This is a genomic window from Clostridium sp. BL-8 (genome assembly GCF_002006495.1).
In the GTDB taxonomy this organism is placed as follows: Bacteria; Bacillota; Clostridia; order Clostridiales; family Clostridiaceae; genus Clostridium.
Genome location: NZ_LZZL01000040.1, coordinates 1 through 53,676, shown reverse-complemented (window position 1 = coordinate 53,676; position 53,676 = coordinate 1). Strand labels below are relative to the sequence as shown.

General features: G+C 29.9%; 49 protein-coding genes and 1 pseudogene. 22 read left to right on the top strand and 28 right to left on the bottom strand.

The window, feature by feature from the left end:
* Nucleotides 1-569: 569 nt before the first annotated feature.
* From pdxT to CLOBL_RS14795, 3 genes are all read right to left on the bottom strand, one after another.
* Nucleotides 570-1,133, bottom strand: a complete 564-nt coding sequence (gene pdxT, locus CLOBL_RS14805; protein WP_077859742.1) for a pyridoxal 5'-phosphate synthase glutaminase subunit PdxT — start codon at nucleotides 1,131-1,133, stop codon at nucleotides 570-572.
* 1 nt (nucleotide 1,134) lies between these two features.
* The gene (gene pdxS / locus CLOBL_RS14800) at nucleotides 1,135-2,004 is read right to left on the bottom strand and encodes a pyridoxal 5'-phosphate synthase lyase subunit PdxS (protein ID WP_009167555.1); all 870 of its coding nucleotides are present in this window, start codon (nucleotides 2,002-2,004) and stop codon (nucleotides 1,135-1,137) included.
* Between the two features lie 88 nt (nucleotides 2,005-2,092).
* Complete coding sequence (locus CLOBL_RS14795; RefSeq protein WP_077859741.1) at nucleotides 2,093-3,058, bottom strand: RsmD family RNA methyltransferase; 966 nt, start codon at nucleotides 3,056-3,058, stop codon at nucleotides 2,093-2,095.
* A 372-nt stretch (nucleotides 3,059-3,430) separates the two neighbouring features.
* On the opposite strand from CLOBL_RS14795, the gene CLOBL_RS14790 reads away from it, so the two are divergent.
* The 5 genes from CLOBL_RS14790 to CLOBL_RS14770 are packed head-to-tail and all read left to right on the top strand — an operon-like array spanning nucleotide 3,431 to nucleotide 7,929.
* Nucleotides 3,431-4,585 carry an ABC transporter substrate-binding protein gene (locus tag CLOBL_RS14790; protein WP_077859740.1) on the top strand — a complete coding sequence of 385 codons (1,155 nt, stop codon included), beginning with the start codon at nucleotides 3,431-3,433 and terminating at the stop codon, nucleotides 4,583-4,585.
* Between the two features lie 23 nt (nucleotides 4,586-4,608).
* Nucleotides 4,609-5,484: a branched-chain amino acid ABC transporter permease gene (locus CLOBL_RS14785; RefSeq protein WP_009167558.1), complete on the top strand. Its 876-nt coding sequence runs from the start codon at nucleotides 4,609-4,611 to the stop codon at nucleotides 5,482-5,484.
* Between the two features lie 9 nt (nucleotides 5,485-5,493).
* Nucleotides 5,494-6,459: a branched-chain amino acid ABC transporter permease gene (locus CLOBL_RS14780; RefSeq protein WP_077859739.1), complete on the top strand. Its 966-nt coding sequence runs from the start codon at nucleotides 5,494-5,496 to the stop codon at nucleotides 6,457-6,459.
* A gap of 4 nt (nucleotides 6,460-6,463) precedes the next feature.
* Nucleotides 6,464-7,222, top strand: coding sequence for an ABC transporter ATP-binding protein (locus CLOBL_RS14775; protein WP_077859738.1), 759 nt, complete (start codon nucleotides 6,464-6,466; stop codon nucleotides 7,220-7,222).
* A 2-nt stretch (nucleotides 7,223-7,224) separates the two neighbouring features.
* The gene (locus CLOBL_RS14770; RefSeq protein ID WP_077859737.1) at nucleotides 7,225-7,929 is read left to right on the top strand and encodes an ABC transporter ATP-binding protein; all 705 of its coding nucleotides are present in this window, start codon (nucleotides 7,225-7,227) and stop codon (nucleotides 7,927-7,929) included.
* Between the two features lie 101 nt (nucleotides 7,930-8,030).
* Here CLOBL_RS14770 and CLOBL_RS14765 read toward each other — a convergent pair whose 3' ends face one another.
* Nucleotides 8,031-9,809, bottom strand: coding sequence for a GGDEF domain-containing protein (locus CLOBL_RS14765; protein WP_077859736.1), 1,779 nt, complete (start codon nucleotides 9,807-9,809; stop codon nucleotides 8,031-8,033).
* Nucleotides 9,810-10,017: 208 nt separating this feature from the next.
* Between CLOBL_RS14765 and CLOBL_RS28045 the strand changes: the two genes are divergently transcribed.
* Both CLOBL_RS28045 and CLOBL_RS14760 read left to right on the top strand, forming a co-directional pair.
* Nucleotides 10,018-10,167, top strand: a complete 150-nt coding sequence (locus CLOBL_RS28045; protein WP_179117763.1) for a hypothetical protein — start codon at nucleotides 10,018-10,020, stop codon at nucleotides 10,165-10,167.
* A 242-nt stretch (nucleotides 10,168-10,409) separates the two neighbouring features.
* On the top strand, nucleotides 10,410-12,545 hold the full coding sequence (locus CLOBL_RS14760) for a sodium-translocating pyrophosphatase (RefSeq protein ID WP_077859735.1): 2,136 nt from the start codon (nucleotides 10,410-10,412) through the stop codon (nucleotides 12,543-12,545).
* A 135-nt stretch (nucleotides 12,546-12,680) separates the two neighbouring features.
* Here the strand turns inward: CLOBL_RS14760 and CLOBL_RS14755 are convergent, their stop codons facing one another.
* The 3 genes and pseudogenes from CLOBL_RS14755 to CLOBL_RS14745 form a co-directional block, all read right to left on the bottom strand.
* Nucleotides 12,681-14,120, bottom strand: a complete 1,440-nt coding sequence (locus CLOBL_RS14755) for a DUF4173 domain-containing protein (protein WP_077859734.1) — start codon at nucleotides 14,118-14,120, stop codon at nucleotides 12,681-12,683.
* A gap of 82 nt (nucleotides 14,121-14,202) precedes the next feature.
* A pseudogene (locus CLOBL_RS29155) lies at nucleotides 14,203-14,292 on the bottom strand (helix-turn-helix domain-containing protein); the annotation flags it as partial.
* Between the two features lie 219 nt (nucleotides 14,293-14,511).
* Complete coding sequence (locus tag CLOBL_RS14745) at nucleotides 14,512-16,491, bottom strand: methyl-accepting chemotaxis protein (protein WP_077859733.1); 1,980 nt, start codon at nucleotides 16,489-16,491, stop codon at nucleotides 14,512-14,514.
* Between the two features lie 395 nt (nucleotides 16,492-16,886).
* Between CLOBL_RS14745 and CLOBL_RS14740 the strand changes: the two genes are divergently transcribed.
* Nucleotides 16,887-17,300, top strand: coding sequence for a CGGC domain-containing protein (locus CLOBL_RS14740; protein WP_077859732.1), 414 nt, complete (start codon nucleotides 16,887-16,889; stop codon nucleotides 17,298-17,300).
* A 119-nt stretch (nucleotides 17,301-17,419) separates the two neighbouring features.
* Here CLOBL_RS14740 and CLOBL_RS14735 read toward each other — a convergent pair whose 3' ends face one another.
* From CLOBL_RS14735 to CLOBL_RS14705, 7 genes are all read right to left on the bottom strand, one after another.
* Nucleotides 17,420-18,307, bottom strand: coding sequence for a DUF4474 domain-containing protein (locus CLOBL_RS14735; RefSeq protein WP_077859731.1), 888 nt, complete (start codon nucleotides 18,305-18,307; stop codon nucleotides 17,420-17,422).
* 215 nt (nucleotides 18,308-18,522) lie between these two features.
* The gene (locus CLOBL_RS14730; protein ID WP_077859730.1) at nucleotides 18,523-19,221 is read right to left on the bottom strand and encodes an SDR family NAD(P)-dependent oxidoreductase; all 699 of its coding nucleotides are present in this window, start codon (nucleotides 19,219-19,221) and stop codon (nucleotides 18,523-18,525) included.
* A 13-nt stretch (nucleotides 19,222-19,234) separates the two neighbouring features.
* Entirely contained in the window at nucleotides 19,235-20,245 is a 1,011-nt protein-coding gene (locus CLOBL_RS14725; RefSeq protein WP_077859729.1) for a spore photoproduct lyase family protein, read from the bottom strand.
* Nucleotides 20,211-21,044: a hypothetical protein gene (locus tag CLOBL_RS14720; RefSeq protein WP_077859728.1), complete on the bottom strand. Its 834-nt coding sequence runs from the start codon at nucleotides 21,042-21,044 to the stop codon at nucleotides 20,211-20,213. The genes CLOBL_RS14725 and CLOBL_RS14720 overlap by 35 nt, the downstream gene beginning before the upstream one ends.
* Nucleotides 21,045-21,478: 434 nt before the next feature.
* Entirely contained in the window at nucleotides 21,479-21,766 is a 288-nt protein-coding gene (locus CLOBL_RS14715; protein WP_077859727.1) for a putative quinol monooxygenase, read from the bottom strand.
* 26 nt (nucleotides 21,767-21,792) lie between these two features.
* Nucleotides 21,793-22,302 carry a nitroreductase family protein gene (locus CLOBL_RS14710; protein WP_077859726.1) on the bottom strand — a complete coding sequence of 170 codons (510 nt, stop codon included), beginning with the start codon at nucleotides 22,300-22,302 and terminating at the stop codon, nucleotides 21,793-21,795.
* Nucleotides 22,303-22,447: 145 nt separating this feature from the next.
* On the bottom strand, nucleotides 22,448-22,879 hold the full coding sequence (locus tag CLOBL_RS14705; RefSeq protein ID WP_077859725.1) for a MarR family transcriptional regulator: 432 nt from the start codon (nucleotides 22,877-22,879) through the stop codon (nucleotides 22,448-22,450).
* A 267-nt stretch (nucleotides 22,880-23,146) separates the two neighbouring features.
* On the opposite strand from CLOBL_RS14705, the gene CLOBL_RS14700 reads away from it, so the two are divergent.
* A complete protein-coding gene (locus CLOBL_RS14700) occupies nucleotides 23,147-23,560 on the top strand; it encodes an Rrf2 family transcriptional regulator (RefSeq protein WP_077859724.1) in 414 nt (137 codons plus the stop codon).
* Nucleotides 23,561-23,683: 123 nt separating this feature from the next.
* Nucleotides 23,684-25,558 carry an anaerobic carbon-monoxide dehydrogenase catalytic subunit gene (gene cooS / locus CLOBL_RS14695; protein WP_077859723.1) on the top strand — a complete coding sequence of 625 codons (1,875 nt, stop codon included), beginning with the start codon at nucleotides 23,684-23,686 and terminating at the stop codon, nucleotides 25,556-25,558.
* 104 nt (nucleotides 25,559-25,662) lie between these two features.
* Here the strand turns inward: cooS and CLOBL_RS14690 are convergent, their stop codons facing one another.
* A complete protein-coding gene (locus tag CLOBL_RS14690; protein ID WP_077859722.1) occupies nucleotides 25,663-26,235 on the bottom strand; it encodes a TetR/AcrR family transcriptional regulator in 573 nt (190 codons plus the stop codon).
* A gap of 475 nt (nucleotides 26,236-26,710) precedes the next feature.
* Between CLOBL_RS14690 and CLOBL_RS14685 the strand changes: the two genes are divergently transcribed.
* Together CLOBL_RS14685 and CLOBL_RS14680 are read left to right on the top strand one after the other, a co-directional pair.
* Entirely contained in the window at nucleotides 26,711-27,346 is a 636-nt protein-coding gene (locus tag CLOBL_RS14685) for a flavodoxin family protein (protein ID WP_077859721.1), read from the top strand.
* Nucleotides 27,347-27,471: 125 nt separating this feature from the next.
* Nucleotides 27,472-28,692 carry an MFS transporter gene (locus tag CLOBL_RS14680; protein WP_077859720.1) on the top strand — a complete coding sequence of 407 codons (1,221 nt, stop codon included), beginning with the start codon at nucleotides 27,472-27,474 and terminating at the stop codon, nucleotides 28,690-28,692.
* Between the two features lie 97 nt (nucleotides 28,693-28,789).
* Here the strand turns inward: CLOBL_RS14680 and CLOBL_RS14675 are convergent, their stop codons facing one another.
* Complete coding sequence (locus tag CLOBL_RS14675) at nucleotides 28,790-29,662, bottom strand: LysR family transcriptional regulator (RefSeq protein WP_077859719.1); 873 nt, start codon at nucleotides 29,660-29,662, stop codon at nucleotides 28,790-28,792.
* Between the two features lie 126 nt (nucleotides 29,663-29,788).
* On the opposite strand from CLOBL_RS14675, the gene CLOBL_RS14670 reads away from it, so the two are divergent.
* Nucleotides 29,789-30,787 (top strand): YeiH family protein, encoded by a 999-nt coding sequence (locus CLOBL_RS14670; protein WP_077859718.1) that lies wholly within the window; start codon nucleotides 29,789-29,791, stop codon nucleotides 30,785-30,787.
* Between the two features lie 131 nt (nucleotides 30,788-30,918).
* The gene (locus tag CLOBL_RS14665; RefSeq protein ID WP_077859745.1) at nucleotides 30,919-32,070 is read left to right on the top strand and encodes a methyl-accepting chemotaxis protein; all 1,152 of its coding nucleotides are present in this window, start codon (nucleotides 30,919-30,921) and stop codon (nucleotides 32,068-32,070) included.
* Nucleotides 32,071-32,176: 106 nt separating this feature from the next.
* Here the strand turns inward: CLOBL_RS14665 and larA are convergent, their stop codons facing one another.
* The 3 genes from larA to CLOBL_RS14650 form a co-directional block, all read right to left on the bottom strand.
* Entirely contained in the window at nucleotides 32,177-33,451 is a 1,275-nt protein-coding gene (larA, locus tag CLOBL_RS14660; protein ID WP_009167579.1) for a nickel-dependent lactate racemase, read from the bottom strand.
* 296 nt (nucleotides 33,452-33,747) lie between these two features.
* Nucleotides 33,748-34,269, bottom strand: coding sequence for a nitroreductase family protein (locus CLOBL_RS14655; protein ID WP_077859717.1), 522 nt, complete (start codon nucleotides 34,267-34,269; stop codon nucleotides 33,748-33,750).
* Nucleotides 34,270-34,562: 293 nt separating this feature from the next.
* On the bottom strand, nucleotides 34,563-34,889 hold the full coding sequence (locus CLOBL_RS14650; protein WP_009167581.1) for a helix-turn-helix domain-containing protein: 327 nt from the start codon (nucleotides 34,887-34,889) through the stop codon (nucleotides 34,563-34,565).
* 126 nt (nucleotides 34,890-35,015) lie between these two features.
* Between CLOBL_RS14650 and CLOBL_RS14645 the strand changes: the two genes are divergently transcribed.
* Nucleotides 35,016-35,663 (top strand): flavodoxin family protein, encoded by a 648-nt coding sequence (locus CLOBL_RS14645; protein ID WP_077859716.1) that lies wholly within the window; start codon nucleotides 35,016-35,018, stop codon nucleotides 35,661-35,663.
* Between the two features lie 126 nt (nucleotides 35,664-35,789).
* On the opposite strand, the gene CLOBL_RS14640 is transcribed toward CLOBL_RS14645, so the two are convergent.
* The 9 genes from CLOBL_RS14640 to CLOBL_RS14600 all read right to left on the bottom strand — a co-directional run bounded on the left by CLOBL_RS14640 (nucleotide 35,790) and on the right by CLOBL_RS14600 (nucleotide 46,559).
* Nucleotides 35,790-36,758: an AraC family transcriptional regulator gene (locus CLOBL_RS14640; protein WP_242953849.1), complete on the bottom strand. Its 969-nt coding sequence runs from the start codon at nucleotides 36,756-36,758 to the stop codon at nucleotides 35,790-35,792.
* A gap of 296 nt (nucleotides 36,759-37,054) precedes the next feature.
* Nucleotides 37,055-37,534: a 23S rRNA (pseudouridine(1915)-N(3))-methyltransferase RlmH gene (gene rlmH / locus CLOBL_RS14635; RefSeq protein WP_009167606.1), complete on the bottom strand. Its 480-nt coding sequence runs from the start codon at nucleotides 37,532-37,534 to the stop codon at nucleotides 37,055-37,057.
* 271 nt (nucleotides 37,535-37,805) lie between these two features.
* Entirely contained in the window at nucleotides 37,806-38,426 is a 621-nt protein-coding gene (locus tag CLOBL_RS14630; RefSeq protein ID WP_077859714.1) for an HAD family hydrolase, read from the bottom strand.
* Nucleotides 38,427-38,450: 24 nt separating this feature from the next.
* Nucleotides 38,451-39,500, bottom strand: a complete 1,050-nt coding sequence (locus CLOBL_RS14625; protein WP_077859712.1) for an ROK family protein — start codon at nucleotides 39,498-39,500, stop codon at nucleotides 38,451-38,453.
* A 159-nt stretch (nucleotides 39,501-39,659) separates the two neighbouring features.
* Nucleotides 39,660-41,102 (bottom strand): MFS transporter, encoded by a 1,443-nt coding sequence (locus CLOBL_RS14620; RefSeq protein WP_077859711.1) that lies wholly within the window; start codon nucleotides 41,100-41,102, stop codon nucleotides 39,660-39,662.
* Between the two features lie 362 nt (nucleotides 41,103-41,464).
* Nucleotides 41,465-43,639, bottom strand: coding sequence for a HAMP domain-containing methyl-accepting chemotaxis protein (locus tag CLOBL_RS14615; RefSeq protein ID WP_077859709.1), 2,175 nt, complete (start codon nucleotides 43,637-43,639; stop codon nucleotides 41,465-41,467).
* Nucleotides 43,640-43,905: 266 nt separating this feature from the next.
* Nucleotides 43,906-44,409 (bottom strand): SEC-C metal-binding domain-containing protein, encoded by a 504-nt coding sequence (locus tag CLOBL_RS14610; protein WP_009167611.1) that lies wholly within the window; start codon nucleotides 44,407-44,409, stop codon nucleotides 43,906-43,908.
* A 64-nt stretch (nucleotides 44,410-44,473) separates the two neighbouring features.
* Nucleotides 44,474-45,265, bottom strand: coding sequence for an MBL fold metallo-hydrolase (locus tag CLOBL_RS14605; RefSeq protein ID WP_009167612.1), 792 nt, complete (start codon nucleotides 45,263-45,265; stop codon nucleotides 44,474-44,476).
* A 25-nt stretch (nucleotides 45,266-45,290) separates the two neighbouring features.
* Nucleotides 45,291-46,559 carry a UDP-N-acetylglucosamine 1-carboxyvinyltransferase gene (locus CLOBL_RS14600; protein WP_009167613.1) on the bottom strand — a complete coding sequence of 423 codons (1,269 nt, stop codon included), beginning with the start codon at nucleotides 46,557-46,559 and terminating at the stop codon, nucleotides 45,291-45,293.
* A gap of 391 nt (nucleotides 46,560-46,950) precedes the next feature.
* Here CLOBL_RS14600 and CLOBL_RS14595 point away from each other — a divergent pair, with 391 nt between their 5' ends.
* The 7 genes from CLOBL_RS14595 (at nucleotide 46,951) to CLOBL_RS14565 (ending at nucleotide 53,401) form a co-directional block, all read left to right on the top strand.
* Complete coding sequence (locus CLOBL_RS14595; protein WP_009167614.1) at nucleotides 46,951-47,490, top strand: hypothetical protein; 540 nt, start codon at nucleotides 46,951-46,953, stop codon at nucleotides 47,488-47,490.
* Between the two features lie 349 nt (nucleotides 47,491-47,839).
* A complete protein-coding gene (locus CLOBL_RS14590) occupies nucleotides 47,840-48,316 on the top strand; it encodes a dUTP diphosphatase (RefSeq protein ID WP_009167615.1) in 477 nt (158 codons plus the stop codon).
* Between the two features lie 99 nt (nucleotides 48,317-48,415).
* Entirely contained in the window at nucleotides 48,416-48,847 is a 432-nt protein-coding gene (locus CLOBL_RS14585; RefSeq protein ID WP_077859708.1) for a DMT family transporter, read from the top strand.
* Between the two features lie 17 nt (nucleotides 48,848-48,864).
* Nucleotides 48,865-49,680 carry an MBL fold metallo-hydrolase gene (locus CLOBL_RS14580; RefSeq protein ID WP_077859707.1) on the top strand — a complete coding sequence of 272 codons (816 nt, stop codon included), beginning with the start codon at nucleotides 48,865-48,867 and terminating at the stop codon, nucleotides 49,678-49,680.
* Between the two features lie 244 nt (nucleotides 49,681-49,924).
* Nucleotides 49,925-51,124 carry a S8 family serine peptidase gene (locus CLOBL_RS14575; protein WP_077859706.1) on the top strand — a complete coding sequence of 400 codons (1,200 nt, stop codon included), beginning with the start codon at nucleotides 49,925-49,927 and terminating at the stop codon, nucleotides 51,122-51,124.
* A 305-nt stretch (nucleotides 51,125-51,429) separates the two neighbouring features.
* Nucleotides 51,430-52,428 carry a DnaD domain protein gene (locus CLOBL_RS14570; RefSeq protein WP_179117762.1) on the top strand — a complete coding sequence of 333 codons (999 nt, stop codon included), beginning with the start codon at nucleotides 51,430-51,432 and terminating at the stop codon, nucleotides 52,426-52,428.
* A complete protein-coding gene (locus tag CLOBL_RS14565) occupies nucleotides 52,421-53,401 on the top strand; it encodes an ATP-binding protein (protein WP_077859705.1) in 981 nt (326 codons plus the stop codon). The genes CLOBL_RS14570 and CLOBL_RS14565 overlap by 8 nt, the downstream gene beginning before the upstream one ends.
* The last annotated feature ends 275 nt before the right edge of the window (nucleotides 53,402-53,676 follow it).

Sequence of the window (53,676 nt, the reverse complement as noted above, 5' to 3'; positions counted from 1 at the left end):
TCACAACTTTCGTTGTAACTTTATGTTTTTTCTTGTCACCCTCAAGCGACTTACTCAGTATATCACTTGCTTCAGGGCTTGTCAACAACTATTTTAAAATCTTTTTGAAGTTCTTATTTCGAAGTTCTTTATCAATTTCTTTCAAGTTGTTTGCCGCTCTCAGCGACGTGTTTTATCTTAACATATATACTTATTTGAATTATTGCTAAAGTTACTGTATTTTAACTTTAATCTTATAATTCTCCTTAGTTCTCTATTTTTCTTTTTTTTTCTATTATTGATACACCCCGCTAAGTTAACTGCGGATTTTTATGAATATAAATCAATAATACTTATGTAAAAGCCTATTCTACTTTGTTTCTATGAAATTGTATTTTAGATTTCATAACCAAATATATTTCTTTTTATGCTGCAATTATTTTGCACATGTATATTACATATAATGTAGATAAATCTTTCGGTAAAAAACTACCAAGAAAATATTTTAGATAATAATTAACTATCATTGCTAATATGTATTCTTAGTAGTTTAATTTTATTACTATTTTTGTTTTAAAATTAATTTTAGATTATATGCTTTCTAAAAAGTAATTTAAAAAACTTAAATCTGCTGTTAATTCCGGATGGAAAGCTGTAACCACAATATTATCTTGCTTAGCAGCTACTATTTTATTATCTATCTTGCATAATATCTTTACGTTATCTTTTGCCTCTATTATATATGGAGCTCTAATAAAAACAAGTTCTACCTTATCTTTTGACACTTCTTCTATTACTTCATTCGCTTTAAAACTATCTACTTGAGTTCCAAATGCATTTCTTTTTACCCTAATATCCATAAGTTGAAGATACTTTTCTTCCTGTCCCTCTATTTCCTTTGCTAGCAATATCATTCCTGCACATGTTCCCCACGTTGGCAATCCACTTCTTATTTTTTCTGAAAGTGGCTCCATTAATCCTGTAACCTTTAATAGCTTTCCAATAGTTGTACTTTCTCCACCTGGTAATATTATTGCATCAATATCATCTAAGTCTTCTTCTTTTTTCACTTCGACCGCAGTATGCCCTAATAACTTTATCTGATTTAGATGTTCTATAACACCACCTTGTAAGGATAAAACTCCAACTTTCATGCTACCAGCCTCTTTCAGCGTATTGTGTCTGGATTTCTTCTGCTGAAATTCCACTCATGGCTCCGCCTAAATCAGTAGAAACCTCTGCTAGCTTTTCTGGATCATTATAATAAGTAGTTGCAAGTACTATTGCCCTTGCTCTTTTTTCTGGATTATCTGATTTAAATATTCCTGATCCTACAAATACGCCTTCACTTCCTAGCTGCATCATAAGAGCTGCGTCTGCTGGAGTTGCAATTCCCCCTGCTGCAAAGTTAACAACAGGTAATTTACCATTTTCAAATACGTATCTAACTAAATCATATGGTGCATTAAAGTTTTTAGCTATAGTCATTAATTCTTCTTTTGAAGCATTTTGTATCATCTTTATTTGATCATTCATAGTTCTCATATGCTTAACTGCTTGTACTACATCGCCTGTTCCTGCTTCTCCCTTAGTTCTTATCATTGATGCGCCTTCACCAATCCTTCTTAAAGCTTCACCGATATTAGTTGCGCCACATACAAATGGAACCTTAAAATCTTCTTTATTTATATGATATTTATCATCTGCTGGTGTAAGCACTTCACTTTCATCTATGAAGTCAATGTTTAATGCTTGTAGAATCTGAGCTTCTACAAAATGTCCTATTCTGACCTTTGCCATAACTGGGATAGACACAGCTTCTTGAATTTCTTTTATCATTTTAGGATCTGACATTCTAGCTACTCCACCTTCTTTTCTTATATCAGAAGGAACTCTTTCAAGAGCCATTACTGCACATGCCCCAGCTTTTTCCGCAATAATTGCTTCTTCTTTATTAGTAACATCCATGATTACTCCGCCCTTTAACATTTGAGCAAGATTTTTATTTATTGATTCTCTTTCCATGATATACAAATCCCCCTTTTTTTATTTTATCCATATAATAAAATATGTATGGATACAATGCAAATGTACCCATACATTTCAAAACTCTCTATTCACAAATAGTTATATATCTTTTAAATTTGCCTTTACACACATACGATCTATCAACTATATTAAACCCTGCCTCAATAATTTCTTTATCCATATTTTCAAAAGTAACAATAACTAATTTCTTACTTATTCTTCTAGCACTTTTAATAAGTGAAGTTTGTTCTTCTATCGTTGTTGGTGTAAACAGTCCATATGGAAGATCTATTATAGAAACATCATATTGCTTTTCAATATTGTTCATATCTCCATTTGTCACTACATTTTCATATCCAAAAAATTTTAAATTCCTTTGGGCATTTTCTGCAATACTTTTATTTAATTCACATCCCACTACATTAATTCCCATTGAAAGAGCCTCAATAACAACTGTTCCGACACCACAACATGGATCTATTAACTTGCAATCTAAGTTATTTTGGACTGCTATATTAACTAATGCTCTTGCTACCCTTAACCCTAATGAATTAGAATATGAATAAGGCTTCTTATCATGGATATGCCATTCATAATCGTTTTTTTCATATTTACCAAATATCCATTTACCACATATCTTAGTTATTCCAAGTATAATCTTAGGATTGTGCATCTCTGGCTCACCCGTTATTACAAATCCTATCTTATTTAGACTATTAAGTCTTTCCTTATACTCTATATCCCCATTTTCTAATTTCACATAACAAACCTTAAAATCGTCATAAGCTAATTTATCCTCTATGATATTTTTTAATATTTGATCTAAAGAATCTTCTTCATAAATTATTGAAATCATTTCTTTTATGAATGGACTTCTTGATATATTAATGTATGAATCTGAAAATAAATATTTTTCACTTGGAGTTTTGCCAAAAAGGCACCTCATCTCCAGCTTACATAACTCTTCTTCAAATACTGGATACTTAATAAAGTAAACATGTCTTTTATAGGTCTTATTATCATTTTTATAATTTACTATTTCTTCATTCAATTAGTTTCCCTCACCTTATTCTTTAAATAATTTAAATCTGCTGACTCTACTTCTAATTCAATATTATCATAATAGATGTTTCTCTACATGTATTTATAATATGATCCACACAAATTTCACTCTATTTTCATATTTTCTTTTGTAATTTCCTTAACATAACATCATTTTCTTTATTTTACCCAAGTATGATACTGTTTTCATTTAATACTTATTATTTTTTATATAAAATATTAAATATCATTATTGTAGTTATTAGAGCAATATGTTATTATATCAATAATAAAAATATTAATAGCATATCACTTCGTTAACATTTAATTGAATATATTGTTATTTTGATATTATTGTTTGCAATAAGGAAAGGGGATAATTATGAAAAAAAATTTACTTTCAGGAATACTAGCTGCTGCAATGTCTATCACACTTCTTGCTGGTTGTAGTGGAAATTCGGCAGGCAGCGGTAGTACAGGAGATACTATTAAAATCGGAGCTATCGGGCCATTATCTGGCGCAGCATCTACATACGGGGTTTCAGTAAAAGAAGGTGCTGAATTATTAGAAAAAGAGGTTAATGATGGGGGTGGAATTAACGGAAAGAAAATTCAATTTGTTTTTGAAGATGACCAAGCTGATCCAAACTCATCAATGCAGGCCTTCAATAAATTAGTTGATGATGAAAAGGTATGTGCAATATTAGGACCTGTTACATCAGGTGCAACACTTGCAGTTGCTCCAAATGCAACAGCAAAACAAATTCCAATGATCACTCCAACGGCTACAGAACCTACAATAACAAATGTTGGTGGAGAATATATGTTTAGAGGATGTTTTGTTGACTCCTTCCAAGGAGAAGTTCTTGCAAAATATGCTACTGAAAAATTATCTAAGAAGACAGCTGCTGTATTATATAATGCTGGTTCAGATTACTCAAAAGGTATAGCTGATAGCTTTAAATCAAAATTTGAAGCTGCTGGTGGACAAGTTGGTGAATTCCTAACTTATAACGATAAGGATACTGATTTTAAGGCTCAATTAACTAAAATTAAGAGCTTAAATCCAGATATATTAGTATTACCTGATTACTACAATGTTGTTGGTCTTATCGCTAAGCAAGCTAGAGAAATGGGAATAACATCTCAATTCCTTGGTGGAGATGGCTGGGAATCAGAAGAATTAACTAAAATTGGTGGAGATGCAGTAAATGGTGCATTATACATTAACCACTATTACTCTGGAGATTCAGATGAAAATGTAAAGAACTTTGTTGAATCATATAAGAAAGAATATAACAAAGAACCAGATGCTTTTGCTGCTCTTTCATATGATACTTCTAAAATTTTAGTTAAAGCAATCGAAAAAGCTGGCAAAACAGATGGCGCTGCTATTAAAGATGCTTTAGCTGGAATGGAAATGAACAGTGTTACTGGTAACATCAAATTTGGTAGTGACAGAAGTGCTATAAAGAGTGCAGCTATCATTAAAATTGATGGAGATAAGAAAGTTTTAGCTGATAAAGTTAACCCTTAATATTTTAATAGGAGGAATATACTATGGAATTTTTACAACAACTAATCAATGGTTTAGCCTTAGGAAGTGTATATGCCCTCCTAGCATTAGGATATACAATGGTTTATGGAATAATTCAATTAATAAATTTCGCCCACGGTGAAATTTACATGATAGGAGCCTTTTCAGGCTTCTATTGTGCTTCAACGTTAAAATTACCATTAATTCCAACTTTATTAGTTGCAATGGTAGTTTCAGCCCTAGCCGGAATAATTATAGAAAAAATTGCTTACAAGCCACTTAGAAATTCTCCAAGAATTGCTTTGCTTATTACAGCAATTGGTGTTTCTTTATTCCTTCAAAATGCTATGAGATTATTAGTTGGATCTAATCCTAAACCATTTCCTGATTTAATTAATGCTGGGAGTATTAATATAGGATCTGTTCAAATTGATGTAAAAACAATATTGATGCTTGGAATTTCTGCTTTTCTTGTTATTTTACTTCAATTTATTGTTTATAAAACTAAAGTTGGAAAAGCTATGAGAGCATCTTCTCAAGATATGGAAGCCGCTTCTCTTATGGGTATAAACGTTAATAACACTATCTCTCTTACCTTTGCTATAGGTTCTGCCTTAGCTGGTATAGCTGGAGTTTTAGTTGCAATATCTTACCCTAGCATCACTCCTTATATGGGAGCTATGCCTGGACTTAAAGCATTCGTTGCCGCAGTACTTGGTGGAATTGGAAGTATCCCTGGAGCCCTTGTTGGTGGAATTGCTATTGGACTTCTTGAAACCTTCTCAAAAGCATATATATCAACAAACTTTTCAGATGCGATTGTATTTGCGATTTTAATCATAATACTTTTAATTAAGCCTTCTGGTCTACTAGGTAAAAAGACCAATGTGAAAGTGTAGGTGTTAATTATGAAGAATTTATTTAACAAAAAGAACATTTGTATTATAGTTGGAGTCTTAATAACATATGCAGTATTATTTGGCTTGATTAGTGCAAATGTCATTAATTCATATTATAAAGGAATTATTACTTTTGCTTTAATAAACGTTATATTGGCAGTTTCACTAAACTTAATTGTTGGATTTACAGGACAGTTATGTTTAGGACATGCAGGTTTCATGTCAATTGGAGCATATGTGTCTGCAATGATAACACAAAAAGCCCATATGCCATTTGTTATTTCAATACTTATTGGTGCAGTAATCGCATGCTTGTTAGCAGCCCTAATTGGATATCCTACCCTAAAGCTTACTGGCGATTATTTTGCAATAACAACCTTAGCTTTCTGCCAAATCATACAAATAATAATTATGAATATTAATCCAGTTGGCGGGGCTCGTGGACTTACAGGAATACCTGTAAAAACTACCTTCACAGTTGCTTTTGTATTCATGGTAGTCAGCATTATCATAATAAAAAATATTATTAATTCCTCCCAAGGTAGAGCAATGCTTTCTATTCGTGAAAATGAAATAGCTGCTGAATCCATGGGAATAAATGCTCTTAAATATAAGATATTAGCATTTGCTATAGCTGCTTTCTTTGCTGGACTTGCTGGTGGACTTTACGCTCACTATGCTGGCTATATAAAACCTGATTCTTTCGATTTTAATAAATCAATAGATTATTTAACTTTCGTTGTATTTGGTGGTATGGGATCATTATCTGGTTCTATAATTTCTGCCATAGCATTAACTTTCTTACCAGAGCTTTTAAGAGGCATGGGTGATTTTAGAATGGTTATATATCCATTAGCATTAATACTTCTTATGATTTTTAGACCTGAAGGATTACTTGGAGATAAAGAGGTTTCTCTTAAAATATTTAGCAAATTAATACCTAATAAAAAATCAAAGGACAGAGAGGAGGCTTAATTCTATGTTAGACGTTCAAAACTTATCAATTGTCTTTGGTGGATTAAAGGCAGTTTCAGATTTTAATCTTACAATAGCAGAAAAAGAAATTGTTGGGCTCATAGGACCTAATGGTGCTGGTAAGACTACTGTATTTAATATGTTAACTGGCGTTTATACTCCAACAGAAGGTACTATATCTTATCTTGGAGAAAAGATTCAAGGTCTTAAGCCGTATAATATAACTAAAAAGAAAATAGCCAGAACCTTTCAAAACATTCGTCTATTTTCTAACCTTACTGTTCTTGATAATGTTAAAGTTAGTTTTAATTATAGGATAAATTATTCTTTATTTGATTCTATCCTTAGAACTCCTAAGTTTAGAAAAACAGAAGCAGAAATTATAAATAAAAGTATTGAATTATTAAAAGTTTTCTCTCTTGATAGAAAGAAGGATGAATTAGCTAGCAATCTTCCTTATGGAGAGCAGAGGAAACTTGAAATAGTAAGGGCTCTTGCAGCTGAACCATCTTTACTATTATTAGACGAACCTGCTGCTGGTATGAATCCTCAGGAAACAACAGAGCTTATGGATCTTATAAACTGGATTAAGGATAAATTCAACATATCAATTCTATTAATAGAACATGATATGAAGTTAGTTATGGGAATCTGCGATAAAATAGCAGTTCTTGATTACGGAAAAAAAATTGCTGAAGGTACTCCAGAAGAAATTAAAAACAACCCTAAGGTAATAGAAGCTTATCTTGGAGAGGGGGCTTAAAAATGCTAAAAGTAGATAAAATCAATCTATATTATGGTGTTATTCATGCATTAAAAGATATTTCCCTTGAAGTAAAACAAGGTGAAATAGTAACCTTAATTGGAGCTAATGGTGCTGGTAAAACATCTACTCTTAGAGCTATATCAGGACTTGAGCCAATAAAATCAGGAACAGTTACTTTTAAAAACTCAGCGTTAAATAAAGTTCCTGCTAATAAGATAGTATCTCTAGGTCTTTCTCACGTTCCAGAAGGCAGAAGAGTTTTCCCTGAACTATCAGTTTTAGAAAATTTGGAACTTGGAGCTTATTTAAGAAAAGACAAGGCTGGAATAAAAGAAGATATGGAAATGGTATTTTCTAAATTTCCAAGACTAAAGGAGAGAGTAAAACAGCCGGCTGGTACTCTTTCTGGTGGTGAACAGCAAATGCTTGCAATAGGAAGAGCTTTAATGAACAGACCTGAAATGCTTATACTTGATGAACCTTCAATGGGACTTGCACCTCTTGTTGTTAAAGATATTTTTGATACAATAGTTGAAATCAATAAGGCAGGCACAACTATACTTCTTGTTGAGCAAAATGCAAATATGGCACTTGCTATTGCCCATAGAGCCTATGTTCTTGAAACTGGAAATATAGTGAAAACAGGTGATGCAAAAGAACTTCTTAATGATGAGAGCATTAAAAGTGCATATCTTGGAGAATAATTTTGAATTTAATATTAGTAAAATAATTACGCAAAAAAGTAGAACTATCTTTTATGATGATTGTTCTACTTTTTTATATATACTTATTATATTTAGGAAGCTTAAATTATTAAGTAGCAATTTCCTCCATTTTGTTTACATTTCTTCTTCAGCTTACTTGACTCCTTAGCCAAAACATAGCTGCTTGCAAACTCTCTTTTCTTATTGGTGAGGCCTGCTATTGATACAGAGACCAATGGAAATTTCTCTTCTATGCCATGTCTATTTTGAGCTATTATATATCCATTTTTTAAATCTTTGCTATCATAGTATTCTATTGCTAATTCATTAAAATTCTTTAATATTCTTTTACATACTTTTTCTGCATTCCATGAAGATACTATAGCTATAAAATCATCTCCTCCAATATGCCCAATAAAATCGTCCTTTGAAATGTTATCAGTTATAGCCTTAGCTAAAAATTTAATTATCATATCTCCATTCTCAAAGCCATAAACATCATTATATGGTTTAAAATTATCAATATCAAAATATAATACACAATATTCTTCCTTAGAAAAGATACATTTTTCAATATTCTGTTCAATTATTACATTTCCAGGAAGCCCTGTTAATGGATTTGAATGTCTTGCATTATCTACTTCTATCTCAATTGTCTTTTCTATTAAATCCTTTATTGTAACAATACCGTAATATTTTGAATTTTTAGTTACTGTTACGTGATCATACAACGTATCCTTAGATCTTGCCATTGCAAGCTTTATCACCTTATCTATTGGCATCTTATAATCAACACTTAGATAATTCGTATTCATGATGATTGATATGGCTTTGGAGGAATATATGCTATATCCGTATCTCCAGCCCAATTTGCTATAAAAAGAATTTCTCGTAACGACGCCTTTTACTTCTCCATTGTCTACCACACAAATTCCTAGTAGATCCTGATTTTCTTTAAATTTTGAATCTACATCACATACTAAAATCTTAGGATCTAATACTTCTTTCTTCTTAGCTATACTGCTAATATAAACATTAGCTATGTTGTAGGCATATTGTGCATTTTTCTTTATATTTAACCTCTTTATTGTATCAATTACTTCATATTTAATTGAATTTATAGATTCTTCTGGCTTTTGTATAAAATACCCTTGCCCATATTGAATTCCAATATCTATAAGTACCTTAAGTTCATCTTCAGTTTCTATTCCTTCTGCAATTAATTTGCAGTCTGTTAACCTTGAAAATTCATACATACTTTTAACTATTGCCTGCTGTATAGGAAATTTATCTATATCTCTAATAAGTTCCATATCTAATTTTATGTAATGAGGATTGATTTTACATATTCTATTAAGGCCTGAATGCCCTGATCCAGCATCATCGATTGCTATTCCATAATTTTGATTTTTCCAGTATTCGATAGTCTGCATAAAACTCTTCAAATCTTGAATTGCATCTCGTTCTGTTATTTCAAATACTACATTCCTACAATCTAAATTATATTTTTTTAGATATTCCTTTGTAAATGAATCCTTAAATTTCAAATTATCAATAATAACTGGATTAATATTTAGAAATACCTTTGCATTCAATTTGCTACGCAATATATTCTCTAGTGCTTTAGAACGAAATAATTCTTCAAGCTCCCATATCTTATCACATTCTTTGGCCATATCTAGAAGAACTTCTGGATTTTGCATATAAGAATCCCTTGGGCCTCTACTTAATGCTTCATACCCGATTACAGTGCAATCAGTAAGAGATACAATTGGTTGAAAAACAGATCTCACATTTCTGGTCTCAATTATTTTATAAAACTCTTCAAATTTCTGACCTTCATAGTTCTGCGCGTATGAATTATTACCTAAAGATTCCACTTCTTCTACTACACATCCTTTTTTACTTCATATACACTCAGTATTACTTTCACATTGTATATGTACCATTATTTACTATAATAGCCTTTTTGCGTTAACTTCATATTCTATTTTTGTAAAATCAATGTAAATAAAGTGCAAATGAATATATTATTTATTTTAAGACAAACTAAATATATCTAAAATGTGTTAACAGGAGGTACTATTTATGAGTGAATTAGAAAAAAAATCTTTGAATGATAGCGCAAAGAAGATGATAATTGATGGAGAGCACTGGGATGTAATCAGAGAAAAAACTCACCTAAGATTAAAAGATTTAAAAAGAATTCAGAGAGATGAAATAAATCCTAAATTCTAAAGCTTAAAATATAACTTTTCATTAGTTAATCTATAAATGATTGTCATAAGCAGAGAGAATATAAAATATCTAAAAGGTTAATCTAGCTTTTAGACTTCTTATTTTCTCAGCTTACTTTTTATATACAAAATTATTTTTCTATAATATGTAAAATTACAAAATATTTGTAATATTCTGAATATTTTATTGTATAATATAAGGGTAAGAATTTTGTATTTAATAAAAAAAAGGGGATGTTCTAAATGGTACCATATTTCATGCTTATCTATAGCGTTATAATAATTGCGCTTATAGCAATTATCTATTTGGTCAGGTTCACATTTTCTCAAGACAAAGGCACCAAACAAATGCAAGAAATATCTACTTACATCAAAGAAGGTGCTATGGCATTCATTAAAAGACAGTACAAGACTATCGCTGTCTTATCCATTGTAGTTTTATTTTTAATTCTCTTATCTAATTATTTTGGTAACGTCTCAAAGGGCTCTAGCTCTGCTGTATCAATATCTTTACATACTGGTATAGCGTTTATAACTGGGGCATTCTGCTCAGCTCTATCAGGCTATATTGGTATGTATATGGCTGTTAATTCAAACATAAGAGCTGCTGCTGGTGCAAAAAAAGGGCTAAATAATGCTCTTCAAATCGCATTAAAAGGTGGTGCGGTTACTGGACTAGCTGTTACCGCATTATCCTTATTAGGTGTTGCCACTCTCTTTCTTATTTATGGTGGTGCTTCTGGTAATGATGATCTTATAAAAGAAGCTCCTTCACTTCTAGTTGGATTTGGTTTTGGAGCATCTTTTGTTGCACTTTTTGCACAACTTGGTGGTGGTATATATACAAAAGCTGCTGATGTTGGCGCTGACCTTGTTGGAAAGGTTGAAGCTGGTATTCCAGAAGATGACCCTAGAAATCCTGCTGTTATTGCTGATCTTGTTGGTGATAATGTTGGTGACTGTGCCGGCAGAGGTGCTGACCTTTTTGAATCTACAGCCGCTGAAAATGTGGGTGCTATGATTCTTGGTGTTGCACTATATCCTATCTTTGGCTGGAAAGGCATACTCTTTCCTCTAGTAGCACGTGCCTTAGGCATTATAGCTTCTATAATTGGTATCTTTGCTGTTAAGGTAAAGAATAATACTGATGACCCTATGAAAGCATTAAAGGGTGGGTTCGTTATTACTTCTATAATAAATTTGGTACTTCTATTTTTTGTAGTAAATAATATGTTAACAGGCAAACTTCCAACAGGTACTACTGTAAATTCCATTTATCTTTATGGATGCGCTGTAGCTGGTATAGTTCTTAGTTATGCATTTGTAATGCTAACCGATTATTATACTTCAATAACTCATAAGCCTGTAAGAGAAATTGCTAATTCTTCCGAAACAGGAGCAGGAACTAACATAATAACTGGATTGTCAGTTGGTATGGAGTCAACTGCATTACCTGTAATATTTATATCTATCTGCATATATGTATCTTATAAGTTAAGCGAATTAGCACTACCTAATGTAGCAAACTCCGGATTATACGGCACCGCAATTGCAACTATGGGAATGCTTTCTACCTGTACTTATATTCTTGCAATGGATACCTTTGGTCCAATAACTGATAATGCTGGTGGAATTACAGAAATGTCTGGTGCCCCTGAAGAAATCAGGAATATAACTGATAGATTAGATGCATGTGGAAATACTACAAAAGCATTAACAAAAGGATATGCTGTAGGATCAGCTGCTTTAGCAACCTTCTTACTATTTTCTGCATACTTAGATGAAGTAAAGAAAATACTTGGTAAACCTTTAGATTCTTGGTTTTCAGTTGATATAGGAAAACCTGAAGTATTTATTGGTGGTTTTATAGGTGCTATGATAGTATTTCTATTTAGTTCTACTGCAATAAGTTCTGTCAGTAGGGCAGCTCAATATGTAATACTTGAAGTTAGAAGGCAATTCAAAGAGATTCCAGGCATAATGGAAGGAAAAGCAAAGCCTGATTATGCTCGCTGCGTTGATATTGTTACAAAAGGAGCATTAAAAGAAATGGTTCTTCCTGGAATAATAGTGGTTTGTGCTCCTGTAATAGTTGGAATTCTTTTAGGTAAAGAATCCGCTGCTGGTTTCCTAATGATAACAACCATTGCCGGTGTTATTATGGCACTCTTCTTAAATAACGGCGGTGGAGCCTGGGATAATGCTAAAAAACTTATAGAGCTTGGAGAACATGGCGGCAAAAATTCCGAAGCACATAAAGCCAGTGTTGTTGGTGATACCGTTGGCGATCCATTTAAAGACACTGCTGGACCATCACTTCATGTTCTTATAAAACTTGTAAGTACTTTAACATTAGTATTTGTAGCGTTGTTTAGTTAGAAACATTTACTTGTAGAATATCCCTAAGGCTATTGCCATAAAAGTAAAACTTCAGTAATATATCATACGCTTTTTGCTCAGCAAACGATATTAATGAATGTAAATTACTTGATGCAACATTCCTTAGGGATATTTTTAGTTTATTTTTTCATTTTCAAGTATCTTTTTTGCCTTATATGTTACGACATTCCAATCTTGCCACTTTTCCTTTTCCTCTAATCTATTTTCATATCTTTTTAGTAAGAGAGTCTTTTTATCTCCAGTTCTTGATACTTCCATAAGCGGTTCCAGGGCTGAATTGCTCAAGTCCTTAAATGCATCTATTGTGTCCACTTTTCCTGCTATATACAAATCAGCATCATATTTTGCTATTCTATAATCAACATTTATGTAATTTAAACCTAAAAACATAATTGTAAAAGCGATAAATACATTCCTTATAAGCTTGAACTTGTTATTATATTCTTTTATTCCGATTAATAATAAAATTATAAAACCAAGAATCAAAATCCAGGCAATATAGACACGCATAAGTGTAATTCCATAAGCATTAATATATAGTATCATTTTAGAAAGCGCTGAAATCACTAAAAATAAAGTAAATGCTATCAGATAATAAATAAATCCTTTAGTTATAATCCTTTTCTTCTTACTATCATTTACTTTAGTAAATAAATCTAACACTATTATAAAAAATAAATTTATACTTACTAACGGAACACATTCAAAAAATCCTTGTCTTGCATATTCTGAAAAAGTATATTCTGCTGGTAATATACCCATAAAGGATGATATAAGATAAGTAAATTTTGCTAAACAATACATAACATAAATAGTGCATAAGAAACTTGTAGCTGTAATAACTATTGTAAAGTCAAATTTTATTTTTATCTGTTTATTCTCCTCATTACAATTTTCCTTCTCTTTGTTTTTAACTCCATAAAAATATCCGCATAAAGGGAAATATATAATTGTAAATACAGCTATTCTTTTTATTATAGCGAAAAAATTAAAACTTAAATTATCATTTATTAAATCTATTACGTTTTTAAAAGCTATATCAGATCGCATTAATAATATAGTAGCTATAAACACTATTGGTAAACCCACGAGAAGTCCTATTAAGATTTTCCAAAATATATTAAAGAACTTTCTGTATTTATCCTTTCCATCATCTCGTATTAGTCTAATAGGCGCTAAAATATTTTTTATTGGTTTTATTATACCTATTGGAACCACCTGCATAATCCACTCAAGAGATAGAAACTCGAATTTATTGACTTTAAATTGCTCACTTGTATCTAGAACAATTAATCCATATAAAAATATCACGTTTAAAAATTTTAAAAGCATATTATCAAAAAATACAAAACATAAAGATATCATGATTATAGGTATAAGTAATAATACATTTCTCTTTATTCTTATTGTCTTATTTTGAGATAATATTAAAATGTAATATATAATTACTGATATAGGTACAGCTATTCCCCACCCGCCAAAAATCAAAAGTTCCATAAATAAAATACTTGCAGCAGCTATCCAAAATAGCGCTTTTTGATCTAATTCTTTCATAATAATTTCTCCCTCCTAACCTCATTTAAGCATTTCTACTATTAACTACCTAAGAAATTTTTCAAAAATTAAATTTTAATATTTAACTTTCTTTTACATCTTCAAGCAAATCTCCAAGCTGACACTCTAACTCCTCACAAATTTCATCCAATGTTGAAAATCTTATGGCTTTTCCTTATTATATTATTATATTTCTTGTATTTCAATAGTTTTTTATTGAAATACGATATATTTTTATTGATACTTTAAAATTAAGCCATGCATTTCACGCTATTTAACTACACCTAAAATAATCCACTTTCAAACAAGTTTTCTATGTTTGAAAGTGGACTTTTAAAACATTATATGTATATTTTAAAACTGTATATTTTACTTCCTAAACTGTAAATTGTTAATTATGCACTACAAACTTCTTAACGTATGCCTTTAGCTCATCTGCCATAACATTCAACTTTTCAATTTCATTTAAAATATTTTCACTATAAGTTGCCTGCTCTTCTGTAGAAGCTGTTACTTCCTCTGTGCTAGCAGAAGTTTCTTCAGATACAGCTAGAATTCTTTCCATATCTTGTTGTATATTCTCTCCAGCGCCCTTTACTCCATCTGTAGAATTTGAAATTCCTTCTATTTCTCTTGCAATTAAGTTTACATTGCTTAAGATATCATTAAAAACTCTAGATGTATTTTTTACTGATTCATTTTGCTCACTTATTGCATCTGTAGCATTTTTTGCACTATCTACCGCAACACTGGTAGTAGTTTTAATATCCTGTATAATTCCTTGAATCTTTCCAATAGAAGTTTGAGATTCTTCTGCAAGTTTTCTAACTTCATCCGCAACAACTGCAAAGCCTTTTCCCTGCTCCCCTGCTCTTGCTGCCTCAATAGCTGCGTTTAAAGCTAATAAATTAGTCTGTTCTGCTATATCTTCAATTACCTCCACAATTTGTCCTATTTGCACAGTCCTATCATTTAAAGTAAATATAACTTTAGATACCTGATTAACTGCATTAGTGCTCTCTTCCATCTTTATATTCTGTGCATTCACGATCTCTACACCAGCTTTAACCAATTCTTCTGCTTCTACTGATGATCCAAGTGAATTATTACTATTAACTGCAATTTCCTCTATAGCTTCAACAATACTGTTAATTGATCCAAGTGTTCTTTCAACGCTTTTAGCCTGCTCATCACTTCCTAGAGCTAATTGGCTGGTGGCCTCTGCAATTTGGCTGGATACAATTTCAGCCTGTTTAGCTGAATTTAACACTTCCTCAGAAGACGTTGTTACATTATCAGCCGCCACAGAAATTTGCTGAACTAAATTTTTTAAACTTTCCCTCATATCTATAAATGATTCTGATAATTCTCCTATTTCTCCACCAGTATTTACATTAAAGTTATAAGCTAAATTACCTTGAGCTAATTGCTTTGCAGCTTCCTTTAAAATCAATAAAGGTTTTATCATACTTTTAGATAAAATTACTCCAATCACAATAACAATGGCTAAAATAACCACCCCAATTATAATCATTTTTATTCTTATACTATTAATAGATGCAAAGGCTTCATCCCTACTCTGCCTAACTACAACTGCCCAGCCTGTAGTTGTCACCTTTGTATAGCTTCCAAACACTTTTTCCCCTTGATATTCATACTCCTCTGCTCCAGATTCTCCTGTTAAAGCTTTCTTAACAATATCCACATCTGAAACATTAGTTCTTTCTTCAACCATTTTTCCATCGGGATGAGCTAAAATCTGCCCTTGAGTGTCTGTTATAAATGCATATCCCGTTTTTCCAAGAATAACTTTATTTCTCATCTCTTCTAGTGAATTTAAATCTAAGGTTGCTCCTAAGATCCCTTCAAATTGCTTCTCAGCATTAAAAATTGGAACTGCTATAACCACTGCCGGCTTTCCTGTAGTCTTAGAAATCAATACATCACTAATTACAGTTTTTTTCTGTGAAGCTGCAGCCTGAAAATAATCCCTATCTGAATTATTATCAAATTGATTCTTTCCATCTGATCTAGCCGTCTGTAATCCTGTAGCATCTGTTACATATATAAGTGCAAAATCTGAATACTTTTTATTAACTTCTTCTAAAAGTGCCCTTTGATTTTCTGGGTTATATGATCTTAAATCATTTGTACATGCCAATCCCTCTAATACTGAAACATGTTCAGATAAAAACGCATCTATCTTTTGGCTTAGGCTTGTTGATAGTTCCTTAGTGGTGTAGGTAAGATTATCATTAACTGTAGCAACTTGTGAGTTGGTTGATACAACTCCAATTATTAATACTGATAATATAATCAGTGATGCAAGTAATGAAATTATTCTTGTCCCCAATTTTAGATTTTTAAACATAATCTTTCTCCTTTGCATTTCATTTTGTTTTAATCTACGTGCAGCAAGTTCACTGTACAGTTAATTCTAGCTAATTCACGCAATTTGAATAATTTGACCTACTTACATTTGTTAATATTTGTCTAGATTCACGTTTACTTTCTTATTGCTTATTTAATTCTATTTTATTGTGCCTTATATTTTAGCTTATGTTTTAAATGAATATAGCAAATATAACGATTATAATGTAAATTTTTGAAAATATTTGTATTATTATTACTATCGTATTTCATTGTTAAAAGCTTAACACCTCCTAAAAATTTTATGCCTTCTTTGCATCTTTCAAATAAAACTAATACTTTCTCGAATCCCTAATAGTATTGTATAATTATATTATTTAAAGGGGGCTGAAATAAATGAACATAAAATATGTAGTTATTATTCAATGTGACATTACACATAACCGTTGCAGTGGCTTTGCCTGCACAAATGCTTTTTATAATAGAGATGATGTTTTTAAAAATTATGATGATTCTACCAGATACATATCTTTTACTTGTGGTGGCTGCTGTGGCAAGAGTGTTGCTGCAAAATTAGAACATCTTTCTAAGAAATTAAGAAGTAAGAATAACATAGAAAAGGATGAGGTTGCAGTACATTTATCATCCTGCATTACAACAGATAATTATCATACTGACAGATGTCCTCATATTGATTACATTAAATCTATTATCGCAAAAAAAGGTTATAAAAATATTATAGATGGCTCTTATATAAGTAAAAACGCTGAAAAGAAAAGAGCAGAGGGCATTTATATATCTTACAATTAAACAAAAAATAAATCCTTATCTGATCAAATTCTCTATAGAGAAACTGCAAGCTATATAAACGCTGCAGAATTCCACAAAATTAAAGGCAGGAGTTTATCTCCTGCCAAAATAACATCACTCTACGTGAGTTCTGGATTCTTCATATTCCTAAAATGTGTTCTTAATGTTGCCTTATCTATTATTTCTGCATAAATATCAGGTGCCTGCTTTTTAATTCCATTTATCTTATCTGCCAAGTTATCATATACATTAGCAATATCATTATATCTATCACATAATATTTTATTCTTTTTTTGTATAATCTTATCAGTTTCTTCTATTCTTGTAATTGGCTGTGGAGTATGAGGTTTATCAAAGGTTATCCCTAGAGTATTTCCATTTATAACATATTCACTTTCTGAATACCCTGCATCTATTAATCCTGATATAAATGCATCACGCATAACACTGTTTTTAAAAGTAATATTTACATTCATCGTCAATTCTGAAGGTTCTGAATACTCTCCAAGCTTAAAGCCTGCTAACCACCAGTGTCTTTCATCTCTTGAAAAAAGTATTTTACCATTCTTTTTTAAAGTAAAAGACATTGTTAGTCTTTCTGCATCGCTTGCACAATTATAAAACATATATTTATATACTTCTGGAATATTTAAAAGTGGTTTATCTACTGTATATACTCCAATTTCACAGCCAGTATTTAAATCATATTGGCCTTTCCATAATTCAATTAACCATATTTTATTATTATATTCAAAATAAATTGGCTCACAATCTACAATCATTCCAAATGGTGCCATGGCCTCATCATACAAACGGCTATAGCCCATGTTTCTCTGCCATGGATTCATATTACAAACGAATATATCCTGCTCTGCATCATACTCATAACCAGCCATCTCTATTCCTCTATCTATCGGATGAGGAGATGATATTATGCCTAGCACAAAATTATTCATATCTTTCATCATTCGAATTCCAGCAAGCATTGCTATCAGGCCTACACACATAAATACTCACCTCAATTAAATTACTTTGATATATATTATTCTTATTGTGTGTATTATGTTAAAAGAAGACCGGCTTTTTTACTTTAAATCTTTTAACAACTGCCTGGGGTAATATCTTTTTTACATTACTTATTTTTCTAATCTATTATCTAAATGTAAAACTTATTTTAAGGAATATTATATTATGCTTCTACAGAACTCTCTTATTTATAACCTTATTTCTTTTTTGAAATCATATGCTTTTGAGGTCTAATAGTTATATCCGTTAAAACAGTTCCCTCTCTCTGGTTTAATATCATTTCCACAACATTTGCTACACATTCTCCTGTTATATATGACTCTGGCACTTCTCCTTCTTTAAAATTTGCATTTTTATAAAAATCAGTCTTAGTCATATCTGGATGTATGGTAACTACTTTAACACCAGCTTTACGGGTTTCCTCAAATAAACTTTCACTAAAGTGGCTAAGACCTGCTTTTGTAGCAGAATAAGCGCATCCTATAGGACTTGCTTTTTTAGCTGTTGTTGAAGATATATTTATTATGTATCCTGAATTCTTTTTAAGATCTCTTAAAAGCAAGTGAGTTAAAATTATAGGTGCCTCTAAATTTGTTGCTATCATTGCATGAAGTTTTTTTACATTTATTTCTTCATGAGGACCATAATATCCCACCCCTGCATCATTTACTAAAATAGATATCTCATTTTCAAGGTTTCTTATATGTTTTATCTTTTCTTCCAACATAGAAGTTTTAGTTATATCACAAACTTCTTTAATGAAATTGACATGCTGTAAATCTGTTTTTGAAAAGTCTCTAGCTAAACCATATATCTTATAACTATGATTTAAAAGAACTTTTGTTATTTCTAATCCTATTCCAGATGATGCTCCTGTTATTATTGCAGATTTCATATATTCTACTCCTTTACATATATATCTTATTTGGAGACATATATTTTTCTATTTCACTTCTTACCAAACTTATCATTTGATCGATATGCTTTATATTATAACTGCAGATACCATCATCAGTAATGAAAGGATATGCTAATATCTTTGAGTTCACTCTTAGTTTGCTCATTATTTTTAAATAATCCTTAGATACTCTAAACACTCCTATGCTCACTTGATAAATTTTATTCTTATTAAGTTTATTAAATGTTGTTTCTATACACTCTTTATATAACTCACTCCAATTTTCTATGTAAAGAATAGGATCAAAGCAAAGTCTTACTCTCCATCCATAATCTATTGCCTCTTCTATACTTCGTAATCTTTTTTCTAAAGACGGAGTATTTCCTTCAAATTCTTCAATAATTTTATCAGGTGATAAAGTCCATGCTAAAATTATATTATCTAAACAATGTATATCTTTTAACAGTTTAAAATTTGCACTTTTAGTTCTTATTTCTATCTTTAAATTTTCATATTTAGCTCCAACCTCAATCCACTTATGCAGAAAGCCCGTAATATTTTCAATTGCCATTAAATCCGTATCATAAGAAACACAAAGATATACTGGATGACTCTTAAGCATTTTTTCTATTTCATTTATCGTATCATCAATATTAACAAATATAACAACATTACTTGACGGATACATCCCTTGCAAATAGCAGTACTCACAATTATAAACACAATTCATAACCGCTGAAGTATAATAAAAATTATCGTTTCCAAAATCATCACACATTTCTGAACCATTATACACAAAATTATTTTTCTTTACGGCTAGTATAAGTTTTGGGCTATTCTTTTGGAGTACAAAATTTTGATTTTTTCTACAAAATACATCTTTGTAATGATCTATTTCAATTATTCTACTATTTTTTAAATGAGAAAGAATTTTAGATGAAGTAGAATAGTTAAAAGCCTCTTTTTCTACATAAACATGAGAAAATTTATAATTCCATAAGTCTTGTCTTAAGTTCTCCAAATACTCTCTTCCCTTCAATTTTAGATTTACACTCAGAGTTTTTATACTTATTAATTACATCTATAATGTATCCATTTCTTATCTTGTATTGCTTTGATAATTTTTTTAGTTCAATATCCATAGCTAAAGTAAGTTTTATATTTTCTGATAAATCTTTTAAAAGTTTATATTCTTCCATACTTATAATATCTTGATTATTAAATTTTACTTTAACTCTTTCTTTCAACCAGTTATACACTTCAGGCATAGCTTCTCCCATCAATCTTTCTATTGATTGCGGAGTAACCAAACTTGAATTCAGCATATCTGACACAATTTTTATTATATAAATATTTTGTGGATTGAAAAACATAGAAACGGCTTCATATACAAATGCTCCTTCTTGATCTACAATATCAGCCTCTATATTTTGTTCTATATTTGCATTTACAACATTTGAAAAAGATTCTAATATTCCTTCATTAAAAGGATTCTTAAATAGCATATCTGGATAAAACGCTTTTTTAGAAAAGTTATCTACTAGTTTATTGCACAAAAACACTTCGCCCTCTTGGAAGTTATTTTTTACAGAACCACAAGTACCTATATTCACAAAAATATCATCTTCATTATGTTCAAAATTTGTTAATAAATAAGTTGCAGCAACTATGGCTTTTATTCCACCTGTTCCACTAATTATAAGTATTTCATTTTCACCTTTAAAAACTTGAAATTTTGTGATTCCTATAACCTTTTTCATTTTATAATGACAAATTATATCTTTTGCTTCATAATATAACGCCGTCAAAAAATAAACCATATAATACTCACTCCAAATTATACATATTAAATCGATGCCAATATTATCGTACTATTTTAGTTATAAAATACTATTTATATATAATTATAGTAAATATATGGTAGTATTCAAGCAATAAAAATAGTTTTAATCTATAAAATAACTCTTAATATTAAGGTTTTTCCCGGAAAATTTCATTTTATCTTAAAGATTTTTATAATTTATTACTTAATGTCTGTATTAATTCTAAGTATTTTTTAAATATGAAATCGCCCAGTCTAGTTTAACTGTATAAATGAATATATTATAAAAAAAAAATTGTAAATAATCTTCTCTTGCATAAAATGCTTTCAAAAATTATTTACAATACTAATTATCATTAAATTTTAATAGAAATTCTCATATAAAGTGTCTTGATAATAATTTAAATCTAATTTTTAACACTTCATTAATTTCTAAACTACCTTTAAATATATATTTATTTCTCCCGACTTTGTCATGAATTCACTCATTAGTGGTACTATTCTTTGAAAATGTTCAGATGACATATGTTTTTCTAAAACCTTTTTATCTTGCCATTCTTCTATCATAGTTAATATGGTTTTATCTTTTTCATCTTGATACATTTCATATTTTATGCAGCCCTCTTCTTTTACAGTTGTCGCCGCCAATTCTTTTGCTAATTCAATTACATTTTGAATTTTATCTTCTTTAACATAATGTTTTGCTACTACTTTTACCATAATTAATCATCCTTCACTTAATTATATTATTTCCAATTTTCATAATGAACTTTCTTATCATTAAATCTATCCACAAACGAATTACTTTGATTGCCATCAGGATATCCAACTATAATTAAAGCAAACGGTTTGATATGTTCAGGTAAACTAAAAAGATTCTTTATATACTTCATATTTTCTTCAGCTGTTGCTACTCCTAGCCAAACTGCTCCAAGATCCAAATAAGCTGCTTCTAACAATAAGTTTTCTACGGAAGCCCCCATATCTTGCTGCCAAGCTGAAGGAATCCTATAATTATCACTATTCGCTAAGGCAACTATGGCTAATGGAGCACTTCCGGCCATTTTCGAATATGGACTCATCCCTGACAATTTATTTAAAGTATCTTTATTTTCAACAACAATGAATTCCCAAGGTTGTTGATTAGCTGCTGAAGGTGCTTGCATAGCAGCTCTTAATAATTTTTCTATTTTTTCCTTTTCAACCGACCGATCTTTATATTTTCTAATACTTCTTCTATTAAAAATTGTTTCCACTAGTAATACCTCCTTAATTTAGTTGTACATACAACAATATTAATACTTTATATTCAATTTTTAGATTTTATGAAGAGCTACTAATAATTTAATTCATAAACTCATAGCTATAACATCTTCATACCACCTAAAACTTAAAAACAGATTATTTTTTCTCCATCTTATCACATGCTAAATTTATTACTGTAATAAGCTTTTTGTACTCTTCTTCTCCAATAGCTTCTAAATATCTTGAATGAAGATTCCCCCATGCAATATTTATATCTGGTTGAAGGTCTTTTCCCTTAGCAGTTAAATATATAAAAGATTTCTTTCCTTCATTTTGCCTTCTTAAAAGGCCTTTATTTTCGAGCTTATCTATAAATCTAGTTATTGTTGATGGTGCAATGCATAGAACTTCTCCTAATTCCTTTTGAGTTATTCCTTCTTTTTTGCCAACAACACTAATTAAGTAAATATATGTTGGTGAAAGTCCTGTTATTCTAAATTCCTCATCTGCTATTTTCCCTATAACTCTAGCTAATTTATTAGATGAAAAATATAAGCAATCACACAATAATTCATTTATATCTAACATTATTATATTTTCCTTTCAAATCGAATTTCTATCATATTATGTTTTATATGAGTATTATAACATTAAATAAGTAAAACTCATGATTTTTTAGTCTATTAAAATCTAATCTAGCGAATTATTGTTTGTACATACAACTATATATTACTTATTAAATTATGTCAACAAATCCCTATGTTTCATTCCTTTACATGAAAATCATTGACAATCATAAAAAATTATACTATCATAAAATATACTAAGTCGGTATACTTTTAAGGAGTAAAATGTATGAATATAAATCAAGAATCTGATTATGCTTTTAGGATAGTGCTTATGCTATCTAAAGAAGGAGTAGACAATAAATTAGATGCAAAATCTTTATCTGAAAAAGGAAATATTCCTCTTAGATTTTTATTAAAATTAACTAGAAAGCTGACTCAAGCTGGAATTGTTAAATCATACAGAGGGGTTAATGGCGGCTATGCTATAATAAAAAACCCAAAGGATATAACCTTGAAAGATGTGGTTGAAGCTATACAAGGTCCTATTATTTTAACAAGATGTGTTTATGACAAAGAAACATGTAGTGCTAATAAAGGCGGTCATTGTTCTATACATAGGTCTTTGTGCGGTATCCAAAATACAATTGTGACTGAATTAGAAAAAGTTAATTTTGATAGTCTAAAAAATGATACTTGGTAACTTTAAATTTTATAAAAAAATATAAAGGGCGAAAGCCCTTTATATTCGAACAAAAGTACACCTTTTAAGTATAGTTTAATTTTACTTTACCACAAAATATTAAATACAAAGGAGACGATTAGTATGTCAATGTGTACATCAGCAGATTGTAAATTATGCGAATTTTTATCATCAAAAGAAGAAGTTGAAACCTCTTTCAATAGGGTTGAAAAACAAAAAGCTAAATGTAAGTTTGGAAAAACAGGAGTATGCTGTAAACTTTGTTCAAATGGGCCATGTAAGATAACTCCAAGCTCTCCGCGAGGAGTTTGTGGTGCTGACGCAGATACCATAGTAGCAAGAAACTTTTTAAGAGCTATTGCTGCTGGTTCAGCCTGCTATCTTCATGTAGTTGAAAACACAGCTAGAAACTTAAAAGACATTGGTGAAGGTAAGGGAAATCTTAAGATAAAGAGCCCAGAAACTTTGGATAAACTTGCAGAAATCTTTGGTATTGTTGAAAAAGACATAAATACAAAAGCTATTAAAGTAGCTAACGAGGTTTTAAATGATTTATATAAGCCTAGATTTGAAAAAATGGAATTAGTTAAAAAGTTAGCTTATGCTCCAAGATATAAAAAATGGGAAGAATTAAACATATTACCTGGTGGTGCTAAATCAGAAGTATTTGATGCTATAGTAAAGACTTCAACAAACTTAAATAGTGATCCAGTAGATATGTTATTTAACGCATTAAATCTTGGAATATCTACTGGAATATATGGTTTAGTACTAACTAACCTTTTAAATGATGTAATGCTTGGTGCTCCAAAAATCAGACAGGCAAAGGTAGGCTTTAGAGTAATTGATGAAGATTACATAAACATAATGATAACAGGACATCAACATTCTGATATTGCTCATCTTCAAGAGAGATTAATAGATGAAAATATTAAGCAGAAAGCAATAGCTGCAGGAGCAAAAGGCTTTAGATTGGTTGGATGTACTTGCGTTGGACAAGATTTGCAGCTAAGAGGGGAACATTACACTGAAGTATTCTCAGGACATGCTGGAAATAACTATACAAGTGAGGCTGTACTTGCAACAGGTGCTATAGATTTAATCGTATCTGAATTTAACTGTACAATTCCTGGACTTGAAACTGTAGCTGAAAAATTTAATGTAAAAACTATTTGCATAGATGATGTTGCTAAAAAGAAAAATGCTGAGTACATAAACTTTAATATGAATAATGCTGAAGAAATAAGTGAAAAAATTATAATTGAAGCGCTAGAAAGTTATAAAAATAGAAGAAAAACTGTAACAATCGATATTCCAAAGGACCATGGTCATGATGATGTTGTTACAGGTGTAAGCGAAGGTTCTTTAAAGGAATTCTTAGGCGGAAATTGGAACGGACTTATTGATTTAATTGTAAAAGGAAAAATTAAGGGTATTGCAGGTGTTGTTGGCTGCTCTAATTTAACAGCCAAAGGTCACGATGTGTTTACTGTAGAACTTACCAAGGAATTAATAAAAAGAGATATCTTAGTTTTATCTGCTGGATGCTCTTCAGGAGGCCTTGAAAATGTTGGTCTTATGTCACCTGGTGCAGCTGAACTTGCTGGAGATAATTTAAAAGAAGTATGTAAGACTCTTGGAATTCCGCCAGTATTAAACTTCGGCCCATGTCTTGCTATTGGAAGATTAGAAATGGTAGCAACTGAACTTGCTGAAACCTTAAATATTGATATACCTCAGCTTCCATTAGTATTATCAGCACCACAATGGCTTGAAGAACAGGCATTAGCTGACGCATCCTTTGGATTAACACTTGGTTTACCATTACATGTTGCAATCTCTCCATTCATTGATGGAAGTGAAGTTGTTACTAAAGTCTTAAAAGAGGATTTAGTTAATATAACAGGTGGTAAACTCATAGTTGAAGAAGATGTAGTTAAAGCTGCTGATGAGCTAGAAAAAATTATTGAAGATAGACGAGTTAAGATGAATATCTAAGTAATATTAAAACACCTAAATAGTGCACAAATTCTGCATTACTTAGGTGTTTTATTTACCTTAATCATTTTAATGCTTCATTAAGGCAAGACTAATTCCAACTACTATTTTATGCCTTCAAACGCATATTTTATTAAATTTTTTATAAACATTTCATTAACTTCATCACCTGTAATCAATAATCTATAAAATAATGCTCCAAAAATTAAATCCATAGTTAATTCTATATCTAAATCATTATTTAATTCTCCTCTTAAAATCCCACGTTCTAAAATATATCTCGAATCGAGTCTACGAGGTTTAAAATATATTGAGCGATAAGTTTCAGCCAGCTTTTGATCAAACTGGCCTTCTGCTATTATCTCATTAATTACTTTTCCTTCTCGACTAGTTAGAAATTTCGCCAAATTAATCACTTGAATTATCATGTCATTAATAGTTGATCCCGTATCAGGTATTGGAAGCCTCACAACTGCAGCATCAAAAAAAGCATCCATAACAACAGCCGCTTTATTTGCCCACCATTTATAAATAGTAGCCTTACTAACCCCAGCTCTTTCAGCAATCTTTTCAATTGTAACTGCTTCAAAACCAACTTCAAGCAATAGGTCATATGAAGCAGAAAGAATAGCCTGCTTAGTTTTTTCACTACGTGGACGTCCCAATTTTTTTTCCATGTATAATTACCTCCATTGTAATCAATTCATAATAATATACTTAATAAACTATACGTATATTATATATATTCCATTTATCAATTTCCAGTCATAGATTAATAATTTTTAATTTTTATTATCGATAATTATAATTTTTTCAATTTCTAATCATAAATTAAGCGAAAAATTTTATATAAAAACTATTTACAAAACTGAACGTTTAGTATAGTATATATTTATAAACTATACGTTTAGTTTTTTAAGTATGATTTTTATTTTATATATATTGCAATTGATTTTATACATTTAACATTTAGATATTTACTTATCAGATAGACATCCTAAATGTAGTTTTATTATTGCAACATATATAATGAAAGATTTGAATTATTGAAATATCTGATGGAAATAATAACTATGGCAAATCATACTTAGTACTTGTATTTAATAAAATCTGCAAATTTTAAAAATTTATTTATATTAGGAGGAAAAATCAATGAAAGTTATCGCATTTAATGGAAGCCCAAATAAAGAAGGTAATACTTATCACGGAATAAAATTAGTCACTGATGAACTTGAAAAGCAGGGAATCGAAACAGAAATAATCCATGTAGGGAATAAATCTATTAGAGGATGCATTGCTTGTGGATATTGTACAAAAAATAAAAATGAGAAATGTGCTATTAATACTGATCCTGTTAATGATTGGATTCAAAAGATGAAAGATGCAGATGGAATAATCTTAGGCTCACCAGTACACTATTCAGCAATTGCAGGGACAATGAAATCATTCTTAGATAGAGCTTTTCGTGTAGCAGAGGCTAATAATAGTATGCTAAGACTTAAAGTTGGAGTTGCTGTAGTAGCTGTAAGACGAGCTGGCGGTATTCCAACCTTTGATCAATTAAATAATTATATTAATCACTCTGAGATGTTAATCCCTACTTCGAATTATTGGAATGTTATTAATGGAAGATTACCAGGTGAAGTATTGCAAGACGAAGAAGGAACTCAAATAATGAGTATATTAGGAAAAAATATGGCTTGGCTTCTTAAGCTCATAGAAAACGGACACGGAATTATAGAGAAGCCAGAGAGAGAAGAAAAGATATTCACTAATTTTATTCGCTAAATCATTATTTTCATCCATACATTAGAATAGCAATATCTCACATTTAATAAAGTAACCTTTACAGAATTGTTATTCTAATTTCCCTATTCAATTAAAAATGTTATTTTATAAGGAAGTGATTTAAAATGCATCAAGCAAGTAATGCAATAATAAAAGATAATAATTCTTCAAGTAATTTAGAAGCTAATCCAACACTTAGCCGTTTGCTCATTTTAATTATGTCCATAGCTTGCGGAGCTACTGTAGCAAATTTATATTATATACAACCTTTACTCGCTGATATAGCTAAAACCTTTAATGTTAATCAATTAAGTATAGGTTTTGCAGCAATGCTCACACAAATAGGCTATGCTGTTGGAATGATATTTATATTACCACTAGGAGATATAAAAGAGAAACGAAAATTAATTATAATAATGCTTTTATGCTCAATAGTCTCACTTATGAGTATGTTTTTCTCTTCAAGCATTTTTACATTAGCCTTATCCTCTTTTGCTGTTGGTTTTACTTCTATCATTCCTCAACTTATTATTCCTTTAGCTGCGCAACTGTCAGATCCCAAACAAAGAGGTCAAATAATTGGAATGATTATGAGCGGTTTATTAGTTGGAATATTGATTTCTCGTACAATTAGCGGGATTTTAGGTAGTTACCTTGGTTGGAGATCTGTTTATCTTATTGCCGCAATTATGATGTTTATTCTTATGCTTATTCTAAGAAAATTAATACCCTTATGCAAATCTGTTTCAGATCTCAAGTATACTGAATTATTAAGATCAATGTTATATTTAATAAAAACAGAACCTATTTTAAGAAGAACGTCTATAAATGGTGCTCTTATGTTTTCAGCTTTCAGCGCCTTTTGGACTTCACTTATATTTTTACTTGAAAGTTCTCATTACAATATGGGATCTGAAGCCGCAGGCCTATTAGGATTAGTTGGAATTAGCGGTGCTCTTGCAGCTCCAATAGTTGGAAAACTAGCTGATAAGAAAGGTCCTAGATTTGCAATAGGTATAAGTATAATTGTAGTTATAATTTCCTATTTATTATTCTTCTTATTTGGATTTAAAATATGGGGACTTATTCTAGGAGTTATTTTTCTCGATTTAGGAGTACAATCTTGTAATGTCTCAAATCAAGCAATAGTACAAGCCTTAAATGAGAAAACACGTAATAGACTTACAACTATTTATATGGTCAGCTTTTTTCTTGGAGGAGCAGCTGGTTCCTTTTTAGGCTCATACAGTTATTCTCATTTCGGATGGTATGGGGTTTGCGTTTTTGGAATGGCAACTCAAATTATAGCAATAATTCTTTTTAAAACTGGTAAAAAATCATTATAAAAATGGAAGTGTTAAATTTATAGTACTATAAAGACTCATACTAAATTGGATAGTATGAGTCTTTTAAACTTCAGAATAATTTTTCAGTCTAAATTCTTTAAAATTCTTTAACTATTTCTTGGTATAAACTTTTAAAAGCACTATTTTTTCTCCATATGAAATAAAAATCATGAGTTTTCTGCAAATCTTCAACTTCTATTTTCTTTAATGTTCCATCCTTAAGTTCATCTTTCACCGCAACTTCATATAAAGATGTAATTCCATTATTATTTTTAACTAAATGCTTTATTGCATTAATATTTCCTATTTCTACAACTTTATTGAAATCATTTAGGGTTAGGTTTTGTTTCTCTAAGTTTTTCTCAAAAATATCTCGCGTGCCTGATCCTTTTTCTCTTATTATCAAGGTCTCTTGAAGTAGATCCTCCAATACACATGGCTGCTTCTTTAATCTATAATCTTTTCCTGCAACGCAAATATACTTTTCTCTTGAATATACAGCAAAATCATATTCATTTTTTACAAAATATCCTTCTACTAATGCAAAATCAATTTCACCCTGTTCTAATTTATTAAGAAGTTCTTCTGTGTTCTCTACAATCATAGTCATTCGCATATTATTATTTCTATTTAAATAATTACTAAGTCTTGATGGTAATATAAATTCTCCAATTGTAAGGGTTGCACCAAATTTAAGGCTTCTTATCCCTAGTTTTTCTTGAGTAATCTTTTCTTTTAAATATTGTTCATCGTGTTTCATTGTAGCAACAGTTTCATAAAATATTTTCCCCGATTTAGTAAGGCTTATCTTTTTGCCTTCATATTCAAAAAACTTGGTATCATAGCTCTTTTCTAAATACTTAATATGTTGAGATACCGCTGGCTGCGTAATGCGCAATGCTTCTGATGCTTTAGTGAAATTCATGTATTTGCATACAGCTAAAAATGTATCTATCCTGAAATCTAACATACCTATCACCTCTTTAATTAACTATAACATATTTTTATCATTATATAAAAATAAATAATTTTTAATTATGATTACTACCTGCTAATATACTATTTAGAAGTACAAATTAAGAAAAGGGGAATCATTATGAATTTTATTAAAAAAAATTATCAAGGTTTATTACTTTCGTTTTTAATCGGTATTGCTGCTTGGTTTCTTGGAGAAAAATTCTCAATAATAGGAGGCCCGGTATTTGGTATTTTATTAGGTTTAATAATTGCACTTTTTCCACGTAATAATTCTTTTGACGCTGGAATTAAGTTCACATCAAAAAAAATACTACAATATGCCATAGTTTTACTTGGCTTCGGAATGAATCTCTTTCAGATATTTAAAGTAGGCAGTCAATCATTGCTAATTATAGTTTCAACTATTTCAACCTCACTAATTGTTTCTTATCTAGTAAGTAAACTAATGAAAATCCCATCAAATGTATCTATATTAGTAGGCGTAGGATCTTCCATCTGTGGTGGCTCAGCCGTTGCTGCTACTGCTCCAGTTATAGATGCTCATGATGAAGATATTGCAAAATCAATTTCTGTTATTTTCTTATTTAATGTAATTGCTGCATTCTTATTTCCAATGCTAGGTAACCTATTAGGTTTTAATGACATAGGATTTGGAATGTGGGCTGGAACCGCTATAAATGATACTTCTTCAGTAGTTGCTGCTGGTCAAACATGGGCAAGTGCTCATGGAAGTGATGTAGCTCTAAACTATGCCACAATTGTTAAACTTACACGAACTCTTGCTATAATTCCAATTACATTAGGCCTTGCATTATATCGCTCTAAAAAGCATTCATCAACTACACTCAGCCTATCAAAGATATTTCCATGGTTTATTTTATTCTTCCTATTAGCTGCTATTATAAGCACAGCATTTAACATGGACGCAAGTATTACAAGACCTCTAACTGAAGCAGGTAAGTTCTTTATTACAATGGCTATGGGTGCAATCGGCTTAAATACTCACATAGTCAAACTTATCAAAACTGGTGGAAAACCAATTATTATGGGACTTTGTTGTTGGATAAGCATTGCATTTGTTAGTCTACTTATACAGCATATCTTACATATCTGGTAATATAAAAACAAACTTCAATATAAGGCTAACATCAATATGAAAATTTATTAATTCTGGAATACCAATAAAAGGATAATGTAATGTTTAGCAAACAAAATTTTTTAAATCTAATTTTAGAAGAAGGTGCTATTATGATTTCTATAAATGCAATAAGTTATTTAAAAGCTGTAGCAGAATTACAGGCAGATGTAATTCCAGGAGGAATTTTATTTGTTATAGCTGAAGGCGATACATTTATATGGAGAAAAGCTTCAAAATTTTTTGATCCTGATATTTTTCAGGTTGGTCAGAAGGTACGAAAAGGTGGTACAACAGAAAGAGCAATGAAAGAGAATGGTATTGCCATTGCAAATTTACCACGTTCTGTATATGGGACAAGAATAAGAGTTATTTCAGAGTCATTAGTTAGCGAAGAAGGTCAAGCTGTTGGCGCATTCACTTTTGTATTACCAATAATACATCCAGTTGCAAAATCCTTTAAGGACTTTGCTCCTATTTTAGCAGAGATGCTTCCAGAGGGTGCTTTTCTATATATATCCGATTTACATAAAGTTATTAGAAGGCAAGGCTCTAGAAAATTTGATGTGTCTACTATACAATTAAATTATGAATTAAAGGAAGATGATATCGCCAGTAATGTTATAAAATCCAAAAGACCTATTTCTATGAAGGTAGACAGCTCAAAATATGGTGTTCCTGTTTTGATAATAAGCTATCCTCTATTTGATGAAGACAATTCTAATGAAGTTGTTGGTACCCTAGGCTTGATAATTCCAAAGGTACTTGCTGGCAATCTTCGTGATATGTCAAATAATCTTAAAGATGGCCTTGAAGAAATAGCTTCTGCCATTGAACAATTAGCTGCATCAGCTTCTAATATTCATATAAATGAACAAAAATTAGATACAGATATTAAAGAAATAACAGAACTTTCAGATGAGATTAATGAAGTATCAACTTTTATAAAAACAATTGCAAATGAAACAAATATGCTTGGACTAAATGCTGCAATAGAAGCCGCTAGAGCAGGAGAAGCTGGAAGAGGTTTTGGGGTTGTTGCAAAAGAAATCAGAAAATTATCTGACCAGTCTAAAGACACAGTGCCTCAGATTATAAGGTTAACTGATAGTATAAAGAAAAAGGTAGAAAAAACAACAGATGAGAGTAGAAATTCATTAGGTTCAATCCAAGAACAAGCTGCTGCCACAGAAGAGGTTACAGCTAGCATTCAAGAAATGAGCGCTATGTCAGAAGAGTTAAATAAAATAGCACAAGAATTGTGATAATACATTAACTTTAGGAGTTAATTAATTATATTATAATAAGGCGAACCACCTTCATTTGAGTTTGGTCCGCCTCAATTATTAAATTATTATTTATATGAATTAATTATTTTACTACTACAGAAACCCCATCAGGTATGACTACAACCTTTACATTTTCACCCTTTAACTCGTATGCTCTCTTTAAGGCTTCTTCAATAGTTTGTGCACATTCCATATGCATGTTTTTAATTATTTCAGGATCACACATATCAGTTACCATGATTACTTTATTTTTGCTTAATATTCTTGCTAAAATTTGAAATTCCCATTGATCTGGCTTCGTTTTATCTTTAGAAACTTGAAGAACTTTATTAAGTACTTCCGCTGGACTTTTAGCCTCTGCCATATTTTTATAAAATGACTCTCCGCCATGCCCATCATTGCAGGCTGCTACCATTATTATTACTGAATCTTCCTTGCAACAAGCTTCTGCTGCTGTCATTCCTTTAACTGATTGATAAATATTCTGATCAAGAGGATATCCACCATTAGAACTGATTACTATATCTCCTTTAACGCTATTAATGCTTGAAAGTTCTGAAACAAATTTACATCCTTCTTCATGTGCAAATTTACTATGTCCACTAACAGCGTGTATGATCTTTTTGTCTTTATCTATAACAACATTTAATATGAATGCTAATCCCGCCTTTTCGGCTGCAAAAATCATATCCTCATGTATAGGATTCTTACCTAATATTCCTGTTCTTGCATGGCCACTTCCTATAAATTCAGAATTATGATTCCACATTATTGTACCAGCACTTGCAATTCCAGGAAGAATGCTTTTTCTTCCTCCAGAAAATCCTGCGAAGAAATGTGGTTCTATAAAACCTTCAGATATTAAAAGTTCTGCATCAGCAGCTAACTTATTTATCCATAGCTCTCCTCCGGATGGAAGAATTCCCACAAAAGCTTGATCCTCTTTTCTTTGAGAATAATGATTGATTACTTGTTCATTATTTACAATTTCTTCTCCAAACTTATCTATCATTTCTTCTCTGGTAGTAGGTCTATGAAATCCTGTAGCAATAAGAATCTTTATGTCTATATCCGGATTTACCCTTCTAATTCTTCTAAGAAGTATTGGTAAAGTTATTTTGCTTGGAACAGGTCTAGTATGATCACTTGTTATAATAACCATGTTCTTTTTTCCTTGTACCAATTCCTCTAATCGTTTACTTTCAATAGGATTATCCAATGCTTTTTCAACAATTTCTTCTTGAGTAAGCTCTGATTTATAATTGTGTGCCTTAGATTCAAGCACCGCTTCAAGATTATCGTCCGGAATATTCGCTTCTAAGAATCTTTTGTTATACGGTATTTTTATTGTTGCCATAATATCTCCCCTTTTCTAATACTTTAGCCTCTTTATAAAAATAACCATCACTTAAAGAATTATTGCATAATTAATTTAAAATACTACATTCTTATTAATAAATATATTTTTTAGCTGTTGCAATCCATGTAGTTTATAATATAGCAGCAATACTTTGGAATAAAGTTATTTTTATTACACTCAAGCAATTTGGTCTGACCAATTTTCCTTGTTAAAATAATATTATCACAATTACCAAAATATTGCTACATTACAATGGGAGACTATATTTCTAATTTTATCTTTAGATATTAAACTTAAAATTTATTAAAATGAAGTTTTTCATATAGTAAAGTATCTTCTTCATAAGGCTTTTTTTCTTCTCCAGGGTAGCCAATAGCTAACATACATTCAACACTATATTGCTCAGGTATCTCCATCACTTTTCTAATATATTCCTCTGCTGACTCTTGTTCTATACGGAATCTTTTTCTTACTTGTATCCAACATGAACCTAAACCTAAGTCATGTGCTATCAATTGCATAAAAGTTGATGCTATAGAAGCATCTTCAACCCATACGTCACTTGCACCCTTATCAGCTATAACTATAATTGCCAAAGGTGCATATGCTAAATAACTTGGACCTGGTTCCCTACACAAAGAAAGTTTTTTAAGCAATTCAGCATCAGTGACAGCAATAAACTGCAATGGCTTTCTCGACATGGATGATGGAGCTAGTAGAGCGCTTTTAAGAATTATATCTATTTTTTCCTTTTCTACTTCCTTATTTTCAAATTTTCTAATGCTTCTTCTGGTTTTTAACTTATCAAATAACATTAATTATTCCTCCTAATTTTATATATTTGTAATTAATTTTAATATAAATTTTACAATTAGTTTTATGCATTTTATATCTTGTTATTTACTTAACCTATAGACCTTACAAATGTAATTCTATTATTGCAATATATATATAATGCATATTCTTACTACTATTATTTATAGGTTACACTTTAAGTATTTCATAAAAACTTTAACAAAATACCTATTAGTTCTGGTCATATTGTTTATTCAATCACCTCTTCTAAACCTTCATCAAACCACATAAAAACAATGAAACCGAAATAATCCTATTTTTTAATATGTTCGTTGCCCCATTTACTCATAAGTTCAAGAATTGGTATTAATGTCATTCCCTCTTCAGTTAATGAATATTCAACTCTAGGTGGAACTTCATTATATTGTTCTCTATGAATTAAATTACTGATTTCAAGTTCTTTTAGTTGTGCACTTAATGTCTTATGAGCAATAGGCTCTAAACTATCCCTCAATTTATTATATCTTATTATCTTAGCTTTATATATTTTCCATAATATAATCCACTTCCACTTTCCCTCAACTACAGACATTGTATATCGCATTCCACAGGTTCCATACTTATCCTCAAAACTATTCATAAATCTCTCCTTTACTTACCTTTGGGTTAGAATATAACAAATAAGTGCATACTTACTTATTTTTTTATTATCATATATAATTCATAACATAAAGTCAATTAAGCATGTAGATGGAGGTAATAGTTAATGAAAGTAATAGCAATTAACGGAAGTCCAAGAAAAAATAAAAATACAGCTACTCTTCTTACCAAAGCACTTGAAGGAGCATCTTCATTTGGTGCTGAAACAGAGCTTATTCACCTTTATGATCAGAATTATAAAGGTTGTGTAAGTTGTTTTGCTTGTAAATTGAAAGATGGTAAAAGTTATGGAAAATGCGCCTTAAAGGATGATTTAACACCTATTATTGAAAAAGTTTCGAGTGCTGATGCAATTATTTTAGGCTCTCCAATATACTTACATTCGGTTACTAGTGCAATGAGATCTTTTTTAGAAAGACTAGTATTTCAATATTTAGTCTATGATGAAAATCATGCAAGCCTTTTTCAAAGAAAAATACCAGCTGGATTCATTTATACAATGAATGTAACCAATGAGCAATTTAAAGCTGACTATGAGGCTGATCTAAAATCTCTTCAAGCATATATAGAAAAAACCTTTGGATCTTTTGAATCCCTAGTTGTAAATGACACATACCAATTTAATGATTATTCAAAATATGTTGCCACACTATTTGATGAAAAGAAAAAGAGAAAGGTTAGAGAAGAACAATTCCCAAAAGACTGTCAAAATGCATTTGATATGGGAGTACGATTTGTTGAACAATCGAAATAGTTTTGTTGGTTTGAACCTAAATTTATTAAATGTAATTATGAGTGAATAGAAAAAGCCTGAGAAATTTTTATAAGTTTTCAGACTTTTTATCTTATTGGGAATATACTATTGTCTCTTCTCAATATATTACACATATTTTAATGCTAAATTATCCAACTCTGTTTTTAATTTCGAATTATTAAATTTAGCTGCAATTGGAGAAAATATCTCTATAGTTTCTTTTGCTTTTTCTTTCCATCTTTGTGATTCCATGAATTCTATTGTCCTCATATTATGGAGACGATCTGCTAATTTTATCATAATGACATGGTCATCAAACTCTTCTTTATTTTTTATCTTTGAATATTTCTCATTAAAATTAGTTACATCACTTATTATCTTTGCAACTTTTACTGAGAAATTTTCTTCTACTTCCTTTAACGTTACTCCAGTTTTTTCTTCAATTATATCATGTAATAAACCTGCTATAATTGTTTCTTCATCTGCCTCCATTTCTGCTAATATAATAGCAACGTTAATGGGATGTGTGACATAATCTTCTCCGGACTTTCTCTTTTGCCCTTTATGAGCCAAGCAAGCTAAATCATATGCCTTTTCCAACATTTTAAAATCATAAAATATCTTATTATTTTGAATACTTTCAATTAAATGTCCGTACAATTCCTTTGGTTCTTTATAATTCTCAGTTCCTTTCAAAAATATATTAGCATTTTCATAAATTTTATCATAATCCATATAACAATTACCTCCTTCAAATAATCTTTGAATATAAATAGCATGAATAAACCCAGGAGAAAAGCCATATTTTTTCCGAAAAGCTTTTGTAAATCCACTATGAGTTTGATATCCGTACTCAATAGCTACATCAAGTATTTTTTTACCTAGCATAATATCTTCTGTAGCTCTAAAAATTCTTCTCTCCTTTACATACTCCATAAGAGATACACCCATTTGTTCCCTAAATATCCTTGAAAAATGATATATTGAATATCCCATTTTTTTAGAAATGGATTCTACTGTTAATTCTTCTTTTATATTATCTTCAATATATTGAATACATAAAAGTATGATATCATCATATCTCAAAGCTCTCACTTCTTAATTCCACGTGGTAATTATACTATAAATCTATTTTTCATTTATTGCTGTTCCATTTTTGCTATCCTAATAAATTTAAATTATTATATCATATGCACATCTTTATATTCACAGGATTTATTATCAACTTTCTTCTAGAAACAAAATAGGAAGGAGAACCTCATCCAGTTCTATCTGGATTTGGTTCTCCTCCATTACTTAGGTAACTTATTAAGTTATCATTACTAAAGGGAAACTCGACTCACATTCGTTCGCTGAGTAAGTTCGAATGACGAAATGTAAAATTTCAATTCTTACTTATGATATGGTTCACCCTTCATTATTCTAAACCCTCGATAGATTTGTTCTAATAACATGACTCTAAAGAGCTGATGTGGAAATGTCATCTTCGAAAAGCATAACTTATAATTTGCTCTAGCCAAGACACTTTTTGAAATTCCAAGGCTTCCGCCTATTATAAAGGCTATGTTTGAATCACCCATCACCCCTAGATTTTCTATGTAGTTTGCGAATTCTTCTGATGTTAATTGTTTTCCTTTCAAATCCATTGCTATTACAAACATGTTGTCCTTTATCTTACTAAGAATTCCTTGTCCTTCTTTTTCCTTAATTGCCTCTTCTTCTTTTTCTGAAGCATTATCTGGTGTTTTTTCATCTGCCAATTCTATTATCTCTAACTTGCAATATCTTCCTAATCTTTTCGAGTACTCTTCTATAGCTTCTTTTAAGTATTTCTCTTTCAATTTTCCAACTGTAATAATGGTTATATTCATTTTTTCTCCTTTAGTTACTTACATATCATTAACTTATAAACTAAGAATATCATTTCATTATAGCTATTCAATTTAACATATTAATTAAACAAAATTCTGTATGTATAAGTCTTTACATAATGTATAAATTTACTTTTTGATTATTTACCTATATTATACCTTAAAATAAAAGGAGTACTATTCAAAGTTTATGATATAGTACTCCTATTATTAAAAAGCCTTAAGTTACGCTAGTCGTACTACCACGCCTTAATAAGCTCATAATAATCTGCTATGTAAAATACTTCACAATTTCAATTGGTTTACTAAATATGATTTCGCAATTAATGTTATCTGTTTTCTCTGAATATCTGCAATGTGCAAATTTTATTCCTGCCGCACACGCTGCTTCATAATCCACTAAAGCATCTCCTATATATATAATTTCTTCCCTATTAATGCCGTTATTATTCATAAACTTTATTAATGGTTCTGGGTTTGGTTTATGTTTTTCCGTATCTTCCTTACATATAAATGATTTAAAACTTTCTAATAAAGAACTCTCTTGTAAATCTTCTTTTAATTGACTATAAGTCTTAGATGTTACTATACCAAGGCAATAATTTTTTTCTAATTCTAATAACATTTCCTTTATTCCATCAAAGAAATAATTATAATTAGAATATTTCTTTACATTATCACTCCACTGTCTCCATGTACTTATAATCTTATCGTCCTTTACTCCAATCTTTCTTAAAGCTTCATCTCCAGGTATCCCCATTAACCTCCTAAGTTCTTCTTTCGAATATTTCTGACCATACAAATCCATCATAGTTTCTTGTAGCCCTAGAATATTTGATAAAGCTGTTTCTATTAAGGTTCCATCTACATCAAAAACAATCCACTTAATCATACTTTTTCTCCTCAGCCATAAATATTACATTGAGATTCCATTTTTAACAAGCTTTATTCCTGCATTCATAAATTCACTCGTTAAATACAACATTCCATCTAAATAATCTTTGCTGCTATCTTCAGATACTATTACCTTAGGAATTATATTATTCGCAGCATAATTTTTACTTGCTTCATTTATTTCATCTATGAGATTTCTTTTTAAAGCATCTCCTCCAACTACAATAAATGCTGGATTTATAATGCAATTTAAAATTGCTATAACCCTTCCAACCACATCTACATATTCTTTATCTTCTAGATCATTGTTTACTACATTTAACAAATATCCTTCTTTTCCTATTGGCATAAATCCTAATTCACCCGCAAAATTATTTTCTCCTCGTATAAGGTTGCCATTTGCGATTATTCCAGCACCTACACCAAACTTAGAAAAATGAACATATATGAGATTCAATACACTAATGTCTATAGTTTTAATTCTATTTATATAATTTAAACTAAATCCAAGAGCTATAGCATTTAAATCATTCTCAAGTATAACTGGAATTTCAAATTTTTCTTCAATATAGTTTCCTATATCAATTTTTTCCCAATTATCAAGTTTATTTCCCGAGAAATAATTCCCCTTATCAACTACTCCTGGTACTCCTATTCCTATAACTCCAATCTTATAGCTTTCAGTAACATTATTTATAAATTTATCTAAGGAATTTTTATATTCTTTTCTTTCAAGTCTTGCTGCATTTTTTTCAATAATATCTCCTAATGGATTAGCTATGGCATAATGAATCGTATCTTCTTCAATATAAAATGATAGCAATAGATTTTCTTTTAAATTAAGCGCATACCTTTCAGCTCTTCTTCCTCCACTAGAGTTATCAAAACCTAAACTAACTATTTCTCTATCTTTTAGTAATTCTTCTATAAGTGTTCTCACTGTAGTTGCACTAATTCCTGTGCTGTTAGATATTTCTGCCTTAGTTGCAGAACCTTTATCTTTTAATACACGTTTAATTAATGCATTATTTACCTTTTTCATAATCTGCGGTTTTCCTGATAAATCATTCATATTTAACACCTTTAATTAATTCAATACTTATAACGGATACTTTTAAAAGTATCTGATATAAGTATAGTATATCTACTAGAAAAAAACAACTACTTTATGAATAGAAAAAGTGCTCCTACTGGTAAGCTTTTTTCTTAACCAATATGAACACTTTTTCCATTATGCTGCTTTAACTTTTCTTTTAGACTTAATTCCATATAATCTATATGCTGTAAGCATTGCTCCTATTGCACATATAACGGCTGCTGCAATATATACACAATACATTCCATAGACAAAAACGTCATTTCTTCCTTCTATGTATCCAGCAACATGATATCCAATTTTACTGCTCATTCGATTATACAAAAGAGTAGTTGAAAATGATATTCCAAAAACCATTCCAAGGTTTCTTACCAATGCATTTACTCCTCCAGCAATTCCTAGGTTTTTCTTATCAACTGTAGACATTACTAGCGAATTATTTGGAGATTGAAACATTCCATTTCCAATAGTCATTATTGCTATAAATACAACTAATTCTCCTATATGAGAATATTCATTCAAAAATCCCATCAAAAACAAACCTAAACTAGTTCCTATAAGACCTACAAAAGTTAAAACTTCTGAACCCACCCTATCAGACATATATCCACTTAAAGGTGATACAACTGATAATATTATTGGAGACACCATCATTAAAAATCCAGTTATTGAAGGTGACAATTTCATCACGTATTCTAAATAGAATGGTAATATAATATTTGCACAGCTTATCGCTACAAAAGAAATAAATGCACAGAATATACTAAGTGAAAATAATGAGTTACTAAATATATCTAACTTTAATAATGGAGCTGGAACCTTTCGCTCAACCTTTATAAATATAATAAATAATACAATTGAAACTATAAGCGAAATTATAATTCCTATATTGTCATACCCAATGTCATTTCCTAAAGTTAATGCTCCAAATAGTAATATCATAGTTAAGCCAAATAAAACAGCTCCTAATATATCTAGCTTTTCACTTGATTCTGAAGTATTATTTTTAGGATGTGTCCTAATAGCTAGAATAAACGATAAAATACCTATTGGTACATTAATCAAAAAGATATATTGCCAGCTTAAAACAGAAACTATTATACCTCCTATTGGCGGCCCTACCATAGCTCCTAACGCAACAAAGGTTCCATTTATCCCTAATGCTCTACCTCGTTCATTCTTTGGAAACACATGTGTTATTATTCCTTGACTGGTAGACATAGTTCCCGCAGCACCTACTGCTTGTAAGCATCTTGCGAAAACCAATATTACTAATGAATCTGTAAATCCGCATAAAAAAGATCCAAATGTAAAAATTATAATTCCTAACTTAAAAATTGTAGTTTTTCCCTTAATATCAGCCAATCTTCCAAATATAAGAATAGTTCCTACAATAACTATTAAATAGCTGGTGACTACCCATTGAATTGATGCCATACTTACTGAAAGCTTATCAGCCATAACTGGCAATGCTACATTTACTATACTTCCATCAAGAGTAGCCATAAATGTCAGAAGCACAGTAGTAAATAATATTATCCATCTCTTATCATGTATTTTGTTATCTACATTCTCCATATATTTTATCCTTTCATATAAATTAGATTTTTCATATAAATAAGAAATCTTCATAACTTATTTAGACTGCACTAACTAAAATAAAATACATAGTTACAATTGCAGCTGTATATGATTATAATATACTTTTATTATTTGCTCAAATAATGTAATAATTCGTCGACTAATAAAATGTTATCCACAGATATACTTTTTATTCTCAACTTATCCACATTTTATTCTTATTTTCTGAATAAAATCTATATCAGCTGTGTATAATTTTATATTAAACTAAAATTCATAAAAAATACTCTCAAATGCACCGCTAGTGCATAGAGAGTATCTTTTCTTTTAACAATTTATCTTTACTGCATTTTTCAATTCTACTTTAACTTAAATGATCCAACCATTTCATTTAAATTATCTGATGAATATTCTAAAACTTCAGTTGCATATTTTAATTGTCTTATTTCTAATAATATTTTTTTAACCATTGTTAGTGATTCTTCACTCTTATTTGAACTATTTTCAGTAGATTGCTCTACCTTGTCAGCCATTGTGCTCACACTGCCCATAACATCTCCAATATTTTGACTTTGAGTTGAAGTTATTTGAGTAATGGACTGCATAGCATCAGCAATTATGTTTATATCACTATTTATTTGATCAAAAGATGACATAGAATTTTTTACGCTTCCTGTTGATGTGTTTACTTGATTATTTATATCCCCTGCATACTTGTAAGTAGCTTGTGTTTGTTCTTGAACCTGCTTAATAACATTGCTTATTGATTTCGTCGCATCTTCAGTTTCAAGTGCTAATTTAGATATTTCCTCTGCAACTACTGAAAATCCTTTTCCATTCTCCCCAGCTCTAGCAGCTTCAATTGATGCATTCAAAGCTAAAAGCTGAGTTTGTTTACTTATATTACTTATTACACTAATGACTTCACTTATCTCCTTTGAATATTCCTGTAATGTAGTAATAGAGTCTACAGCCTTACCTATTGTACTTTCTAAATCCTGCATGTTATTTAACACTTCTTTTGATGCATTTTGAGCTGTTGATGCATTCTCATTTGTTCCTTCAATGATTCCTGAAACTTCTAAAATAAGACTCTCCATCTCTTGAATTGATGCTGTAATTTCAGAGAATTTATTTTTTGTATTTTGAAATACTGTATTATGCTCCTTAGAATTTTCTAGTAAACTTACAACTGTATTTTCAATGACTCCCATTCCTTCTTTAACATCACCTGTTATTCTTGAAACAGTATTTACAGAAGTCTTTGTAGTTTTGGCTGATTTTTTTACTCTGTCTAGCATGCTGGCTTGATTGTTAATAAATTTATTAAACCATCTTGATAACTCACCAATTTCATCTGATGACATCTTTTGAACTCTTTTTGTTAAGTTACCTTCACCTTCCGCAATATCCTGCAATATGTTTGTCGTCCTGCTTAAAGGTGATGAAATCATCTTTTTAGAAATTACTAAAGTAAATAAAGATAATATAATCCATATTGCTAAATTTGTTATTATACTTGCACTCGGCGCAAATCTCATTGTTATGTTATCTATTATTAGTAAAACTGCGGACATGATTGACACTGCCATTGGCATTTTAAGATTAATACTTTGAAAATTATATATTTCTGCTATATCTCCCTCACACATCATCCCCCAAACTTCATCACAGTTAGGAGGTGTTATTAATGTTCCCTTACCGCCAACCATTATATGCCTATAATCAGGATATCCAGGCCAACAGTCTAAATTCTCTCCATTTCTTATGGTGTTAGCCACTCCCTGGTGTAAATTATTAGTTGCTGGATCCGTAAACATAATTTCAAACTCTGTATGTTCTTTAATTTGAACTACTCCCCACTTTTTAGTTTTAACTCCCTCTTTAAGATTTTCTCCTAAAGTAAAAGTGTTATCTTCAAATCTACTTCTCGAAATAGCCGTTCCTGGCTTAATTCCTCTATTTGACTTAACCATAAATAGATAATTATCTCCGGAGTCTTTGTATATGTGCGTATCCTCATCTTGAATTACATTGCTCATATCATCATTTAATGTTCTGCAGCATAATACTCTGACTTCACCATTATGGTTTTTGCATTTACTAGAAAACATTAATGTAACATCATCAGCAAACTTCTTACTGCTTATGTCTGTGTCCAAAGTCCTTTTATCTATGTATGGACCATACATTAGTGGCCTGCCTTCTAATCCAGCTTTTAAATTAGGTAGATCACTCATATCTAATCCAATATGCTTTTTGCAAGAAGAAACTGATACTATTCCTTTTTCATCTAAGACAAATATTTCACAGAAATCTTCATGCTTTTTTACAGTTTCCTCTAAGTAACTATAGACAATTTCATCATTATCTTCTAAAGCTATAAGTGAATTTTTAATATTTTCTAATTGTGCCCATTTATCGTTAAACCAATTATCTAAGGCTTTCTTCCTTCCATTTGATATACCTTCAAAAACTTTTTCTGAATGTTCTTTTAAATCCCTATTTAATAAATACTTAAGTTTTAGATTCATAACTAATCCCCCCAGAAATATTATTGCTTACTTATTTCTTAATGTTTATAAAAATAAAAGCACAAATAAAGATTTCTGAAATCTATATTTGTGCTATCATAGCATTAATTATTAACTTTTGCTTATTTTAATTTTATAGCATAATTATACCACTATATTTTCATTTGTGAATTGTTATTTTTCATAAATTTTAAAAAAAGAAAAAGCCTTATCTAAAATAAGGCTTTTTACTTACTAGATATTTACTTGATTTTGATTAGTAAATTCTATTTTTCTTTTCCACAGCATTTCTTATATTTCTTTCCACTTCCACATGGGCATAGATCATTTCTTCCAACCTTATCTAGGTTTCTTACAATTTTAGATTCTCTATATTCTTTTTGTATTTCATTTCTTTTTTCTGCTGAGAATATTCCATCCCATTGTGGTAATGTATATAAATATTCTGCTTTAGCGTCTAGCATATTAAAATATAATTTGTCTAAGTTCACATCTAATGTTAATTCTGTATCAGCATCAATAGATTCAAGATCATATTGGCTCTTTAAACTATCATTTATTCCATCCATGAATCCCATAGCGAATTCTACTGTAGAATCATATTCACTTGCTAACTTATTAATAGTAGTCTTTTTAGCATCCTTATGGCTTGCTAATATATCTTTATATATTGATTTTTCTAATTTACTATATTCTGCCCAAAAAGCATTTTCTCCTTTAGTTTTAACATAGTCAACAACCATGTCAGTCCAGTCTGTATATAAACTCATTTTAAGTCCTCCCTTAAATCTTCATTTTTATATATAATATTTATAAATTATAACCTGAAATAAATCAAATTTCTATATAACTACTTGGATTGTGTCTATTTGCCATAGTTAATATTATGTCTTCCTTCTGCTTAATTCCATTTTGATTTAATACATTCAAAACAGTTTGATACGCCAAATCAGGATGATTATTGGTATTACTTAAGTGTCCCAATATAATCTTTTTATTAGTGAAACACTTATATAGTTCAACAATAGCACTTCCACAATCATCGTTGGACAAATGCCCTATTTCACTAAGAATTCTTCTTTTTAATTGATATGGATATGGTCCAAACTTAAGCATATTAACATCATGGTTACTCTCAAGAAGTATAACCTCTGATTCTTTTATATTATCATAAATTTCCCTTGTAAAAGTCCCAAAATCTGTTGCTATACTTACGCTCTTATTACCGCAGCTCACTGTATATCCCATAGGTGCCGCTGCATCATGTGGGATATTGAATGCTTTAATACTCATATCATTTAACTCTGTCACTGATCTTTTGTCAATTATTTTTATATTGTGTTCTTTTACTTTTCCAATTGAATTTTCCATAGCTGACCAAGTATCAGCATTTGCATATATAGGAATGTCATATTTTCTAGATAATACTCCTATTCCTTTAATATGATCACTATGTTCATGAGTTATAAAAATCCCATTTAATTCTCTTGGATCTTCATTAATCTCTTGCAATGCCATATCTATTTTTTTACCCGGAAGTCCTGCATCAATTAGTATTTTAGCTTTATTTGAAGCAACAAACATACTATTTCCGCTACTGCCGCTATATAAAGAACAAAATACCATTTAGAATCCTCCCCTTATAGAACTTTTATTGCTCATCAACTTCTATTCTTTTAATATCCGCACCTAACGCTCTAAATTTATTTTCTATGTGAGGATATCCCCTATCAATATGTTCTATGCTAGTTATTTCAGTTATACCTTCAGCAACTAAGCCTGCTATAACCATAGCTGCACCAGCTCTTAAATCTGTTGCTTTTACTACGGCTCCAGTTAATCTTTGAGAGCCATCTATAATGGCCACCCTGCCTTCAACTTTTATATTAGCACCCATCTTTTTTAATTCATCTATATGTTTATGTCTGTTTTCCCAAATTGATTCAGTAATTAAACTTCTTCCTGGTACTATACTTAATAGTGTTGACATCGGTTGTTGAATATCAGTTGGAAACCCTGGATATGGAGTCGTTTTAATGTTAACTCCCTTAAGCTCAGAATTTACAGTGACTCTAATACAGTCATCACCTTCTTCAATTACAGCTCCCATTTCTGTAAGCTTAGCTGTTATTGACTCTAAGTGCTTTGGAATAACATTTTTTATATAAACATCTCCACGTGTTGCTACTGCTGCTATCATAAAGGTTCCAGCTTCTATTTGATCTGGTATTACGCTGTATGAGCATCCCTTTAATTTCTCAACCCCTTTAATTCTTATAACATCTGTTCCTGCGCCCTTTATATCTGCGCCCATTGAATTTAAGAAGTTTGCTACATCAACAACATGAGGTTCTTTTGCTACATTTTCTAGTACTGTAACTCCTTCTGCAAGTGTTGCAGCTATCATTACATTTATAGTTGCACCTACTGAAACTACATCAAAAAATATATTTGCACCTACTAATTTCTTAGCTTTAATATTAACTGCTCCATGTTCTATTTTTACATCTGCACCTAAAGCTTCAAAACCTTTTATATGTTGATCTATAGGCCTAACACCTATCGCACATCCACCTGGAAGAACTACCTTAGCCTTCTTAAAACGTGAGAGCAAAGCTCCTATAAAATAATATGAAGCTCTCATTCTTCTAGCATCATCTGTGCACGCATCAACATTATTAACATTAGTACTATCTATCTCTAAAGTATTATTATCTATCTTAACTATATTGCAACCTAAACTTTTTAGTATTCTTTCTAAGCAATGTACATCTTCTATATCTGGTATGTTATCAATTATGCATTTTCCTTCACTTGCCATTATTGCTGCTGGTAATATTGCTACTGCTGCATTTTTAGCTCCGTTTATCTCAACGCTGCCTTTTAGCAAGTTTCCGCCGTTTATAACTAATCTTTCCATTGGAATTCACCCTATCCATTAAAAAATATATATCATCTAATTTTTATATATAATAGTTTACATTATTAACCTATTTTATAATTAAAATCTACTTAATCATTATATCATAAACTAAATTTATTTAAATACTTTTTTCAGTGTATCACTACTTTTTTAAAAGTATATCATAATTTTTCGTGTATTTTTTATTGACATAACTGGAATTATTGACCTATAAATTTTTATAATATAAAATTGGCTTAAACATTTATTAAAATACTTGTAATTATCAGTATGAATATTATTCTTATTAATTTTTATTTATTCCTCTATGTATTCTTTTATTTTGTGTATTGTGTTATAATTTATTAAGATTTTTAGTAATACAATAATTGAGATTGTGAGGTTTATCATGAAGTACTATATAGTTGCATTATTTGATGAGGAAACCTATCAAGTAATATCCCCAATACAAAGAAACATGTCAAAGAAGTTTAGGGCAAATAGAAATTCACCTGCACCTTTTGTTTTATTATCAACTATAGAAAATCCAAACTTAGATAAATTATATCCTGTTGTTGATAAAATCATTTCTCCATATAAGAGTTTTAGAATCGATGCTAGTGATTTAGTATACCTATTTGAGCCTACTAAAAGTATAAACTTAAAAATAGACGATAAGGGTTACATAAAAAGACTTTCTCGTAATCTTTTTGACACTTTAGAGATCAATGGATTCAGTGTAAAATCTTTTGGTGATAATTTTATTTCCCTTGCTAACTTAGGATATGTTCCAAAAGACTATAAAAAACAAGATGTAAAATTAAATTTTCCTGAAATATATGATGCAAATAACCTTATTAAACTAAGAATTAAGAGTGTGGAAATATGGAAACTACCTACTGTAAAGAAAAACACACCATTAAAATCTTATCTTTTGAAAGATTTCTAACACTATTTTTATTACTTGGTAAATAATTCATTACCTTACTTAAAGTAGTTTTTTTACATAGATACATATTATACTTAAATTTTCAAATAACTGTCGTGTAATGATTTTTTAATATAATATATTGATTTTATATTTAGTATATTAGCAATATATTATATTATTTTTATCTTTTGCGACAGTTTTTTATTACTTGCGAACAATTTCAAATAAAACCCAGTTGCATTTTAAAATAATTCCTTAAATTATGAATTTTCTAAAAATATTTTTTTGTATTCGTTTTCCGAACTTTCTTTTATTTTAAAGATTTTGTAAAATAAGATTAATTACAATAAATGTAGGAGGATTGAACATGAATATTCAGCCACTATTTAAAATGCAAAAAAAATATAATGATAGTTTACTTATAAATGAAGAGCTAGATCTACATAAGTTACAAGTTCGTAAAAACTTAGAATTCGCAATAGCTATTGGTGATTTAGCTAATGAAACTAATTGTTTTAATTATTTATTAAATGATACTATTCCTGTCAATATAACTGAAATATTCAATAAGTATATAAATTGTATTTCTCAAGCTTTAACACTAGGAATCGATCACAAGTATACAGATTTGATAGCAGTTTCAATGAATCCTAATGATTATTGCTTAAGTGATCAATTTTTAAATTTATATATTGATATTAATGATTTAATTGCCTCACCATCAATGGATCACTATTTAACTTTATTTGAAGACCTGTTAAGTCTAGGTTTAACATTAGGTTTTTCAGAATCTCAAATTCAATGCCAATTTGTTAAAGATTTAGATAATTTAGTAATTCTTTAATCTGACATATTTAAATTTATTATGTCTTTACATAATAACATTTTTTATTTTATATAATATTTAGCACAGATAAGGGAATACTACTTTTGAGGTGGTATTATGTTTGGAATAATATGTGCAATAATTTCTGGAATTGCTATGAGCGTACAAGGAGTATTTAATACAAGATTAGGTGAAAAAATAGGGGTATGGGAGACTACATTATTAGTTCAAATCATTGCCCTTATTGTTAGTCTTGTAGTTTTTTTCTTTCAAGGCAGTGGCGGTTACTCTCATTTAAAAGAAGCTAATAAACTTTATCTTTTAGGCGGTGTTTTAGGTGTTGTAATAACTTTTACTGTAATGAAAAGTGTTAGTTCAATGGGACCTACTCTAGGTATCGGTATTATATTAATATCTCAATTACTTGCTGCAGCAATTATTGATGCTTTTGGTCTATTTGGAAGCGAAAAAGTTAGATTTCTCCCAAATCATTTTTTAGGTATTGCTATTATGATTGCCGGTATTGTAATATTTAAATGGAATCATTGAGAAGGGAAGGATAAAGCTTGAATCTTTTTTCTAATATTAATTTTTTATTCCATTTAACAGCAAATAACATAAAAGAGTATTTCAAAAAAAGTGCTGAGGTAAAATCTGATGAGATTTTAGAAAACTCGGTTAACTGGTTTGGTCATGCTACGACAGTTATTAATCTATCCAACAAAATCATCATAACTGATCCTGTATTTTCCAGTTCATTAGGCTATTTTAAAAGAGTAGCAAAAAGACCATCATACATAAACAATTTAAGAGTTGATTATATATTATTATCTCATGGACATATGGATCACCTGAATTTTTCATCACTTAGAAAATTAAATAAGGATGCAATTATTATTGTTCCAAAAGGATATGTTCGTCTTGCTAAATTATTAGGCTTCACAAAAGTATTTTTATTACATCCTGGAGATGTATATGAAGATGATTTTATAAAAATCACTGCCTACGAAGCTAATCATGATGGAAGACGCTTTTATTTTGGACACGATAATGAAAGTATTTCTTATTTAATTGAAAGAGAAAATAAGCGTGTATTTTTTGCAGGTGATACTGCTCTTACAAATAATTTCAAAGGTATTATCTGTGATGTAGCATTAATGCCTGTAGGATGTTATAAACCTGATAGATTTTCGTACATGCATTGTACTCCAGAACAGAGCTATGAAATGTTTAAAATGATGATATGCCCAATAATGATACCTATTCATTATAAAACTTTTAGAATTTCACTTGAAGATTTTACTGAAACTAAAACATCACTTTTAAACTTAAATGATAAGTCTATTAAAATTATAGATATAGGAGAAACTTATAGTTTTTAATCATACAAATTGAATTTATTTCAACTTAATATCGTTAATATTAGGACAAGCTGAGATAAATTCAATTTACTCTGATTCATATTTCTTAGACGTTATATTAAATTTTTTAAGCCCAAAAGTTATATTAAATTTCACATCTATTTTTAACTCTCCTTTTTATCACTTCTATTTTTATTAAATTTATATTAACAAAATATCTATTTTTCATATAATATATTGAAGTAATAATATTTTGGAGAGCTATATGTTTTCATTCACTAACAAAATAGATGATAATTTGAAGTATTATATATCCAAAAATGCCTATAAAAATTATCGGATACTTATTCAGTATAAAGACTTTCAGTCTTCAATTTCAAAAAAAATAGTTTCACATAAAGGCACCGTACATCATGTTATAGAATCCGCTAACCTTATAAGTGCTGAACTTAGTTCTAAGGCTATAGATAGACTTTCAGAATATCCTGAAATCAAAAAAATTTACTTAGATGAATACTTATTTTTATGTGGCATGAGTGTCACTACTGCCAATAAAGTTCATTTTTCTGATAAGAGCACTTTATCAGGAGCAGGAATTGGTATAGGTCTCGTAGATAGTGGTATATTTCCTCATCAAGACTTAGTTTCTCCTAGCAGTAAAATAGAATTATTTGAAGATTTAATTAATAATTTTCGATATCCTTATGATGACAATGGTCACGGCACATCAATTGCTGGAATTTTATGTGGCAGTGGTTTGTCTTCAAATAACATGTATAAAGGAATATGCCACAAGAGTAAATTGTTTTGCTATAAAGCATTTGATAAGCTTGGAAAAGGATTTGCTTCTGATATACTATACTCTATAGAAAGCTTATCTAATATATCCAAGGACAATAATATAAAAATATTATGCTTACCTTTTGAACTTTTAACACATAATGCATTTATTATTTCTTGCTTTGATATAGTCTTTAACTATGCCATATCCAAAGGATTAATTCCAATAGTACCAAGTGGAAGCAATTTAAATAATAAATCATTAATTATGGGAATTTCAACACTTTCAAGCTGCATTACTGTTGGAGGATTAAACACAACTACTCCTGTAATAAAACCCTATAACTATTCTTCTACAGGACCTTACGGCAAGTTATTAAAACCTGATTTATCTGCTGCTTGTGTGAATGTAGTTTCTTTAAATTCTGATAACAACTATATTTCAGAGAAAGATGGTGTTAAGATCTACCCAAGCAAGTTAGAGGTTCCATATAAAACTTTTACTGGTTCCTCTATTGCCACAGCTTATATTAGCGGCTTATGTGCTCTTCAATGCGAAAAGAATCCTTCTATAACTTTTAAGGATATGGTTGCTTTACTAAAAGTTGCATGCGATCCTATTGAAGATATATCTAATGCTGCTCAGGGTGAGGGCTCAGTAAATATAAACAAACTTATGAATTAAATTTCTAAGTCTAAATATTAAATAATATATTTATTTCGCATAATACTAACGTATTTATTTCATATAATACTAATTTATAAAGAACATATTATTACTAGAATGCAAAGAGCATGTACTTATATTGAAATTCTACGTATGACATGCTCTTTATTTATATATATAGCCAAAATTATTATTTTAACTACTGTTAATTAATATTTCACTTCATTATACTCATAATATGCTATAATTATTTACACACATTAATTTGTTGCTTTTTTGCAATTTAAAAGGAAAAATACTTAGAAAGGTAGGTAGTAAACAGAATGAGCACATTTATGTTGAAAAATAATTTTCTTAACTTCACTCCTGTTAGCAATGTATTCATAGAAAGATATATGCCACAAGCTAGAGGTGAATTTGTAAAAACTTATTTGTTGATGCTAAAGCATAATATTTCTGGCGAGTTAGGCGTTAGCTCATCAATACTAGCTTCCTCACTTAATTTATTAGAATCAGACATTATGAATGCACTGAATTATTGGAACGATCAAGGAGTTATAAAACTTACTCAAATAGATAAAATGGGAAACTTTAATGTAGAATTCATGGAGCTGGCTGAAGAAACATTTAAAACTATTAATCAAGTCGATTTATTAGAAGCTCTTGATAGCTCTAATACCAAGGATATGTTCAAAGATATAGAAATGCTTCTAGCTAGACCATTATCTCCAAATGAAATGTCTACTTACTTAAATTGGCAAAAAGAATTTGGCTTCTCTTCTGAATTAATTTTGATTTTAATGGAATACTGTATATCAAAAGGGAAAAGCGATTCACGTTATATAGAAAAAGTAGCCTTATCTTGGCATGATCAAAAAATAGCAACCATTGAACAAGCTCAAAATTTAATAAAAAAGGGAGAAGATAAGTGGCTTAACATAAGAAAAATATTAAATTACCTTGGTATAAATAATACTGATATAATGAAACCCCAACAAGATTTAATAGAAAAATGGCTTCTTATATATAAATTTTCAAATGAAATTGTTTTTAAAGCCTGTGATGTATGCTTTGAGAGATTAAATAGAGCAGATTTTAAATATATTGATGGTATATTAACTAACTGGAATAAAAACAATATTAGAACTCTAGAAGACATAGCCCTTAAAGATAATAAGAATACTAAAAATTCTAAATATCCAAAAAATTACAAATCTAATAATAATGATAAATCATCTCTTAAATTTAATAATTTTGAAGCAAGAGAATATGATTATGATTCATTAGAAAAAAAACTTTTAGGATGGGATAATGATGATTAAAGGCTATCAAACTGAAATTTTAAAAATATATGAAAAACTTAGAGAAGATGAAGCTAAAGCTTTAAAAATTAGAAAAGAAGAAATATCCGAAAAATACCCTGAAATTATTGAATTAGATAATAAAATTCAAAAGCTATCCTTACAAATGGCAGTTTCAATTTTAAAATCTACTGATGGTGAAAAAGCAGTAGACGATTATAAGGAAAGTATAACTGACCTAAGAATAAAAAAATGCGAAATGCTGGTTGAAAGAGGATATGATCCTGAATACTTAAATTTACATTATCACTGTAATAAGTGTAAAGATACAGGCTTTATAGGTAATATTAAGTGTAGCTGTTACAAACAAAAATTAATTAAATTGTATTATAAAAATTCTGAGTTAGAGAGCACAATATCATATAACAATTTTGATAATTTTGATTTAAACTTATTTTCAAGTCATAAACTTGGGGAAGAGAAATTTTCTCCAAGAAAAAACATGGAAAATAATCTGGACTATATATTAAAAGATTATCTTCCGAACTTCTCAAAAATATCAACAAATCTATTATTTTATGGTAATCCTGGCAGCGGAAAAACTTACTTATCTTACTGCATGGCTAAGGCTGTGCTAGATATGGGTTATTTAGTAATATATAAGACCTCTGATGAATTAATTAAGAATTTGAGAGACATTAGATTTAATAACGATTCTTCTTTAGAATCATTAATCTTAGAATGTGATTTGCTAATAATTGATGATCTAGGTGCTGAATATCTTAATGAATTCTCAATAACAGAGCTCTTTACTGTAATTAATAAAAGAATTCTTACTAAAAAGAAAATGCTCATATCAACCAATTTAACACTACCAGGTATAACAAAGCAATATAGCGAAAGAATTGCCTCTAGATTAATTGGTGAGTTTAGGCTTTGCAAATTTTATTCAGAAGATATAAGAATTAAAAAGAATTTACAGAAAAGCAGATAAAAAATGAAGCTATAAGTATATATTGATAAATATACTATAGCTTCATTTTTATACTTAATTATAATTATTATATGTAAACTTGCACATTTGAAATTCTATTAATTATATTCCAATAGTCACGTAGTGTAATAGAAATTACAATGTTCATAAAAATAAAATATTTACTTTCTTCTTTATTAAATAAAAAAACAAGCTTTAATTTTACACTAAAGCTTGTTTATACTTGGCGACTCAGAAGGGGCTCGAACCCTCGACCTCCGGCGTGACAGGCCGGC

What these genes read in the sequence shown, in the direction of transcription:
- CLOBL_RS14615 (WP_077859709.1), bottom strand. Translation starts at nt 43,639, where the DNA reads ATGAATCTAAAACTTAAGTATTTATTAAATAGGGATTTAAAAGAACAT.
- CLOBL_RS14700 (WP_077859724.1), top strand. Translation starts at nt 23,147, where the DNA reads ATGAATATAAATCAAGAATCTGATTATGCTTTTAGGATAGTGCTTATG.
- CLOBL_RS14785 (WP_009167558.1), top strand. Translation starts at nt 4,609, where the DNA reads ATGGAATTTTTACAACAACTAATCAATGGTTTAGCCTTAGGAAGTGTA.
- CLOBL_RS14610 (WP_009167611.1), bottom strand. Translation starts at nt 44,409, where the DNA reads ATGAGTTTATATACAGACTGGACTGACATGGTTGTTGACTATGTTAAA.
- CLOBL_RS14690 (WP_077859722.1), bottom strand. Translation starts at nt 26,235, where the DNA reads ATGGAAAAAAAATTGGGACGTCCACGTAGTGAAAAAACTAAGCAGGCT.
- CLOBL_RS14720 (WP_077859728.1), bottom strand. Translation starts at nt 21,044, where the DNA reads ATGGTTTATTTTTTGACGGCGTTATATTATGAAGCAAAAGATATAATT.
- CLOBL_RS14585 (WP_077859708.1), top strand. Translation starts at nt 48,416, where the DNA reads ATGTTTGGAATAATATGTGCAATAATTTCTGGAATTGCTATGAGCGTA.
- pdxT (WP_077859742.1), bottom strand. Translation starts at nt 1,133, where the DNA reads ATGAAAGTTGGAGTTTTATCCTTACAAGGTGGTGTTATAGAACATCTA.
- CLOBL_RS14675 (WP_077859719.1), bottom strand. Translation starts at nt 29,662, where the DNA reads ATGTTAGATTTCAGGATAGATACATTTTTAGCTGTATGCAAATACATG.
- CLOBL_RS14745 (WP_077859733.1), bottom strand. Translation starts at nt 16,491, where the DNA reads ATGTTTAAAAATCTAAAATTGGGGACAAGAATAATTTCATTACTTGCA.
- CLOBL_RS14620 (WP_077859711.1), bottom strand. Translation starts at nt 41,102, where the DNA reads ATGGAGAATGTAGATAACAAAATACATGATAAGAGATGGATAATATTA.
- CLOBL_RS14565 (WP_077859705.1), top strand. Translation starts at nt 52,421, where the DNA reads ATGATTAAAGGCTATCAAACTGAAATTTTAAAAATATATGAAAAACTT.
- CLOBL_RS14730 (WP_077859730.1), bottom strand. Translation starts at nt 19,221, where the DNA reads ATGAAATCTGCAATAATAACAGGAGCATCATCTGGAATAGGATTAGAA.
- pdxS (WP_009167555.1), bottom strand. Translation starts at nt 2,004, where the DNA reads ATGGAAAGAGAATCAATAAATAAAAATCTTGCTCAAATGTTAAAGGGC.
- CLOBL_RS28045 (WP_179117763.1), top strand. Translation starts at nt 10,018, where the DNA reads ATGAGTGAATTAGAAAAAAAATCTTTGAATGATAGCGCAAAGAAGATG.
- rlmH (WP_009167606.1), bottom strand. Translation starts at nt 37,534, where the DNA reads ATGAATATAACCATTATTACAGTTGGAAAATTGAAAGAGAAATACTTA.
- CLOBL_RS14790 (WP_077859740.1), top strand. Translation starts at nt 3,431, where the DNA reads ATGAAAAAAAATTTACTTTCAGGAATACTAGCTGCTGCAATGTCTATC.
- CLOBL_RS14595 (WP_009167614.1), top strand. Translation starts at nt 46,951, where the DNA reads ATGAAGTACTATATAGTTGCATTATTTGATGAGGAAACCTATCAAGTA.
- CLOBL_RS14705 (WP_077859725.1), bottom strand. Translation starts at nt 22,879, where the DNA reads ATGTTAGATATAAATGAATTATTGTGTGATTGCTTATATTTTTCATCT.
- CLOBL_RS14570 (WP_179117762.1), top strand. Translation starts at nt 51,430, where the DNA reads ATGAGCACATTTATGTTGAAAAATAATTTTCTTAACTTCACTCCTGTT.
- CLOBL_RS14575 (WP_077859706.1), top strand. Translation starts at nt 49,925, where the DNA reads ATGTTTTCATTCACTAACAAAATAGATGATAATTTGAAGTATTATATA.
- CLOBL_RS14630 (WP_077859714.1), bottom strand. Translation starts at nt 38,426, where the DNA reads ATGATTAAGTGGATTGTTTTTGATGTAGATGGAACCTTAATAGAAACA.
- CLOBL_RS14775 (WP_077859738.1), top strand. Translation starts at nt 6,464, where the DNA reads ATGTTAGACGTTCAAAACTTATCAATTGTCTTTGGTGGATTAAAGGCA.
- CLOBL_RS14645 (WP_077859716.1), top strand. Translation starts at nt 35,016, where the DNA reads ATGAAAGTAATAGCAATTAACGGAAGTCCAAGAAAAAATAAAAATACA.
- CLOBL_RS14605 (WP_009167612.1), bottom strand. Translation starts at nt 45,265, where the DNA reads ATGGTATTTTGTTCTTTATATAGCGGCAGTAGCGGAAATAGTATGTTT.
- CLOBL_RS14600 (WP_009167613.1), bottom strand. Translation starts at nt 46,559, where the DNA reads ATGGAAAGATTAGTTATAAACGGCGGAAACTTGCTAAAAGGCAGCGTT.
- CLOBL_RS14665 (WP_077859745.1), top strand. Translation starts at nt 30,919, where the DNA reads ATGATTTCTATAAATGCAATAAGTTATTTAAAAGCTGTAGCAGAATTA.
- CLOBL_RS14650 (WP_009167581.1), bottom strand. Translation starts at nt 34,889, where the DNA reads ATGAATAGTTTTGAGGATAAGTATGGAACCTGTGGAATGCGATATACA.
- CLOBL_RS14715 (WP_077859727.1), bottom strand. Translation starts at nt 21,766, where the DNA reads ATGGTAAAAGTAGTAGCAAAACATTATGTTAAAGAAGATAAAATTCAA.
- CLOBL_RS14735 (WP_077859731.1), bottom strand. Translation starts at nt 18,307, where the DNA reads ATGTGTGTAGGCCTGATAGCAATGCTTGCTGGAATTCGAATGATGAAA.
- larA (WP_009167579.1), bottom strand. Translation starts at nt 33,451, where the DNA reads ATGGCAACAATAAAAATACCGTATAACAAAAGATTCTTAGAAGCGAAT.
- CLOBL_RS14780 (WP_077859739.1), top strand. Translation starts at nt 5,494, where the DNA reads ATGAAGAATTTATTTAACAAAAAGAACATTTGTATTATAGTTGGAGTC.
- CLOBL_RS14590 (WP_009167615.1), top strand. Translation starts at nt 47,840, where the DNA reads ATGAATATTCAGCCACTATTTAAAATGCAAAAAAAATATAATGATAGT.
- CLOBL_RS14740 (WP_077859732.1), top strand. Translation starts at nt 16,887, where the DNA reads ATGAACATAAAATATGTAGTTATTATTCAATGTGACATTACACATAAC.
- CLOBL_RS14770 (WP_077859737.1), top strand. Translation starts at nt 7,225, where the DNA reads ATGCTAAAAGTAGATAAAATCAATCTATATTATGGTGTTATTCATGCA.
- CLOBL_RS14755 (WP_077859734.1), bottom strand. Translation starts at nt 14,120, where the DNA reads ATGAAAGAATTAGATCAAAAAGCGCTATTTTGGATAGCTGCTGCAAGT.
- CLOBL_RS14680 (WP_077859720.1), top strand. Translation starts at nt 27,472, where the DNA reads ATGCATCAAGCAAGTAATGCAATAATAAAAGATAATAATTCTTCAAGT.
- CLOBL_RS14760 (WP_077859735.1), top strand. Translation starts at nt 10,410, where the DNA reads ATGGTACCATATTTCATGCTTATCTATAGCGTTATAATAATTGCGCTT.
- CLOBL_RS14670 (WP_077859718.1), top strand. Translation starts at nt 29,789, where the DNA reads ATGAATTTTATTAAAAAAAATTATCAAGGTTTATTACTTTCGTTTTTA.
- CLOBL_RS14685 (WP_077859721.1), top strand. Translation starts at nt 26,711, where the DNA reads ATGAAAGTTATCGCATTTAATGGAAGCCCAAATAAAGAAGGTAATACT.
- cooS (WP_077859723.1), top strand. Translation starts at nt 23,684, where the DNA reads ATGTCAATGTGTACATCAGCAGATTGTAAATTATGCGAATTTTTATCA.
- CLOBL_RS14655 (WP_077859717.1), bottom strand. Translation starts at nt 34,269, where the DNA reads ATGTTATTTGATAAGTTAAAAACCAGAAGAAGCATTAGAAAATTTGAA.
- CLOBL_RS14625 (WP_077859712.1), bottom strand. Translation starts at nt 39,500, where the DNA reads ATGAATGATTTATCAGGAAAACCGCAGATTATGAAAAAGGTAAATAAT.